Origin of the sequence: Caballeronia sp. ATUFL_F2_KS9A, assembly GCF_023630765.1 — a bacterium.
Classification (GTDB): Bacteria; Pseudomonadota; Gammaproteobacteria; order Burkholderiales; family Burkholderiaceae; genus Caballeronia; species Caballeronia zhejiangensis.
In genome coordinates, this window is sequence record NZ_JALQEK010000028.1 from 1 (window position 1) to 40,493 (window position 40,493).

Consider the following 40,493-nt stretch of genomic DNA (forward strand, 5'->3'; position numbering starts at 1 on the left):
GGGTGTAACTCCAAACCCCCGCTAAATCTCCGGAGGAAAAAGCTCGCGGGAGGGCGGCGCGGCCGCGGGCCCCCGCCCCCCCCCCCCCCCCCCCCCCCCCCCCCCCCCCCCCCCCCCCCCCCCCCCCCCCCCCCCCCCCCCCCCCCCCCCCCCCCCCCCCCCCCCCCCCCCCCCCCCCCCCCCCCCCCCCCCCCCCCCCCCCCCCCCCCCCCCCCCCCCACCGCAAGCGTCGTTCAGGGCCGATTCAGTTGACGGCCGATATCGCGCGTGCCGAACTTCGACGCGTCGTTATCGGCTTCTTCATAGACGAGCTTGAGCGTTTCGACGCTCAGATATTGACGCAAGAGGCCCAAAAATTTTGGCTCGACCGCGAGACGCAGCCGGTCGAATCGTTGATGCAAGCGGCTCCGTTCGAGATAATCCGCGACGGCCCGCGCGAACTTCTCACGATCCATTTCTGCCGTTTCGGTCGCGCGCGGCGCGGGGTTCCTGAGGTCCTCGACTTGCCGCAAATCCAGCTTCAATCCCTGCGTTTCGAAGATCCGGGCACGGCTGCCGTCGGCGGCGAGAACCCAGGTGATGGCGGTCATGATGCTCCTCCTGTTCGCCAGCCCAAGCGGGCTCCCGCCATTGTGCGCCTAATCTTCGTTTAGCGGCTTCGCTGTCGCCCCGCATTCGTTTTCGCGGCGCAGCAACGCGCGCGCGAATGTGCATCAAGGCAGCATCGAACCGCTCGCTGCGAAGCGCGTGTGGAACGAAAACGCCTGATCGAGACGATGCGGCGTATGTCCGCCGAGCGCTGCTGCATCGCGGTAATAGTCGCGCAAAAGATCGCGATAGAGCGGATGCGCGCAGTGCTCGATCACGCTCATCGCGCGTTCGCGTGGCGCGAGGCCGGTGAGGTTGGCGAGCCCGCGTTCGGTCACGACGATATCGACATCGTGTTCGTTGTGGTCGCAATGGGGCACCATCGGCACGATGCTCGAGATACGGCCGTCCTTCGCGACCGATTTCGTCGCGAACACCGCATACGCCGCATTGCGCGCGAAGTCGCCCGAGCCGCCGATGCCGTTCATCATGTGCGTGCCGCCGACGTGCGTCGAATTCACGTTGCCGTAGATGTCGGCTTCGAGCGCCGTGTTGATCGCGATGAGACCGAGGCGCCGAATCACTTCAGGATGATTGCTCACTTCCTGCGGCCGCAGCACGAGCCGGTCGCGATAGCGTTCGATCTCGTTGAACACTTTCTCCTGCCGTTGCGCGGACAGCGTGATCGACGCGCCCGATGCGAACGTCGCCTTGCCTGAGTCGAGCAGATCGAAGGTCGAGTCTTGCAGCACTTCGGAATAGATCGTCAGCGCTTCGAACGGCGACGCCGCGAACCCCGACAGCACAGCGTTCGCAATGGTGCCGATGCCGGCCTGCAACGGCGGCAACTGTTTCGGCAGACGCCCGCGCGAGACTTCATGCTGAAAGAACTCGATGAGATGACCGGCGATCAACGCCGTGTCCTGGTCGGCGGGCAACACGGTGGATGCGCTGTCCGGCTTGTCGGTGATGACGATCGCGGCGATCTTCTCGATCGGAATCTCGATGGCGGCCGCGCCGATCCGGTCATGCGGGCGCACGATCGGCAGCGCTTCGCGCGCGGGACGGCGCTCGGGAATCCAGATGTCGTGCAGGCCTTCGAGCGAGAGCGGCTGCGCCAGATTGATCTCGACGATCACGCGTTCGGCGAGGATCGCGAAGCTCGCGGTATTGCCGACCGAGGTCGTCGGCACGATGCCGCCGCTCTCGGTGATCGCGGCTGCTTCGACGATCGCGAGGTCGAGCTTGCCGAGGCGATTCGCGCGCAGCAGTTCGACCGTCTCCGACAGGTGTTGATCGACGAACATTACGTCGCCGCGGTTGATCGCGCGGCGCAAGGTCGTGTCGACCTGAAATGGCAGGCGTCGCGCAATCGCACCGGCTTCGGTCAGGATGCGGTCCGTGTCATGACCGAGCGATGCGCCCGTCATGAGCGTGATACGCAACGGTTCGTCTTCCTCGCGGGCGCGGCGCGCGATTTCGAGCGGCACGGCTTTCGCGTCACCCGCGCGCGTAAAGCCGCTTGCGCCGACGATCATGCCGTCGCGAACGAGTTGAGCCGCTTCGGCGGCCGTGGTGATTTTTCCGCGCAACGCGGCACAGCGAATACGATCTTCGTACATCGACGTCTATCTTCAAGAGCTTCGTTTAACCGAAGGCGATTATAGGTAGCGCGGTTTGCCGTCGAAATCGCAACGTTGAAAGACATTGTTCCAATGCCGTGCGACATTGCGCTTTGTCCAAATCGATGCACGCAAGCGCGTTCGCACGCGCCACGAAAGTGCGGCAAAAGAGCGCGCTGGCGAAAAATCGATTCGACTATAAGACGCGCGACGCCGTGGATTAACCGCCGGACCAGGAAGTCAGCTTTGCATGGCGAGGAAGGATGCGTTCAGCGATGCGCGTCGAAGGGCGCATCCGGATCCACCAGCGCCGTGCGGACGAAGTGCAGGCACGCGAGCACGCGCTGCACCTCGCGCCGCGCGTTGCGTTCGTCGCGCGTGCGTTCGAGCATGTCTTCTGCGATCACGATCGACGCGACGACCGAAGCTATCGCGCGACGCAGCGTCCGGCTATCCGGCGTGCGGAACAGCACGGCGATATCGTGCAACACACGCGCGAGCGACGTGCTCCACGCGATGCGCAATGCATCGGGAAAGCACGCCGTATGCAGCGCGCGGGAGTCGCGCCGAAGATCGATCATCGCTTGTCCGACTTCGAGCGTGACGAGCATCCACAGAAGCGCATGCCGATGTTCACGCGAGCGTCGCGTGAGCAAGGCGCGCAATTGCGACATCAGATCGTGCGTGCCCGAATGGAAGCGCTCGCCGAGTCCCGCGAGCTTGCCTTCGCATGCGAGCGCCGCTTGCGCGCGCAATTGCGCGAGCGTCTTGCCGACGAGCCAACGCGTGCGTGGCGGCACGATGACCGCGCACGCGATGGCCGCGCCGAGCATCGCGACGAGAACGGCAACGCCGTTGTTCAGCAACAGGCCCGGATCGTAGACGATGCGATTGTCGGGCGCGGCGAGCAGGCAGAAGAACACGCAGAAGCCGATGCCATAGCCCGCGCTCGACGGACGCATCGCGAGAAAAGCGCCTGCCGCGAGCGGCGGCGCGAGCATCGCGCACAGGAGCGCCAGGCCGTCGATCGCCGGATACACGCGGCACAGATATGCATATCCGATGACGATCGCGAGCGCCGCACCCGCGGCCATCTGCGCGATGAATTTCGAAGGCCGCGCCAATGCCGACGACAACGCGCACGCGAGCGTCGCGCCGATGACGGCGTAGCCTCCGCTCGGCCACGCCGTCACGATCCAGAACCAGGCCGTCGCCGCGATCACGATGCCTGTACGCATGAAGGTCGCGACGACGACGAAGCGGCTGGTCCGCGCGTCGTATCGCGGCGCCGCGCGATGGTTCGGAATCGACAGATAGCGAATCGTATCGGCGATGAAGCGATACAGCAGCTCCGCCGATGTCGTGAAATCGAGTTGCGTCGCGTGATCGGTGTGAGGGAGCGCGCGTTGTGCATCGCGCAGGCGTTTCGGCAGCGTCGCTTTGTAGCGCTCCAGATGTTCCTTCAGCGCTTCGCGTTCGAAGTTCTGCGCAAGCTCTTCGAAGAAGGGCGCGAGTGCATCGCTCGCGCGCAGGCGCTTCATCGATTGATCGAGCGCATGCAGGCGCGCGCATGCGTCCATGAAGGCGCTGTTCAGTTGCGCCAGCTTGCCGTTGCCCTGACGCATCGCGGGCGACTCATACGTGGCGAAACCACGCGTCGCTTCGAAGCCGACGATCTCATCGACGAAATCGGCGAAGCGGCGTTCGCGCGCGATACGCGAAAGACGTCCGCGCAATACGTCGGCGGCGAATGCGGCGAAACGCATCCGGCGCGCGTCGAGCGACTGCGTGAGCGTCGCGCTCGCATGACGCGGAAACACGAGCGCGCTCACCACGCTCGAACACACGATGCCGAGCATCACTTCCGCACCGCGCGTGAGCGTTGCGATGAGCAGGCTGTTCGGATCGGTGACGGCGGGAATGCCGATCAGCGCAGCCGTATAGCCCGCGAGCACGAAGCCATACCAGCGAAAGTGCCGGTAACGCACGGCGAGCGCGGTGCACGCCGCGACCCATATCGTCAGCGCGAGCGCATGAAGCTCGGGCTGTTGCACGAACACGGCGCCGAGCGCGAGCGCGGCGATCATGCCGAGCGCCGTGCCCGCGAAACGATAGACGCTCTTCGCGAGCACCATGCCGGAGAACGGCTGCATCAGGACGAAGGTGGTCGTCATCGCGACGCGCGGCTGCGGCAATTCCAGCCGCATCGCGATGCTCATCGCGATGAACGCGGCCAGCAAGGTCTTTGCGAGATGCAGCCAGACGTGGCCATCGGTGACGAGCCAGTCGCGCATCGACAGGCGTGCTTGCTGGAGCGACATGCTGACCGCCGATAGTCCTCTCGTCATGAAGGCGCCGATTGTAGGCAAGCGGACCGGGCGGATTAATGTGCAAATCAGGGAACATTCTTTCCTGATTCAACAACAATCGATCGCGCGCCAAGGCGGACAATAGCGCTTCCGAAGTGAATGTGACGGTTTGATGGACACCCTACAGAACATGCGGGTTTTCACTCGCGTGATCGAAGCCGGCAGCTTTACGGCTGCGGCTCAGTCGATGAACTCGACGACCGGCGCGATGTCGCGCGCCGTATCCGAACTCGAAGCCCATTTGCGCACGCGCCTGATGAACCGCTCCACGCGGCGTCTCGCGCTGACATCGGCGGGCGAGCGTTATCTGAAGCGCGTGCGGCAGATTCTCGCCGATATCGACGGCGCCGAAGAAGAAGCAAGCTGCGCGTATGAGCATCCGACGGGCACGTTGCGCATGTCCAGTTTCGCGAGCGTCGGACAACATTACATATTGCCTGCGATCGCGCGATATCGCGCGCTCTATCCCGATGTGAAAGTCGAACTCACGCTATCGCAGCGCATGCCCGATCTCTTCGAAGGCAGCAGCGACGTAGCGGTGGTGTCGGCGGGCGCGCTGTCGGATTCTGAAGTGATTTCGCACAAGCTGGGCGAGACCTTCAGCATTCTGTGCGCGTCGCCGGAATACATACGTTCGCGCGGCGCGCCCGACGTGCCCGCCGATCTCGCGCAGCACGATTGCCTCACGCTGCAGACGCCCGCGTTTCCCGCGCGCGAGTGGACGCTCGAAGGGCCGGAAGGCCGCGAGACGATGCAGATCAGCGGAACGGTGCAGGTGAACATCGCGGAATCGCTCGTCGTCGCGATTCGCGAAGGCATGGGCATCGGCATGTTGCCGCTCTATGCTGCGATCGAAGGCTTGCGCAATGGCTCGCTCGTGCGCGTGCTACCGCAGCACACGCTGCAGCGCACGAATCTCTACGCGCTCTATGCGTCGCGCAAGTTCGTCGATGCGAAGACGCGTACGTGGGTCGAATTCCTGCGCGCGCATCTTCCCGACGTAATCGCGCGCGATGAAGCGTTGCTCGCGGAAGTGGGCCGAACGCCATCGAAGGTTCTGCGCGCCGCGTGAATCACGTATCGCTCCACATGCGCAACAGGTTGTGATAGCAGCCGACGAGCGTGCGTTTCGCGCTTTCGTCGCCGTTGGTCGCATTCAGGCGTTGAATGGAGTTGTCGAGATCGAAGAGCAGCGCGCGTTGCGCATCGTCGCGCACGAGGCTTTGCGCCCAGAAGAAACTCGACACGCGTGCGCCGCGCGTGACGGGCCGCACCTGATGCAGGCTCGTCGCGGGATAGACGATCGCATGTCCCGCGGGCAGCTTCACTTCCTGCACGCCGTACGTGTCTTCGATGATGAGCTCGCCGCCGTCGTATTCGTCGGGCGGCGTGAGAAAGAGCGTGATCGATACATCGGTACGCACGCGCGCGCCATGCCCCGGCACGATGCGGATCGCGCCATCGACATGACTGCCGAAATGCATGCCGCCTTCATAGCGATTGAAAAGCGGCGGATACACGCGATTGGGCAGCACCGCGCTGATGAAAAGCGGATGACGCTCCAGCACGCCGACGAGCGCGTCGCCGAGTTCGAGCGCGATCGGCGAGCCTTCCGCGATCTGCATGTTGCGCTTGACCGGCGCGCCCTGATAGCCGGCGGTCGCGCGGCCATCGACCCATGAGTCGCTTGCTTCGAGACGCGCGCGCATTGCGGCGGCGTCCTCGGGGGAGAGCACGTTCGGTATCGAGAGGATCATTGTTATTGCCTTCGCGAGCGCGCGCCATGAGTCGCATGGCGCGCGCATTCGCATCACATCACATCAACGGAAGCGGTAATTCAACGTCGCGATGAACGTGCGGCCGAGACCCGGCACCGCGCGTCCGCCATCGGACGGAATCAGGGCGTCGTAGTACTTCTTGTCGAACAGGTTCTGCACGTTGAACTGGATATCGTAGCGCTTCTGATGATACGCGGCCATCGCGTCCCAGCGCACGTAGCCGCCCGCTTGAACGAGATTGTTGTTCGCCGCGTAGCGCGACGATACATACGAAGGCCCGCCGCCGATCTGCCATACGGGCGTGAAGTCGTACGTCGTCCACAGCGTCAACATGTGCTTCGGCGTGTTGGCGGGCGTGTTGCCTTGCGTGCCGTCGAATGCCTTCAGGATGGTGCCATCCATGTACGTGTAGCCGCCGAACATCTGCCATTGCCGCGTGATGTGGCCGGCGATGCCGAGCTGATAGCCGCGCACGCGCACGTCGCCATCGAGTGAATAGCTGCCGTCCGAAGCGAGCGTGCGCGCATTGGTCTTCTCGATGTTGAAGAGCGATTGCGTGATCGACAGGCCGCCGTTCAGCAGATCCCACTTCGAGCCGATTTCATAGGACTTGTTGTGCTCGGGCGGCAGGTTTTGCTGGCCGTTGGTGAGCGTGAGCGCTTCGAGCGACGGATCGAACGACGTGCCGTACGAGACGTAGTACGACTGCCAGTCCGTCGGCTGCCATACGACGCCTGTGCGCACGCTCGTGAAATAGTTCGTCTGCGTCGCGTAACCGGGCTGATTGATCGAGTTGTTGATCGCCGCTTCATAGCGGTCCCAGCGCACGCCGCCGATCCACTTCCAGTGCTCGCCGATCGAGATGGTGTCGTTCAAATAGACGCCGATGCCGTTCGCGCTCGACTCCGCGAGATTGGTCGCCACTTCGCGATAGTTCGCTGGACGCGGCACATACGCCGGATCCACGAGCGGCACGATGGCGAGCGTGTTCGACGGCAGACCCGGCGTGGTCGCCGTGAAGGTCTGGTTGCTATACGTTTCGTGACTCAGATCGACGCCCGCGAGCATGTCGTGCTTCAAGGGGCCGGTCGCGAACTTGCCTTGAACGTCGGTCGTGTTGTAGACCGAGTGATCGTTGATGGTGCGGTCCTTGCCTTGCAGACGCACGAAGAGCGACGAGAGCGGCAGCGTCGTGTAATTGCCGTTCGAGAGCGCGGGCGACGTGCCGAGCGGGCCCGTCAGCACGGCCGCCGCGTTGGTCGCGCGCGCTTCGGTGCTGTAGTGGCTGAACTGCGTCTGGTTGCGCAGCGTGAACATGTCGTCGAAGCGATGTTCGATGCGCGCGTTCACCGTCTGCACATCCTGAATCGTGCGGTCGTCGGTGAAGCCGTAGAAGGTCTTCGTATCGACGGGCGCGGGATGGCCGTTCAACGGCGGAATGCCGTAGTCGGGCTGATCGCGGTTGTGCTGGATCAGCGCCGACAACGTCACCTGCGTCGGCGTGCCGATGCCGAATTTCACTTCGGGCGCGATGCCGTAGTCCTTGTTGATCATCTCGTCGCGCGTCGAGCCCATCGACTGGCCGAACGCGTTGATGCGGAACGCGGAGGTATCCGTCATCGGCTGATTGATATCGACCGTCGTGCGATAGCGGTCGTGCGTGCCGGCTTGCAGCGAGACATCGGCGCGCGGATTCAGCGTCGGCTGCTTGCTGACCTGATTGATGACGCCGCCCGTCGAACCGCGCCCGAAGTACAGCGACGACGGCCCGTACAGCACGTCGATCGATTCCAGATTGAACGTATCGCGATAGTACTGGCCGCGATCGCGGAAGCCGTCGAGATAGATGTCGGTGCGCGCCGAGAAGCCGCGCAGGTTGATGTTATTGCCGATCTGGCCGCCTTCGGCCGCGCCGAGCGTGACGCCGGGCACGTTGCGCAGCGCATCGGAGAATGAGCTCACGGCCTGCGATTGCAGCACCGCCTTCGGCACCACGACGACGGCTTGCGGAATGTCGCGCAGGGCGGTCGGCACCTTTGCGCCGACGCTCGACATCTCCGGCTGGAAGTCGGGCGCGTCGGCCTGACCCGTCACCTTGACGGCGGGCAGGGTCGCGGTTTCGGGTGCGGCGGCGGGGGGCGTGTCTTGCGGTGCGGCTTGTGCGGATTGCGGTGCGGTCTGGGCGTAAAGCGGCGCGGCCATGGGCACGGCGGCAATAGTCACCAATGCCGCAGCAAGCGGCGTCTTTCTCAACATGTCGTTTTCCCGATGCTTGTTAGTGAAATTCAAATCGGCAGCGAAGCGGGTTTTCGACTGCCGACGTTGACCGATCCGAGATCGAGGCGAAGGCGGGCGACGTCGTCGAGAAAGAACCGGCGGCGGCGCCCTGAGAGCGCACGTCGCGCTCGACGGGCGTCATTGAGTCAACCTATCGGCGCGATGGTGTTAAATGCGAATCAGTATCATTACATGTCTCAGAAACATTTGGAAATATCCTAGTTTCGCGACGGGTCTTTTTTGCGCCTTTTGTGACGGCGGCGCAACGTAAGATTCTGTAAGGTTGGCTTTGGCGCTTGGGCGGCGCCGCTGAAGGCTTGCTGGACGGGATTGAGCGGGCGAGCAGCAGGCGATGAAGAACGACGCTACGACGAAGCGCTTCAGAACCCCGCGACGCCCGATGTAACGAGCGAGTAAGGTCCGCTCGTCAATTGCTGTCTGAGAAACTCGATGCACACGCGAATCTTCGCCGAATGCGACGAGCGCGCCGACGTCACCGCCCACACGTCCGCGCGCTGCCGATAAGCCGGCAGAACGGGCACGAGACGGCCGTTTTGAAGACTGCCGGCGGCGTCCCAGATCGAGCACATCACGATGCCGAAACCTTCCTCGGCCCACTGCCGCACGATGTCGCTGTGGTTCGAAGCAATCGGCCCGGTCACTTTGACGCTTTCCTCGCCGTTCGGCCCGGCGAGCCGCCAGACGCCGAAACGCTGATCGCGCCCGCGAAACAGCAGGCAATCGTGATGCGCCAGTTCGGCCAGCGTTCTAGGCGTGCCGCGCCGTTCGAGATACGCGGGCGCGGCGGCGAGCACGCGAAAACTGTCGACGATCTTGTGCGCGATCAGATGCGGCTCCAGCACTTCGCCGACGCGAATGTCGATATCGAAGTTCTCGCCGACGAGATCGACGCGCCGGTCGAGCAGTTCGAGCCAGATTTCCAGCCCCGGATGGCGACGCCGTAGCAAGGTGAGCGCGGGCGAAACATGCTCGCGCCCGAGCCGCAGACTCGTGCCGATCCGCAAGACGCCGCGCGGATCGTCGAGGCCGGCGAAGGCGTCGGCCATGCCCTGGACGTCGTCGAGAATCTTTTGCGCCCATTGGAACGCCGCTTCGCCGTCGCTCGTGATGGACACGCGACGCGTCGTGCGCGTGAAGAGCCTGACGCCGAGACTCGTCTCCAGCATCGCAATGCGCTTGCTGACGTGCGCCGGCGAGATGCCGGTCTCGGTCGCGGCGGCGATGAAGCTCGAACGCCGCGCGACGATGCAGAACAACTGCAAGTCGCGCAGGAATTGGTCGTTGTTCGCGACGAGCGCGCTTTGCGTTTTCATTCGAACGATTTGGCCCGCTTGCGGCAGTGGATCAAGCCTAGCCGCAAGCGCGGCGCACGCGCAAGAACATCAGTTCGACAGCGACAGATACGGCGAGCTGAACGCCTGCGGCGGAAACACCGGCTGCGCGGCGCCCTGACGCGTGAAGCTGTAGCGCACATAAACGGCGGCGAGCCACTCGCGATACTGATACGCGTTGCCGAACGATGCCGTCGCGCCGAACGCGAGTTGTGGCGCGAGCTGGTATTCGCCCGTCGCGCTGAGCGAATACGACACGCCCGTCTTGCTCTGGCCGGGATAGACCGCGCCCGCATCCGGCGTCGCGCCGGAACTCGCGGCTCGCGCCTGATACGTGCCGTTCGTCGGGAAATAGTCCGACGCGTCCTGCCGATAATGCTGCACGCCGATCGAACCCTTCAGGTCGTACGTGAAAAGCCCCGTGCGTCCCATGTATTCGACCGGGAAGTTCAGGATCACGTACTGCTGCGGGCTGAAGTAGCCGCCTTGGCCATACGTGAAGTACGACAGGTTCTTGTCGTAGTGCATCAGCGTGGTGTTGGCGCCGACGGTCAGCGTCTGGTCGGCATCCTTGATGAGACGCGTGTAGATGCCGCCGCCGCCCTTCACCGCGTTGTTGGTCGCGACCTGATTGCCGTCGAGGAACTGATACGCCGCGTTCACGTAGACGCCGCTCGTGCCGTCGTCCCAGCCGAGGTCGGCGCGCGCGCCCGTCGATGTCACGCCGCCCCATTCGAGGTTCGCGCCCTGATCGCGCGCGCCGGCGTACGAAAGCAGGCTGTCGGTGACGGCGCGGCGGGCGACGGCGAGCGAATACGACACCTTGTCGGTGATTGCGTTCTGATACTGCAATCCGCCGACGACATTGGTCTCGCGAAAGCCGAGCGGCGTCGTGCCGACATCGCCCTTGAAGTTGCGGTTCTCGTAGCCGAGCGAGAGCCCGACGCCCGTCGCCGTCTGCGAGCCGTAGTTGTTGGTGGGCGGCGTGGCGGTCGCGCCGAGGCCGGAGCCGAAGCGCGCGAGCGTGTTCGGCTCGCTGCTCGCGGTGCCGGCGTCGAGCGTGACGGGCGTCGCGCGCACGATGACGTGGCCGTTGCCGGCCTTGATGCGGCCTTCGATGGGCGCTTCGATATCGGTCAGGTTCGAGAGGCCGTCCTCGCCGTCGCGGCTGCGGAAGATGAGGCCGCCGGAAATCGTGCTCGCCTGCTCGCGATTGATCTGCGCGAGTTCCTCCGCGACGCCCGCCGTCTGCGAATTCGCGACCGGCGCGGGAACGCCGCCCGTGCTCATCGTCGCGGCTGCGGCGGCGCGCTGCGCGGGTTGCGCCTGCGACGGGTAATAAGGCTGCGCGTAGCCCGCGGGCGGCTGCGGGATGTACTGCTGCTGCGCGTACTGCGGCGGCGCGTATGGCTGCGGCGCGTACTGTTGCGGCTGCTGGTAATAAGGCTGCTGCTGCGGCGGCGGCGCGCCGTAGGCGTACGGATCGGCGGGACGCGTCGTCGCGGTCTTGGGCGATGACGCCGGCTTTTTCTTCGAGCTGGCGGGCAGCGCCGCGTTGTACGCATTGGCTTGCGCCTCGCGCGCGCCGGGCGACATCGGCCAGGGCTCGGCATACGGATCCTGCGCGGCGTAAGGCTGCTGCTGATACGGCTGCTGTCGATACTGCTGCGGCTGCGGATAAGCCGGCTGATACCCGCCATCCTGTCCCGGATACGGCTGCAACGGCGCGCCCGATTGACCCGAGCCATACGCGTCGGGTCCGTAGCCGCCGCTCGGCATCGGACGCGGCGCGGCGTTGGGCATCGTCATCGGAGCGGAGGACGGCGCGACGTAAGGCACGGAATACGGCGCGGGCTGAGGAGGCGGCAAATAGTTCGGCACGGGCTGCGAATAACCTTGAGGAAGGGCCTGACGATAAGACGCGTCCGATGCGAGCGCCGGGTTCGACGCCGTATCGACGGCCGTCTTGCCTTCGAACGGATTGGTGCCGGGCAGCGGATTCGAGCCGACACGGCTCATCGCGGTTTCCCAGCCGGGCGGGACATTGCCGCGTCCCTGCGCGGACGCCGCCGGCGCGGGCGTATTCGCGGCGACGAGCGAGCGTTGCAGGAACTGCGCGGCGAGATCGAGCTTGCCTTGCGCGCGATACATCCGGCCGATCGCGGCGAGCACGCCCGGATCGTTCGGCGCGGCTTCGTACGCCTGATTCGCGTAGGTCTGAGCGAGCTTGAAATCGCGCACGCCGCTCGCCGCCGACATCGCCGCCGTCTGCAAGCCGATATCGTCCGGACGGCGCGACAGCGCTTTTTGATAGCACGAGAGCGCGTTGCGGTCATCGCCCGCCGATGTGTACATGCGGCCGAGCGCCGCCTGCAGGTCGGCGTTGTCGGGCATCGCGGCGAGCCACGGCGCGATCACGTCGTAGGCGGCGGCGAGATCGCCTTGCCGGCGCACGACATCCGCACGCGCGATGACGATGCCCACGTTCAGATTGTTGAAGTCCGCGCGCTGCTGCGTCGTGAGCGGCATCGATTGCAGGCGGCGCATTACGGAGCCGAGTTCGGCTTCCTGCTGCGTCGCCGACAGAATGCCCGCGTATTGCAGCAGAAGACCGGTGTCGTTCGGCGCATTGGCGATGGCGCCGCGCACGAGCGACAACGCCCGCGCCGGATCGCCCGCCTTGACGTAGGCCGATGCCACCGCGCCCATCAATTCCGCATTGCCCGCCGCAACGGGTTCCGCGCGGCGCAGAATCGCGAACGCCTGCTGACGCTGACCGGACGTAGCGGCGCGCGTCGCGAGATCGGCCTGCTGATGCACCCACAGGCGATGTTGCAACGCGGTCATCGCCGGCGTGCGTTGCGCGGCCGGAATGCGGTCGAGTTGCGCGAGCCCGGCCGGCCAGTCCTGCGTTTCGGCGGAGAGCAGCGCGCTCGCGTAGAGCGCGTCGGTCATGTCGGGATGCGTGGCGAGCAGGCCGTCCATCATGCTGCGCGCATTGCCGACCGCGCCCTGACGCACGTAGATGCGCGCGAGATCGAGCCGCAGCCACGGATCGTCGGGATTGTTGAGCAGCGCGTCTTCGAAGAGACTGCGCGCCGCACCGAGATCGCCGCGTGCTTCCGCCGCGCGCGCCTGTGCCGCCTGCGCTTCGCCGCGCAGCTTGTTGATGCCGCCGGCCTTCGCCTGCTGTTCCGTGTTCAGCCGATTGGCGAACTCGAGCGCTTCGTCGCCGCGCCCTTGCGCGGCCAGTGCGCCGACGAGTCCGCGAATCGCATCGGGATTGTCGGCCTGGCGGCGCAGCGCCATGCGATACGCCGCTTCCGCGCCGCGCGGGTCGCCGTTCGCGAGCAGCATTTCGCCGAGCAGCACTTGCGCGGTGACTTCGGACGGATCGGTTGCGATCGCGCGTTCGAACAGCGCCTTCGCTTGCGCGATCTGGCCGTTGCTGCGCGCGCCGATGGCATCGCTCGTATAGGTCCAGTAGGTCGCGCTCGTGAGCGCGTCTTTCCAGCGCGCCGCATTGCCGGCCCGCGACGCGCGTTCGAGATACGTGCGCGCTTCGGAAAAACGCTCCTGCTTCAACGACGCGACGCCCATGCCGCCGAGCGCATCGGCGTCGTTCGGATTGCTCGCCAGCACCGACGAAAAACGCGCGCGCGCCGTCACGAGGTCGCCGCGATCGAGCGCGGTGAAACCTTCCGCGACGGTCCGTCCGCGCGCATCGACGGCGGCGTCGGCCTGCGAGCGCTCGCGTGCCGACTTGTCCTGCTGCACCATCGAATCGAAGCGCGCTTTGACGGCGGCGTCATCGGGCGCGACTTGCAGATACGCCTGATAAAGCGGCGCATCCGATGCGCGCGCGCCGAGCCACAAGAGCGCCTGCCGCCAGCTTTTTTTCGCGTCGGCGCCGACAGCGCTGTCGCCCGACAACTTCGCGAGCCGCGCGATGCCGTCGCGCCGCGTCGTATCCCGATACGTCAGATGCTGCGCATAGGCGAGCTGATAGCGCGGCTCGTCGGGATTCTCGCGCGCCAGTTGTTCGAGGCCGCGCCGCGCTTCGTCCCAGCCTTGCGGCGTGGCGGCGAGCGCCTGGTAATACTCCAGCTGAAGTCCGGGCGTCGCGGGCTTGCCGTCGATCGCGCGCTTGTATTCCTGCACCGCCGACGCGCTTTGTCCGCTTTGCGCGAGACGCCGCGCGTCGTTCACGGTCTGATCGCGCGAACTGGTTTCGCCAAGCCGCCGGCCGAGTTCGTCGATGTTCGGATAACTCGGCGCGACCTGGCGCAACTGCGCGAGATACTGCTGCGCGCCGCTGCCGTCCTTGCGATCGGCGAGCACCATGCCCATGCCGAAAAGCGCATCGGGCTGCTTTGGATTGATGCGCAGCACTTTCTGCCACGCCTGTTCCGCGAGATCGCCGCGCTTGTGCGCCTGCCAGTATTTGCCTTGATCGATGAGCACGTTCAGCGGATCGGCGGCGGCCTGCGCGAAGGCCATCGCCGGTGCGGCGCAGATCAGCGCCGCGATCACGCGTTTTCTGGTCTGGATCAGCATGCGCTTCTCCAGTTCGGCACGAGACGGCCGTTTTCATCGAAGCGATATCGACCGTCGATGAAACCGCCGCCAAAGAGACCGAGCACGCGATCGTAATAGACCGGCTCGCGTCCCGCGCCCGGCGGCGCGGTCAGCGCTTCGAGATGCGCGCGCGCGAGGCCCAGGCCGCGTTCGTCGTTGAGCGCCTTGAAGTACGGCGCGAGCGCGGCCCAGTAAGACAGCGGACCTTCGCCCGTCGCCGCGCCGGTCGTCACGTTGACCTTTTCCGGCGGAAAGCCCGCCTGCGCGACGCTCTGGCGCATGCCGCCGAGCGCATCGAGCCACGGACGCGCGAGCGGATCGCCCGGTGACGTCATGCCGGCCCACAGATAGACGCGGATCGCGTCGTAGCTGCCGACATCGCCGTTCTTCGGATCGACGACGAACCGGCCGTTCTGATACGCGGCCCAGTCCGGCGCGTAGCCGCGCGGCGACGTCACCTTGATCGTTTTCGCGGCGCTCTGCGCGAGCTTCGTCCACGGGCCGTCGGGCATGTCGTGCGCGAGCCCGCGCAAAACCGGCAGCGGCAGATAGCTCGGATTCAGCCGCGTCACGTCGCCGATGCGAAAGCCTTGCGGACCGGGCAGAAGCATCGGTCCGAGGCCGGGCAGGTCGACGGTTTCCTGCTTCACGATCTGCGTCGCGAGCGCGTAGGCGAGCTTCGTGTACGCCGGTTCCTTCCACAGGCGACCGGCCTGGAAGAGGTCGTACGCGATCCACACATCCGAGTCCGACGCCGAATTCGGGTCCATCACGCCGAACGAGCCGTCCGGTTTCTTGCCCCATTGCCATGCGGGCAGACGCACGTTATTCGAATCGAACTGATTGGCCGACAAGTTCGTGCGCGTCCAGCCGAGCACCCGGTCGAAGGTCGCGCGGTCGTTGGCGACGAGCGCGAAGAACAGCGCGTAGGACTGGCCTTCGGAGGTCGTCTGCTGCGCTTCGGTCGAACGGTCGATCACGCGGCCATCGGCCTGAACGACGCGCTCCACGAACAGCCGATACGCGGACCAGTCGCATTGCTGCGCCGCGTTTGCGCCCGTCACGGACGCGGCAATCGTTGCACCAGCGAAAATCTTGGCGGTCGATACCCGCATATCAGTCCCTCAGGCGCCGCGCGGCGATCGAGCGCAGCGTACGGTAGAACAGGGCCGCGATGATGAGCGCGGCGAGCACGCCGGCGAGCACCAGCAGAATCGGATGCGACGACAGCGCCCAGCGCATGTAGTGCATCGGCGAAAGATGGCCGACGTAGTAAGCCTCGCCGTTCGACGTGACCGTCACCGTGCGGCCGTGGATCACGGCCATCGCGCCTTGAATCGACGGCAGCAGGTCGTTGTCGAGCAGGGCGGCGGAAAGATCGGCGTCGGACTGGCCCGCCGCGCTGATGAGCGCCACCGCGCTGCGCCCGCTCTTGAGCGGCGATTCGAAGCCGGTCAGAAGCGCATCGCCGTTCGAGCTGACGAGCGACAAATCCGCGCGCGCGGGCGAGCGTTCCGGGCCTTGCTCGCCATGCCACCAGTCGACGAGCTTGAACGCGACATCGGAAAGCTGGAACGTGCGCGCGTCGCCGTCGCCGGAAAAGGGCATCTGCTTCGCCCAGCGTTGCAGCAGCGGCTGGCGTCCGGGCGAACCGAGGATCAGCAGATCCTTGTCGGCGAAGCGGTCGACGTCGTTCGCGCTCGTGACCGTCACGCCCGTCACCGGATAACCCGTCGATGCGCCCATGCGGCCCATTTCGAGCAGATACAGGCTGTAGTCGGCCGAGTTCGGCTCGTTCGGCAGCACGACCGCCGTCTGCGAAAGATCGGCCATGCGCGTGAACGGGAAGCCGCCGTTGGCGAACGCGGCCAGATCGGGCAGCGCCATGTAGTGCGGGAAACCGGAGAGATCGATGGTCGAATTCGGATCGACCGCGCCGACGACGTTATCGAGCACGCGGCCCTGGCATTCGCCCGTCTTGGGGATGTCGTAATAGAAATGCAGACGCAGTTGCGCGCGCGGCGTGATGAGCAGCGGCGGCAGATAAATCTCGCGGCGCGCGGCGACCGTCTTGTCCGGCATCACGCGGCTGAAGTAGTGACCGAGATCGAACGTCGATGTCGATACGGCCGGAATGCGCAGCGACTGCACGAAGCCATTGTTGACGCTGATATTGAGCGACGAGCGATCCGGCGCGGGCCGCACCGTATAGCGATAGCCGAGATCGACGGGCACGCCCTTCGTCTGCCACATGAAGAGATCGGGCGGCACGCGCAGATTCACGCGCACGGCATCGGCGTCGTAGCCGTAGGCGGTCAGGTCGCGCGCTTCCGCGAGCTCGCCGAAGCGCACGGGGCGGTCGGTCGGCAGCCAGTTGGGGGCATCGTATGGGCGGCGCGGCTGAAGGTCGTTGAACTGCGTGATCGTCGCGCTCGTGCCGGACAGCGTGTTCTGTCCGACGCCAAGGGCCTTCGCGGCGGTCTTCAGCTCGTTGTCGTCGCGGCCGAGCACGAGCAAGAGACGCCCGCGCGCGTTCGCATCGCGTTCGACGAGCGCGATCGTCGGACCGGAGACAGGCGGAATGTCGACGCCCGCGATCTTCGCATCGCCGATGGCGAACACCACGGCATTGCCCGACAGCGGCACGTTGTCCGTCTGCGCCGGAAAGATCGCGCCGCGATAGCCCGCGAGCGAGCCGAAGTACGACGCGACCATGCCGGCGGCTTCGAGCGTCGGCAGGCTCGGCTTGCCCGCGAACACGAAAGGCAGTTCGAGGCGGCGCACGTCGCGCCGGTCGAAGAACGGAGTCGGCAGCGCGGCGAGATCGGGCTTGTTCGCGATCGACGCATACGTGAGATCGAGCGAACTCGCGTTGCTGACGGTCGCCCAGAGCGTCGAGTTCGACGGATCCTCGCACTGCTGCGTGTAGTGGCCGATCAACTGCACGTTGAGGTGATTGAACTCGGTGATGAAGCGCGGATCGATCGCCACGTCGCGCGCGACCAGCGTGCCGGCCTGTTCTTTCGGCACCGGCAGCGTCGCGGCCACTTCGCCGTTGATGAGCACCTTCAACTGCGAAATCGACGGCAACAGCGACGGCGAATAGCTATAGATCAGATGCAGGATCGCGCCGGTCACGACTTCGTCGCCGCGCACCGAAAACGCGATGCCGTTCTGGCCATCGGTGCCGCGCAGTTGCAGCGGATCGAGCGCGCCGTAATCGGCGAAGGTCAGCGTCTGACGGCGGCCGCCCGGAACCAGCGTGCCGGGATCGGCGGTCGTCGGAATGCGCGACGTGAGCGGCTTCTCGGGCTTGCCGGAAAACGCGGGCACGGGCATCGCGAGCGGCGCTTGCTGAATCGACGCCGGGTTGTAGACGACGGCGGGACTCGGCGCGGGCACGGCGCCGACGCCGGTCGCCTGCTGCGCGCCGCCGGTTGCCGCAGCGCTTTCGGCCGCCGCCGCGATGGACGCGAAGGGCGCGGCGAACGCCGTCTGCAAGGCCACGAAGACGGCCAGCGCGCGTGCAAAGGGTCGTTCGCAAAAACGCGGCGCGCGCTCGCCCGTTTCTTTTTCAACGCGCAACTTCGACATACCGATGCCCATTTTTATTGGTCTTTGGTTTTCAGCTTCTTCACATCGACCGGGCGCTTGTTCATCCAGGTTCGAAGGTCGCTGTACAAGTGCTCGAACAGTCCCGCGATGCCGCGCGTGCCGACGAGCAGCACATGCGACAGGCCGCGCAACGGCGTGTCCGGACGGCGTCCCTCCGACCATCCGGTCCAGGCGTCCGCGCGCGCGAAAGTGGTCTTCACGAAGTCGTATTCCTGCTCGCGCGTGAGTTGCGAGAAGCGCAGGCCGACGCGTCCGGGTTCCGTATAGCCGACCGTCGCCGGAAACGCGTATTCCTCGTCGCCGCGAAAGAGCGAGACGGTGACGCGCTCGTGCATCGGCACTTCGATCTTGCTCGGCAACGCGACGCCGACGCCGCCTTCCGAATAATCGATGGTCTCGCAGGCGAGCGTGCGGCCGGTCGAGAACTTGAGCATGACGGGCATTTTCATCGTGACGCGATGCGTCGCGCGGACCTGCTTGCGCTCGCTCGCCGCCGCCACCGATGCGCCGAGAATCAGCATGTTGTAGACCGTCCAGCAGAGGTTGAGGATGGTCGTGTTCACTTCGCTGCGCACGTGCCAGTTGATGGCGATATGCACGATGCCCGCGACGAAGCCGAGCAGATTGAGGAGCAGCAGGAACAGATACGGCCGCGAGATGGACCAGTCGAAGTAATCCTTCGCGATCTGCCCGCCCTTGGCCGTCACGTTGAACTTGCCGAGCTTCGGGTTGATGACGGCGAGCAGCGTCGGCGCGGTGATGTACGACGCGAGCACCGATTCGTACACTTCGGCCCAGAACGAATGGCGGAAGCTGCGCTGCATGCGCGAATTGGTGATGCTCGCGTGCATCATGTGCGGCAGCGCGAAGATCGCGATGGTGCTCGCCGCCGCTTCGATCACATGCGCGCCGAAGAACAGATACGACAGCGGCGCGGTAAGAAACACGAGACGCGGCACGCCGTAGAAGAAGTGCAGCATGCCGTTGAGATAACAGAGCCGCTGGCCGATCTTGAGGCCCTTGCCGGTAAGCGGATTGTCGATGCGGAAGATCTGCGTCATGCCGCGCGCCCAGCGGATGCGCTGCCCGATATGCCCTGAAAGACTTTCCGTGGCAAGACCCGCGGCCTGCGGAATCGCGAGGTACGCGGTCGTATAGCCGAGCCGATGCAGCTTGAGCGCCGTATGCGCGTCTTCGGTCACGGTCTCGACCGCGATGCCGCCGATTTCCTCGACCATCGAACGGCGCAGCACGGCGCAGGAGCCGCAAAAGAAGGTCGCGTTCCAGAGATCGTTGCCGTCCTGCACGAGACCGTAGAACAGTTCGCCTTCGTTCGGCACCTTGCGGAACGTGCCGAGATTGCGTTCGAACGGATCGGGCGAGAAGAAATGGTGCGGCGTCTGCAGCATCGACAGCAGCTTGTCGCGCAGGAACCAGCCGAGGCAGATTTGCAGGAAGGAGCGCGTCGGGATGTGATCGCAATCGAAGATCGCGAGGAATTCGCCCTTCGTGATCTTGAGCGCCTCGTTGATGTTGCCCGCCTTCGCGTGACGGTTATGCGTGCGGATCGTCCAGTTGACGCCCACTTCCTCGCAGAACGTCTTGAATTCGGGGCGACGGCCGTCGTCGAGTACGTGGATCGCGAGCTTGTCCGACGGATAGTCGAGCGCGAGCGCCGCGTAGATCGTCGGCTTCACGACGGAAAGCGGCTCGTTGTACGTCGGGATGAATACGTCGACGGTCGGCCACTGGCTGCGGTCGGCCGGCAGCGGCAAGGGCTTTCTCTTCAGCGGCCACGCGGTCTGGAAGTAGCCGAGCATGAGCACGAGGGTCGCGTAGACTTCGGCGGCGACGAGCAACATGCCCCAGGCGGCGTCGAGCGGACGTTCCCAGTAAGTCGTTTCCGTGAGCCGCCAGAACATGTAGCGGCCCGACGCGACGATCGACAGCATGATCATCACGAGCGTCGCATACTGGCCTTGCAGGCGGCGAAAGCCGAGCGCGCAGACGAAGCAGATCGTCGCGAACGCGAGTTGCTGGCCGAACGCGAGCGGCACCGTGACGACGAAGTAAAGCGCGAACGCGGCGAAGAGCGTGAGCAGGATCACGACGATCCGGCTGCTCCAGATGCCTGCATCGACGAAACGTTCGAGGCGCGAGGTCGCGACGCTCACTTCGGTCTCGGGCGACGGGATCTTGGCGGAACTCATGCGAGCTTCCTCGGCGAAGCGGCCATCGCATCGACGGCCGAGAGGAGCCACTCGCCGCACGCGCGCAAATCGGCGGCGGCTTGCGACAGCGGATCGTAGTGGATGAGCGTCGTGTCGCACGCGAGCGATTCGGAGACGCCTTCGTCCTGATGGATGACGCCCGGAAACAGCTTCGTGCCGAGCATGTTGCGCAGCACCTTCAGCACGTCCTTGCTCAATTGACGCGACTGATCGACCTGATTCACGACGTAGCCCTGACCCGCGAAATCGGCGCGCGGCGCAGCGTAGGCGTCGATCATGCGCTCCATGCCGGGGATCGCGGCGTAGGACGCGGCATCGGCCAGCACGACGTTCAGCGCGAAGTTCGCCGCCGTCAGCGCGGTGCGCGTGTAGACGGACGAGCCCGGCGGCGTATCGACGATCACGATGTCGTTGGCGTCGAGCGCGAGCGAACCGAGCGCATGCGCGAGCCACGCCGGATCGCTATCGACGAGCGCCTCGAAGCGGCGGCGGTCGTCTTCGGTCACCGCGCCGTAAGGCAGCACGGTCACGCCGTCGACGCCATCGAACATCACCGTCTGCCAGGGATCGCGGCTGAGCGTCGCGCGCGAGATGCCGTCGATGCTGTCGAGCGGAATGCCGAAGTGCAGGCGCAGCGCGTTCTGCGGATCGAGATCGAGCACGATCACGCGACGATTGCGCGCGGCGAGCACCGACGCCAGATTGGCGGCGAGCGTCGTCTTCCCGACACCGCCTTTCGCGGAAACTACCGTGATGACTTTCATGAGCGTGAGAGGCGGCTCGCGCGAGCTTGCGTGTTCGTGGATTCGTCGCCCTGCGGACGGGCGTGGCGCAGGCGCTCGAACATGGCGTCGAGCGAGTTCGCGGACGCGCTCGGCGCGCTCTGCGTTTGCGGCTTGAAGAGCTTGCCGAGGATCGATTGCGGCGCGGCGGGCGCAGCGGCTGTCACCGGCGCAACTTGCGCAGGCGTGCGGCGCGCCGCGAAGTCCGTTCCGAACGAGGCGGCGGGGCGCGCGAGTTCAGTAGCGTTCGATTCGACCGGCGGGACCATTGTATGAACCGGCGCTGCGTTCGTCTTGGACACGGTCGCCGAATCTGGAATCGTTTCCGTTTGCGCCGGCGCCGATTCGCCGAGCACCGAAAAGCGCAGCGCGCTCAACGACTCCGCCGCCGGCGGATTGACGGCCGGAATCGTGCGGCGATGCGGCCGCGTGAAGAGAGGCTGCCTGCCGCGATGGATCGGCGTCGGCTTGTCGGCATGGTGAGCGGCGGGCGGGGCGGCGGCTTCGTCCGGGCGCGCCCGCGCGGCGTTCGGCTGCACGTCGTGGCGCGGCGCGATCTCCGGAATCGCCGGCTGCGCGAAGTCGAGCGTGGCAAGCAGCGGCCAGCGGGTGCGGGCCGTCGTGGCCTCCTTCTCCCGGCCGATTTCCTGATAGTCGCCTGCATTGCCGCCGAAATGATCGAAGAGCTTCTCGATATCGCGCGAAGTATTCATGATGCCGCTTCCTCGTCGTGCCTGTTCTTGATGCCTGGCCGGTGCTGCCTGTTTTTAGCCGCCCGTTCGGGGCGGTCGATGCCGCCGCGTCGAGGCGGCGGTCGCAATGTGCTGAAGATGCTTCAGGCCGCGACGCGCGCGAGCCTGAATTCGATGGCCGCGTCGTCGCCGAAGTCGCTCGCCTGACGGATCGCGAGTCCTTGTGCGCCGAGCCCGGCGAGCCATCGCTGATACGCGCCTTCGAGGAACGCGGGCGTCCATGCGAGCGCGCTTTCGCCGAAGGCGGGCAGCGGCGCGCAGAAATGCACGATGCTCAGATAGTCGCGCTCGTCGGAGAGCTCGACGAAGCCCCAGTCGGTGTCGTGCCACAGCGCGTTGAGCGCGTCGGCGAGCGCCGACGTGGAATCGCAGGGCGGCAGCGGCCGGGCTTCGGCGAAGCGGCTGCCGACGTTGTGCATCAGTTGACGCAGTTCGTTGCGCCCGATCTGCGCTTCGAACTCCTCCGCGAGCGCTGCCAAAAGGCCGCGCCATTGTCTGGAAATCTGACTGTCCAACAGATAATCGAAAATAGCGGCCATGTTTTGTTCGGCAGGGCGTGAGCCGCCGCGCGTGGTTGATCGGTCCTGCAGACTTGTTTGCGTTCTCGCGGGGGACTGCCGAACCGCGACGATGGATCCGGACGTTTGTCCAGGCGCTATGACACGTCTGAACTTACTTCAATGCAGTTGTTTTCGCCAGTAGAAACACTAGCAGGGGATTTTTTGTCGGATCGGGCGATCAGGACGCAGCAGACGACCCAATTCGGGCGTTCGGCCCTCGCGAGGATGGACGAAATATCGACAGACGCGCGCTATTCCGAAGTCGGATTCGGGCTCGCCCGCAACGGCGGCGGAAGTGTACCATCTCGTTAATGAGCAAAATCAGAGCGTTGGCTCTGAATCACACCGATTGACTTTTCGCAAAACGGCGCAGCCACGGCGTGAACTAAGCCATTGTTTTGTCTGATTAAACGGCCTAAACGCAATCGGACGCGTTGCGGGGCATTTATCTCCCGCAGGCAACGGCCGACAGGCAATCGAAACGCCGCTTCAAAGGGTTTCGCAAGGCCAAAAAAAACGCCCCGAATGGGGCGTTTCGTATGACGTTTAGAACGTTCAGGGATTCGCGCGTACGGCGTCCCTGACTGCGTCCATCACAATGCCGTAATTGAGCGGGATGTCCAGCGAATCGGAGTAGCCGGGTTCGTCGGCGGACTCCTTGGGGACAGCGTGAACCGGAATCGGTTCGTAGGCGGTTTCGCCTGCCGGATTGTCGCGTCCTTCGATGGCACCCTGCAATTGCGGATTCTTCACGGTTAACTCCTTCCGGTAATGGAGCGGCGAGGAACTGCAATATAAACCAATGTCATGACATTTTGGCGACTTCGATTTGGAAACTCGCTCCGAAACTGCTGCGGGCGGCGCGCCGGTAATCGCCGCTGTCGCGCATCTCGAAAGAGTGCGGGGCCTCTAGTTTAATGGTGCGGCGCGCCTCCGAAAGCGCCGTTTCATTATGACGATCGCATGCCGATATTGCGCCCGCCTCGTGAATTCGGCCCGGAAATTGCATGAGTCCATGTTTATCAGGTAAGTTTTTAATCATCGCCGCACGCTATTCGATTCTACTAATCGGTATTCTCCGGAAACAAACTCCATCGAAAGCGTCGGCTGTGGCGCCGGTTATTTCGCTCTATCATCAACCGCGCGGTCGGATCACGCCGGCGCGCCTGCCGCACATGCAAAGGAGAAAGTGGCAATGAGCAGAATCGCGATCATCGGGGCGACGGGCAATGTCGGCAGCCGTCTGGTAGAAGAATCGTTGCGCCGCGGACACACGGTCACGGCGATCGCGCGCGATACGTCCGGGCTCGCGCAGCGCGATGGCCTCACTCCGCTGAACGTCGATGCCCTCGATGCCGACGCGCTCGCCGCCGCGCTCGCCGGACACGACGCCGTGTTCAGCGCGACGCGCTTCGCCACGGTCTCCGAGCCGGCCATCGTGGAGCCGGTGAAGCGGGCGGGCGTGCGGCGCCTGCTGGTCGTGGGCGGCGCGGGCAGCCTGTACGCGGCGCCCGGCCAGCGCGTGCTCGATTTGCCCGATTTCCCCCCGCCGTACAAACCGGAAGCTACGGCGGGCGCGGCATTTCTCGACGCGTTGCGGCGCGAACGCGACGTCGACTGGACGTTCATCTCGCCGTCGGCGGAATTCGTACCGGGTCCGCGGACGCAGAAATTCCGGCTCGGCGTCGACGAATTGCTCGTCGACGGCAGCGGCCGTAGCTGGATTTCGTTCGATGATTACGCGATCGCGTTTCTGAACGAGTTCGAACGCGAATCGCACATCAAACAGCGCATCACCATCGGATATTGAACGCCGTCAGCCGTGCAAATCGACTTCCATTTGCTCGGCGTCTTTGGGCATCGCGGCGGCCAGAATCATCGCGGATGCGTTTTGCGGCTTCGGATCGCGCTGCGACGGCCGATAAACCTGATCCCCGCGATGAATCGGCATTCCCGATAGCGAGCACACGCCTTCGGCCGTCGCCGTGGTTGCGCGCCAGCCCTGATAGCCGTAGTGGCACGTACCGGGATCGGACCAGTACACGAGCGCCGTCGCGCTGCTCGGGCGCTCGATCACGCGCACGATGGCTTGCGGAAACGGCAGCCGATCATTCGAATGATGCGGATGCGTGCGATTCCAGTCGCGCGTCAGGCGTTCGAGAAACGCGCTCTCCGCGCGGGCGGATTTCTGGGAAGGCGCGGTGCGGGCGATCTCCGTGGGCATCGCCTCGAGCAGGTGAACCGTCTGTGACCACGGGTCCGCTCTTTTCGTAAAAGCTGTCATGGCATTGTTCCAGGCTTTGACTCGACCTAGAACGTACGTCATTAAGCATATTCCGATAAATACCGCATCAGTGAATACACTATCCCGTTGCTGCGAATAATCGGGCGGCAACACAAGCGACCCTTCGTCGCGCCTTGGTGGGCGGGCGTTTAAGAGATTCGTAAGCTCGCTCGCGGGCCGGTGCAGACCGAAAAATCGATCGGAATCTCCCTCGTTCGCGAGGGTTTTGCGCGATTTGTACGGCAAGAGCACCTGGCGCGGATGCGAGAGCGACAGCGAGGCCCGATCGGAGCCTCGCGGGATGGGCCCTTCGCATAGTCCGCGATGCGCGTCGCGGACCGGCCAATTTACGCGACGGCGCGCGCCGCCGCGCGGCCTCGCAGCCACTCCAACGCGAGCAGCAGGCTCGTCGAGAACACGATGAGAATCGTTGCGAGCGCCGCTATCGTCGGGCTGATATTTTCGCGGATGCCGGTGAACATCTGCCGTGGCAGCGTCGTCTGGTCGGCGCCGGCGAGAAAGAGCGTGACCACGACTTCGTCGAACGAAGTGGCGAACGCGAACAGCGCGCCCGAAATCACGCCCGGCGCGATGACCGGCAGCGTCACGCGGAAGAACGTCTTGAGCGGGCTCGCGCCGAGCGACTGACTCGCGCGCACGAGATTGTGGTTGAAGTTCTGCAACGTCGCGCCGACGGTCGTCACGACGAAGGGCACGCCGAGCGCCGCGTGCGCCAGAATCAGCCCGAAATACGTGTTCGCGATGCCGAGCGGTGCAAAAAACAGATACATGCCGACGCCGACGACGATCACCGGCACGATCATCGGCGAGATGAGCACGGCCATCAGCACGCTCTTGCCGATGAAATTCGCCTTCGTCAGTCCGACCGCGGCGAGCGTGCCGAGGATCGTCGCGACGAGCGTTGCCGAAGGTGCAACGATGAAGCTGTTCTTCGCCGCCATGCGCCATTCCTGCGACATGACGAGGTTGTGATACCAGCGCATCGACCAGCCGGGAATCGGATAGACGAGGAACGTGCTCGACGAGAACGACAGCGGCACGATTGCAAGCACAGGCAGGATCAGATACAGGAGCGTCAGCACGCACAGGATGCGCAGCGCGAAATACCAGATGCGCTCGATCGCGGACGTGTGCGGCGCGAACATCGGTTTGGCGAGTTTCATCTTCTTTACCCCAGGCTCACGTTCGCGCGCGTGAAGCGGCCGTAGACCACGTAGAGCAGCAGCGTCGCGGCGAGCAGCAGCGCGCCGAGCGCGCACGCCATGCCCCAGTTGATCGTTACGTTGGTGAAGTAGGCGATGTAATAGCTGACCATCTGATCGTTCGGCCCGCCGAGGAGCGCCGGCGTGATGTAATAGCCGATGGCGAGAATGAACACGAGCAGCACGCCCGCGCCGATGCCCGGATACGTCTGCGGCACGTACACGCGCCAGAACGCGGCGAACGGATGACTGCCGAGCGACACGGCCGCGCGCTGATACGTCGGCGGCACGGATTTCATGACGCTGTAGAGCGGCAGGATCATGAACGGCAGCAGGATATGCGTCATCGAGATATACACGCCGACACGATTGAACAGCAGCGCGAGCGGCGAGCCGATCAGTCCCGCGCCGATCAGCGCCGTGTTCACGAGGCCCTCGCTTTGCAGCAGCACGATCCACGCGGCGACACGCACCAGTACCGACGTCCAGAACGGGATCAGCACGAGCACCATCACGAGGTTGGCGCGGCGTTCGGGCAGCGTCGAAATCCAGTACGCGAGCGGATAGCCGAGCAGCAAGGCAAACAGCGTCACGCCGACGCCGATCACGAACGTGCGGCCGAATACCTTCAGATAAATCGATTGATCCGGGTCCGCATGGACGATATTGCCGAAGCCGTCCTGCTTGTGATCCAGCGACGCGAGGACATAGAACGGCGAATAGCGGCCGGCGTTTTTCGCGATCGCCTGCCAATAGGCGGGATCGTTCCAGCGCTCGTCGAGTTCGACGATCTTCGACTTGATCTGCGCGGCGGGCAGTGGCTTGCCGTCGTCGCCGGTGAGCGGCATCGCGCGCGCGGTCTTCGCGACGAGCGAGCGGTAGCCCGGAATCTCGGTGTTCAGCCGGCGGGCGAGGGCGCCCATCGATTCGCCTTCGGAAATCGCGGTCAAATCCTGCGCGAGCGCGGCATACGCTTCATCCGATGGCGGCGTCTTGCGGTCCCATTTCGCGAGCGCGGCGCCGGTGTGCGGCAGCGCATTGGCCACTTCGGGATTTTCGATGGCGCGTGTGAGCAGCGCGCCGATCGGCACGACGAAAATCAGAAACAGGAAGATGGCGAGCGGCGCGATCAGCGCGAGCGCCATCGCGCGCTTTTTCGCATCGGCGATCTTCAGTTCGCGCTTCAGACGCGCGCTCGATTCGCGCGATTCTTCCGCGGGGATCGTCATGGTGTTCACGCTTGTGTCTCCTTCTTGACGGTCGCGCCTCCTGGCGACGCGCGACCGTCGCGCCAGCCAGTGCTTACTTCGACGCCCACGCGGTAAAGCGCTGCTCGAGCTCGTCCCCGTGATCGGTCCAGAACGCCATGTCCTGCAGCACGGCGTTCTTCGCGTTCTCAGGCGAGTTCGGCATGTCGGCCTTGGTCTTCGCGTCGAGCGCGGCGATCGCGGCCTTGTTCACCGGGCCGTACGCGATGTTCTTCGCATAGGTTTCCTGCGGCTTCTGCGACACCGAATACGCGATGAACTGCTGCGCGACGTCCTTGTTCGGCGAGCCCTTCGGAATCGCCCAGTAGTCGAGGTCGTAGATGCTGCCGTTCCAGACGACCTTCAGGTTCTTGCCTTCCTTGCGCGCAGCGTCGATACGGCCGTTGTACGCGGTGGACATCACGACATCGCCCGCGACGAGGAATTGCGGCGGCTGCGCGCCCGCTTCCCACCACTGAATCGACGGCTTGAGTTCGTCGAGCTTCTTGAATGCGCGATCCGCGCCCGCCTTGGTGCCGAGCACCTTGTAGACGTCCTTCGGCGCGACGCCGTCGGCCATCAGCGCGAATTCGAGGTTGTAGCGCGCGCCCTTGCGCATGCCACGCTTGCCGGGGAATTTCTTCGTGTCCCAGAAGTCCGCCCAGCCGGCCGGAGCGGTCTTCAGCTTGTCGCCGTTGTAGGCGAGCGCGGTGGACCACACGAAGAAGCCGACGCCGCAGGTTTGCGGCGATTCGGGCACGAGATCGGATTTCTTCGCGATCTTCGACCAGTCGAGCTTTTCATAGAGACCTTCGTCGCAGCCGCGGCCGAGATCGCCGGATTCCACTTCGACGACGTCCCAGTTGACGTGCTTCGCTTCGACCATCGCCTTGACCTTGGCCTGCTCGCCGTTGTATTCGACGGCCGTGACCTTGTTCTTAGACGACTGCTCGAAGGGCTGGTTGAACGCGACTTTCTGCGCGTCGCCGTTCGCGCCGCCGAAGTTGACGACGGTGATTTCCGCCGCGCCCGACACTGCCGACGCGCATGCGAGCGCCGCCGCCATGGAACACAAAGCGAACTTCTTCATGATGGTTTCCTCTCTTCTTCGACTTGGTTTTGTCAGTGGACCTACGGTTGGGAAGTTCAGGCGAACACGCGCAGATGCTCGGGCGCGAATTCGAGCGCGACGGGCGCGCCGGGCGTGAAGCCGTCGAGCGCGGGCGTGCCGAGCGGCACCTTGACGAAGCATTCGTCCTGTTCGCGCACGCCGCAGCGCATGCGAACGTGGTCGCCGAAATAGATGAGGCTTTTCGCTTCGCCGGACAGCGCGTTGATGTTGCCGTTCGCATGGCCGTTGCCTTGCGTGAGATCCGTGAGCTTCATGCGTTCGGGCCGGATGCACGCAATCGCTTCCGCGCCGGGCTTCGCGTTCGCGACATTGAGCCCGGACACGCGCGTGCCGTCGGCTAAACGGATCTCGCAGAACTCGCCCTGAATCTGTTCGATGGTCCCGCGCAGCCGGTTACTGTCGCCGATGAAGTTCGCGACGAACTCGTTGCACGGCGCTTCATACAGATGATCGACGGTGTCGAGCTGCTGCACGATGCCCTTGTCGAATACGGCGACGCGGTCGGACATGGTGAGCGCTTCGCCCTGATCGTGCGTGACGTAGACGAACGTGACGCCGAGCTTCTCGTGCAGCGCCTTGAGTTCGATCTGCATGTGCTCGCGCAACTGCTTGTCGAGCGCGCCGAGGGGTTCGTCCATCAGCACGAGCTTGGGTTCGAACACGAGCGCGCGGGCGAGCGCGATACGCTGCTGCTGCCCGCCGGAAAGCTGCGCCGGATAACGCTTCGCGAAGCTCTCCATGCGAACCATCTTGAGCGCGTTGTTCACGCGATGCGCGCGCTCTTCGGCGGACATCTTCCGAACGGTCAGCGGATATTCGACGTTCTGCTGCACCGAAAGATGCGGAAAGAGCGCGTAGTTCTGAAACACCATGCCGATGTCGCGCTTGTGCGGCGGCACTTTGTTGAGCAACTTGCCGTCGAGCCAGATCTCGCCGCCGGTCGGGAACTCGAAGCCGGCGAGCATCATGAGACAGGTCGTCTTGCCCGAGCCAGATGGCCCGAGCAGCGTGAGAAATTCGCCCTGATAGATGTCGAGATCGAGCGATTTGACGACGAGCGTTTCGCCGTCGTACGTCTTTCGAACGCCGCGAAAACTGACGATCACCTGATCGGATTTCATCTGTCCGTGTCTCCTTCGGAAAAACCCTGTTGCTGACTGCCGGACGGCTGCCGACGTGCGGAAATTATTTCCACTACCTGCGATAACTATAGCCCGCCACGGTTCTACAATGTGGAGCCATTTCAATATTCAAAATAGAACCACTTGAGGGTGACCGGAATAGTGGTTTTCATGCGATGGGAGATACCGTGGATACGATCATCCTGGCCGACTGGCTGAGCGCGCGGCTCGATCGCACGGCCGCCGAGCCGATGTACCGGCAAGTGCTCGAACTGATGCAGCAGGCCATTCTCACGAGCCAGCTCGCGCCGGGCACGAAGTTGCCGAGTTCGCGCACGCTCGCGATCGATCTCGGCATCGCGCGCAATACCGTCCTGCATGTCTACGATCAGCTCACGGCCGAAGGCTATGTGAATTCGACGACCGGCAGCGGCACGTATGTCGCCGACACCGCGCCGCGCGATGGCGTCGCGAAGAAAGCGAAAGCCGAGGAAACGAAGGCGTCGTGCACGATCTCGCGGCGCGGCGAGCGCCTGATCGCGCAGGCGGGCGTGTCGCCGAAACAGTGGGGCGCGTTCATGCCCGGCGTGCCGGACGTCGCCGAGTTTCCGGCACGCACATGGAGCCGCTTGCAGGCGCGTCTATGGAAGCGCGCGAACCCCGATCTGCTGACGTATGCGCCGGGCGGCGGCTATCGTCCGCTGCGGCGCGCGTTGTCGGATTATTTGCGCGTCGCGCGCTCCGTGAAGTGTCAGCCGGACCAGATCATCATCACGACCGGCATTCATCAGTCGATCGATCTCGCCGTGCGCCTGCTCACCGATTTCGGCGATCGCGCGTGGGTCGAGGAGCCGTGCTACTGGGGCGCGCGCAGCGTGCTGCAATCGTCGGGGCTGACGCTCGTGCCGATTCCCGTCGACGAGGAAGGGCTCAATCCGGCCGCGCGCGACATGACCGAGCCGCCGCGGATCGCGCTCGTGACGCCGTCGCATCAATATCCGCTCGGCATGGTGATGAGTCTCGCGCGGCGTCGCGCGCTGCTCGAGTTCGCGCGCCAGCACAAGGTGTGGATCATCGAGGACGATTACGACAGCGAGTTCCGCTACGGCAGCCGGCCGCTTTCGTCGTTGCAGGGACTCGACGACGCGGGGCAGGTGATCTATGTCGGCAGTCTCGGCAAGATGCTTTATCCCGGCTTGCGCATGGGTTACATGGTCGTGCCGGAGGAGCTTGTCGAAACGTTTCGCATCGGCGTGGCGGAACTGTATCGCGAAGGGCAACTGATGCAGCAGGCGGTGCTGACCGAGTTCATTCTCGACGGGCATCTGACGTCGCATGTGCGGCGCATGCGCGGACTGTACGGCGAGCGTCGCGAATTGCTGATCAACGCGATCCGCGCGCGTTTCGGCGATACGCTCGCCGTGCGCGGCGACGAAGCCGGACTGCATTTCGTGCTCGAACTGCCGCAGTTCGTCGACGATCGCGCGGTCGCCGCCGATGCGCTGGCGGCCGGCGTCGTCACGCGCCCACTGGTCAATTACTTCATGAACCGCGACGAGGCGTTGCGCGGTTTGATGCTTGGCTACGCGTGCGTGCCGAATCATGACATCGCGCCGAATTTCGCGAAGCTCGCCGATGTGATCGAGCACGCAATGGCGCCCATGCAGGTCGCGCAGGCATGAAGCCGTTCATCGCGCTACTCGGCTGCGCCGCGCCGGACCGCGCGGACGACGCGTGCGAGCGCCTTCAATGCATCGGCGGGCGAATCGGCGAATTGCGCGGCGACGATCGCGCCATCCACGGCGAGCGCGAGCGCTTGGGCATCGGCTTTGGCGGTGCGCGAAGCCGGCATCAGCGCGCGGATCGCCGCGGTCATGTCACGCTTGTGGCGACGTGAAATATCGATGGCCTGCGGCAGCGTCGCGCCGACTTCGACGACCGAATTGATGAACGCGCAGCCACGATAATTCTCGCTGCCGAACCATTCGGCGAGCGCGGGCGCGAGCGCGTTGAGCGTTCCGCCGTGGCGCGCGAGCGCGTCGCGGAACCATGCCATCCAGTTATCGTGACGAAACGTGAGGAACGCGACGATCAGATCGTCCTTGCTCGGGAAATAGCGATAGAACGTCTTCTTCGCGACGCCCGATTCGGCGATCACGCGATCGATGCCCGTTGCGCGAATGCCATGGCGATAGAAGAGATCGTGCGCGGTGTACAGGATGCGCGCGTCCGGCGCGAGCTCGGAGAAATCGCTGGAGATTGCGGAAGTATTCATGCAATCGATTGTAGACAGGTTCGTCTACCTGCGCTAGAGTGCGTCGGGTAGACAGACCTGTCTACTCATCTCATCGCTTAGAGCAAAGAGGACTCGCCATGGAATCCAAGCCGCCGTTTCCGCCGTTCGATGAAGCATCCGCCAAGCTGAAAGTCCGTCTCGCCGAAGACGGCTGGAACACGCGCGATCCGGAGCGCGTATCGCTCGCGTATAGCGTGGACACGCGCTGGCGCAATCGCGCCGAATTCGCGAACGGGCGTGAGGAAGTCGTCGCGTTTCTGCGTCGCAAATGGGCGCGCGAACTCGACTATCGGCTTATCAAGGAATTGTGGGCGTACACGGGCAATCGCATCGCGGTGCGTTTCGCGTACGAATGGCACGACGACGCGAACAACTGGTATCGCAGCTACGGCAATGAAAACTGGGAATTCAACGAAGCGGGATTGATGACTCACCGTCACGCCTCGATCAACGATCTGCCGATCAAGGAAGCGGACCGCAAATATCATTGGCCGCTCGGTCGCCGGCCCGACGATCATCCGGGCCTGAGCGACCTGGGCTGCTGACTTCGGGGGCCGGCTACATATCGCGTCGTCGCCGGAACGCCCACCATCCGGCGAGCGCGGTGAAGGTCGCGACGATCGCCACGAGCAGCCAGAAGCCGTGGTGATTTTCCGCGAGCGGAATGCCGCCGACGTTCATGCCGAAGAAACCCGCGACGATATTGATCGGCAGCGCGAGCACGGTCACGAGCGTCAGCGTGAAGAGCGTGCGGTTGCTTTGTTCGTCCATGCGCGTCGCGACTTCTTCCTGCAGGAGCTTGATGCGCTCGACGAGCCCGGCGAGATCGTTGAGCACGAGCGAGAACTCTTCGGTCGCGTCGCGAAGGTCCTGAATGTCCTGCGAATGCAGCCAGCGCGGCGGCCGCGCGAGCAGCCGGAACACGGAGCCGGGTTCGGGCGCGAGCAGGCGCTGCAGCCGGACGAGCACGCGCCGCAGTCCGCCGAGATCGGTGCGGGTCGCGGCGCCGCGCATCGACAGGAAACGGTCTTCGATGCCGTCGACCTCGACGCTCGTGCGCCGCACGATATGCACGAGCAGATCCGCCTGATCGCGCAGCAGATGCGCGAGCAACTCGGCGGGCGAACGGAAGATTTCGCCGCGTCTAACCGACTCGCGCAGCGAATCGACCGATCGCAAGGGCTTGAGCCGCGCCGTCACGATCAACTTCTGATGCGTGTAGACCCACAGCGTCGCGATCTCCGAGGGCGTCAGCTCGAAGTTGAACATCACATCGTTGATGACGGCGAGGAGCGCGCCTTCCTGATGCTCGATGCGCGTCGAATGCGAGCCTTCGTTGAGCGTGTCGAAGAACGCGTCGGGCAGGCCGAGGCGGCCGCGCATCCACCGTTCGCACGAACTGTTCGCGAGATCGAAGTGCAGCCAGACGAATTCCTTGGGCGTGTCGTCGCGGGCGAGCCATTCGCTTGCGGCTTCGGCATCGATCGGCACGCCGGGCAGATCGGCATGAAATCGGAAACCGCAGACGAGGCCGGAAAAGTCGGAGCCGTAAGGCGGTCTTTGCAGGGTAGCGGGATTCATGCGGGCGTTCGGTTACATTCTGAGTATGTCGGCGTGTCGGCGGATGACGCGGCCCCGACGCTTCTGGCATGCGCGTCGCCACGCGCTAGTGTGCCATCGGTCGCGCCCCGGATCGCGATCGTATCGCGTGAACGCGAGCGAAACGATGGCCACGAACGCGGTGCGCCGTGCAAATATGACTGTCATTTTGTCGGCGTATCATCGCGCCACGCAAGACGGGCGCACGCGAGGCGCCGCGCGCGAAACTGGGGAGAAGGCAGTGGAAGACCATGACGACATGGACGGGGCGACGCAAACCACCGCGAACGGGCTGGTTCGCCTGGCGTCGGTGATTGCGGGACTGGCGCGCGAAGGCGCGATCGATACCCGCTTCGGCGCGAAGCTCCTCAAGCGGCTCGACAAGGAAGCGCGGCGCGTATCCGAACCCGGCGGCGCGCCGCTCGACGAGACGGAGCAGTCCGCGCTGTTCGGGGCGCTCGGAGAACTGGATGTCGCGTTGCGCCAGCGCGACGCGGCATCGCTCGTCGAGGCGAATGCGCGGCTGCGCGAGAGCGAAAGCGCGTCGGGAAAGCGTCGCAAAAGCCGGAAGAGCGGCGACGCCTGAGCTTGGCGGCGGGCGGGCGCGAAACATGCTGTTGGGCAGTCGTATGTTTCCGTCGAACGCCCATGCCCCTGTACTTGCATTCTCCTCATTGCGCGCTTTGGACGAATCGCAACGTCGATGTCGACCGCGATTCGTGGCGCATCCTCATCGTCGACGACAACGCCCATAGCGCCGAAGCGCTTTGCGCCGCGCTCGAAGCTGAGGGCTTCGACACGCGTTTTGCGTTGTCCGGCGTCGATGCACTCCATACGATCGACAACTGGGTGCCGCACATCGTCATTCTCGATATCACGATGCCGGAACACGACGGTTTCGCAACCGCGCGCGTGCTTCGCCGTATCGCCCGCACGCGCGACGCGGTGATCATCGCGTTCACGGCGCTCGGTGAGGACATCGTGCGGGCGGAGGGCATGCATTCCGGATTCGACGGTTATTGCCAGAAGGGCAACCCGCCCACGGAACTGCTCCGCCTGATCGGACGGCTCGTTCACTGAGATAACGCGGGATGTCGTTCGCGCTAGCGGTAAATTCGCACGTTCGTGCGCTAAATAATTGTTCGTTCCCCGCTAAACGAAGCAGCCGAGCGCGCCGCTTGTCAACACGCGCAATCGCCCGCCAGGCGGACGTTTAGGACGATTTTGAACGATCGTGCGGCCAACTATTGTTGGTCCATATCGAAAACTGAATTGAAATTTATGGAGATAAAAAAGCGATAGTAGGGGTATACACTGCATTCCATCGACGTAGCAGACAGTTTCTCGCAAGACCGCTGCGGCGCTTTCTGATTGAACGTCAACCGTCTTTGGAGCTCACACCATGAAACGCAATCTTCTCGCTACCCTTCTGATCGCCGCTACCGCCACGCTCGCCGCTCCCGCTTTTGCAAGCGGCTACGGTCCGGCTCCGTTCTACCGTCCGGCTGTCGGCGCGCCGACGTCGCAACAAGGTCCGAGCGCACAAGCGATCGCCGCCGAAGAAAACGCGAACGGCACGAGCACGACCGCTTTCGGCGGCTCGCGCGACGCGCTGGCTCAGTCGGGCACCCGCACGCAATCGGCCAACAAGGCTCAGTCCGTCTTCTTCGGTCAATAACCGGTTCGGCCAGCCCGGCTCATCCGCCGGGCCGACAGGCTGAAAGACTGATTCGGCGCGCGCCGCGCAGGCTCAAAAGGTCTGCGTTGCGCGCGCCGAACGCGTTTCAGGCCGCGAGCGCGCCGCGCATCACGTTCGCGAGCTCCGACGCCTCGAACTTCGACACATACGCGTTCGCACCGACCTTGCGTACGTGCTGCTCATTCGCCGATCCCGACAGCGACGAGTGAATCACCACCGGAATGTGCATCAGCCCGGTCTCCGCCTTGATGCGGCGCGTGAGGGTGAAACCGTCCATTTCGGGCATTTCCAGATCGGTGAGCACGAGCGCGATGTGATCCGCGACCTCGGTGCCGTCCTTCTCCGCCTTTCTGAGCGCCGCTTCCAGTACGTCCCACGCTTCCTGGCCGGTTTTGGTCATCACGAAGGGCACGCCCATCGCCGTGAGACTTTGCTCGATGAGCGCCCGCGCGACGCCCGAATCGTCTGCCGCAAGCACGCGCGCGCCCGGCTTGAGCTGCAGCCGACCGGTGTTGGCCTCGGTGATATCCGTTTCCTGCGACGGCAGCACATCACGCACGATGCGCTCGACGTCGAGCACCTGCGCGAGCCGCGAGCCGTCGACGTTGCCATCGAGCCGCGCGAAACTCGTCACCGTCTTGCCGCCCGAGTGCGATTCCGCCGACAGCACCTGATTCCACTCGAGCCGCACGATGTCGTCGACTTCCTCGACCGCGAAGCCTTGCGTCGTGCGCGCGAATTCGGTGACGAGCAGAATTTTCGGACCGTTTTTCGGCCGGCAGCCGGTGATGCGCGCGAGATCGATCACGGGAATGATCTGGCCGCGGATATCCGCGACGCCGAGAATCTCCTCGCTCGAACCGGCGACGGCGGTGATCGTCGGCATCGCGAGAATCTCGCGCACCTTGAACACGTTGATGCCGTACAGCTCCCGTTGCTCCGAGCCCGGCGACTCGCCGAGCCTGAACAGAAGCAATTCGAACATGTTGCTGCCCGCGAGCCGCACGCGCTGCTCGATATCCTGTTGTGAACTGCTCACCTCGTTCTCCCTCTAAGCGATGCCTTCGTGTGTTTGCCGGTGGCTTCACTTTCCACCAGATGCCTGATTAGCGGCATTAATCGGCGAAACTGAAGGCACGCGTGACGACGCGCGAGATGAAACGCGCGGCGCACGTCTCGCGCGGCGCCGGTGATCTATACTTTTTTTGAATGGTCGGGTTAATGCCGATGAAGGCATCGCGCGCGAGGCTTTACGCTGCATACAGGCGCAAGATTACCCGTCGCCCAGGCGCAACAACGTTCCCCGCTCATAACGGAGGCGCTCGATGGCAACAGTCGCACAGGTTCTGAATTCGAAACCCGACCAGACGGTCTTTACCGTTCCAGCCACGGCGTCGGTCTTCGATGCAATCAAGCTGATGGCCGACAAGCACATCGGTGCGGTGATCGTCACCGAAGGCGACGAGATCGTGGGCATCATGACCGAGCGCGACTATGCGCGCAAAGTCGTCCTGATGGACCGCGTCTCGAAGCACACGCCGGTGCGCGACATCATGACGTCGCACGTGCGCTACGTGCGCCCCGACCAGACCACCGACGACTGCATGGCGCTCATGACCGACAAGCGCATGCGTCACTTGCCGGTGATCGACAACGGCAAGCTCATCGGCATGATCTCCATCGGCGATCTGGTGAAGAACATCATGGCCGAGCAGCAGTACACCATCCAGCAGCTCGAGTACTACATTCGCGGCGAGCACACTTGATTGCCGGCGATCCGGCTGTAAGCATTTCGTTATAATCGGCAGGCTTCGCCTATGAGCGCGGAGCCACGCTCGTCGTGCGCGATCCGCGCGCGCGGAGCATCGAGGGAGCGCCGCCGATGACACCGACTGCCGCATCCGCATCTCCATCCGCCGACACCGCAAAAACGCTCGCCGCCGACGCGCCGTTCTTCATCGTGATGAACGCGGGCTCGGGACGCCGTCAGTCCGACGCGACCCGCAGCCTGCTCGAAAGCGAACTCGGCGCGGCCGGGCGACGTTTCGAATTGCGCGTCGTCGACGATCCGCGCGGTCTCGCGGACGTCGCGCGCGAAACCGCGGCGGCGGCGTGCCAAGCGGGCGGCGTGCTCGTCGGCGCGGGCGGCGACGGCACGCTTTGCACGGTCGCGCACGCGGCGCACGACGCCGGCTGCCCGTTCGCCGTGCTGCCGCGCGGCACGTTCAACTACTTCAGCCGCGACCACGGCATTCCCGCCGATCTCGAGCAATCGACGAAACTTCTGCTCGACGCGCGCGCCTATCCGGTGCAGGTCGGCTTCGTGAACGCGCGCATGTTTCTCGTCAACGCGAGCCTCGGGCTTTATCCGCGCTTGCTCGAAGATCGCGAAATCTACAAGCGGCAATTCGGGCGCAGCCGGCTCGTCGCGCTCTGGTCGGCGCTTTCCACGATGCTCAAGCCGCATCGCCATTTGCGTTTGCATATCGATCACGATGGCAGCACGACCGAAATTCGCTCGTCGACGCTCTTCGTCGGCAACAACCGCCTGCAGATGGAGCAGATCGGCATGCCGGACGAAGCGCGCGCGCTGGAACAGGGCTTGCTCGTCGCGATTGCGCCGCGGCCGGTCGGACGGCTCATGCATCTGTGGCTGTCGCTGCACGGCGCGGCGGGGCGTCTGTCGGATTCCGATCACGTCGTGAGCTTCACGTTCGAGCGCATCACGGTGACGCATCCGTCGAAGAAGCGCAGACTCGTCAAGATCGCGACGGATGGCGAGGTCGCGAAACTGCAGATGCCGCTGGAATTTCGCGTGTCCGACAAACCGCTTTTCCTGCTCAAGCCTGAGCCGACAGTGGCCGAAGCCAATCGCTCATGACCTTGCTGTTGCAGATTTCCGATACGCATTTCGGCACCGAGCGGCCGCCGGTGGTCGCAGCGCTCCTGCGGCTCGCCGATGCACTCGCTCCCGATCTCGTCGTGCTGTCCGGCGATATCACCCAGCGCGCGCGCAAGCGGCAGTTCGCGTCGGCGCGCGCGTTCGTCGATGCGCTCGGCGCGACGCCGACGCTCGTCATCCCCGGCAATCACGACATTCCGCTTTTCGATCCGCTCGCGCGGCTGTGTTATCCGTACGCGAATCATCAGCGCGCGTTCGGCGCCGATCTCGAACCGGCGTTCGATTCGGCGAGGCTGCTCGTGCTCGGCGTGAACACGACGCGGGCGTATCGTCACAAGGACGGCGAAGTGTCGATGCAGCAGGTGAGGCGCGTCGCCGCGCGGCTGGAGGCGGCGAGCGCGGCGCAGTTGCGCGTCGTGGTCACGCATCAGCCGGTGGCCGTCACGCGCACTCAGGACGAAAAGAATCTGCTGCACGGACGCGAGCGCGCGGTGCCGCGCTGGGCGCGTGCGGGCGCGGACCTGATTCTCGGCGGGCATATTCATCTGCCCTACGTGTTGCCGCTGCACGATACCTTCGCGGGACTCACGCGCCGCATGTGGGCGGTGCAGGCGGGCACGGCGCTGTCGTCGCGCACGCGCGGCACGATCGACAATTCGGTGAACGTGATCCGCCACGACGCAAGCGTTGGCAATGGCGACGGGCGTCGCGCGACGGTCGAACGCTGGGACTATTCGGAGACGACCGAAGCATTCGAGATGATCGCGCGCCACGATCTCGCGCTCGGCGTCGCGCAACCGACGGATGCTGTCACGTCGCCCGGATGACGAGTTCGGCGAAGCCCGTCGCGGCATCGTGCTCACGCGTGTAACGTTCGCCGGGCAGATGCGCGACGATGATCTCCGCCGTCGTCCGCACGATGCAGCCCGGCGTGACGTGGCCGCCGGAGACGCGGCCATCGGCATCGGCGATGCTCATGTGCAGGTGCGGGCCTTGCGCTGACAGCGTGCCGGCGAGCGTGACGATTTCGAGATCGCCGCGCAATTCAACGGCTTCGTCGCGGCCCGCGTAGCGCAGACGCGCGACGTTCAGGCTGCCGATGCCCTGAAGGACGAACGCGGCGGAGAGCGCGTGCGCGCGGAAGGCATGATCGAGCGCGGCGCGCAGATCGTCGCCGGGCGACAGACGAAGGGTCATCGCATGCATGGATGAAGGACTCGTAGGGGATCACGTTCAAGACTACACGCTGGCGGATCGCGGTGGCATCATGGGCGCGGTCCGCCGTGGCTATTTCTTACTGTGGAGACGCCATGAGTTTCGAACTGACGATGCTTGCCTGGACGCTCGTGCTCGCGCTGGTGCAAGTGTTGCTCCCTGCGGTCGTGCGCAACCGCGAAGTCGGCATCAGATACCAGGCCGGCCCGCGCGATGCCGCCACGCCGCCGCCCAGCAAGCTTTCCGGACGGCTGATGCGGGCGCAGTCGAATCTGTTCGAGACGCTGCCGATTTTCGCCATTGCGGTGCTGATCGTGCACGTCACGGGGCGCGAGAACACGCTCACGCACTATGGCGCGCTCGCGTATTTCGTCGCGCGTCTGGTCTACGTGCCGCTCTACGCTGCCGGCGTGCCGTTCGTGCGCTCGCTGGTGTGGCTGGTGTCGGTCGTGGGCATCGTGCAGATTCTCGTTCCCATCATCTGACGAGGAGTGAAGGGCAATGACCGATCAAGCTTCAACCATCGAGATCGAAACCGCGCCGAATCCCGAATTCGCCGTGATCCTGATGCACGGCCTCGGCGCCGATGCCAACGACTTCGTGCCGCTCGTGCCCGAATTGCGTCTCGCCGATGCGCCCGCGATCCGCTTCGTGTTTCCGAACGCGCCGGAGATCGCCGTGACGGCGAATAACGGCTATGTGATGCGCGCGTGGTACGACATTCTGTCGTTCGAGGGCATCAACCGGCGCGTGGACGAGGCGGGCATCGTCGCTTCGGTCGGGCGCGTGCGGGCGCTTATCGAGGCGCAGAACGCGCGGGGAATTCCCAGTGAGCGCATTTTTATCGCGGGATTTTCGCAGGGCGGTGCGATGACCTATCAGGCGGGGCTCACTCATCCTGAGAAGCTCGCTGGGTTGATCGTGCTGTCGGGCTACATTCCTTCCGAAGGGCTGATCGATGAATCGCTTTCCGAAGCGAACCGATCGGTTCCCATCTTTGCCGCGCATGGGAGCTTCGATGATGTGCTCAATGTGGCTCTCGGTGAGCAGGCGTGCGAATTCGCTCGCGGGCAAGGGTGTGAGGTCGAATGGCATGCCTATCCTATGGCGCATTCGGTTTGTATGGAGGAGGTTGAGGCGTTGCGGGCTTGGTTGGGGGGGCGGTTGCGGGGGTGAGGTTTTTTTTTGGGGGGGGCCGCGGTTGGGGGGGGGGTGTTTTTGTTTGGCCGGGGGGGGGGGGGGGGGGTTTTCGTCCCCCCCCCCCCCCCCCG

The 40,493-nt window shown here is 64.5% G+C and carries 37 protein-coding genes; 13 read left to right on the forward strand and 24 right to left on the reverse strand.

What is annotated here, in order from left to right; all coding sequences use genetic code 11:
* The coding region (locus tag NCS67_RS15495; protein ID WP_250435639.1) for a hypothetical protein at positions 1-252 on the forward strand (252 nt) is incomplete at its 5' end.
* Here the strand turns inward: NCS67_RS15495 and NCS67_RS15500 are convergent.
* The 3 genes from NCS67_RS15500 to NCS67_RS15510 all read right to left on the reverse strand — a co-directional run bounded on the left by NCS67_RS15500 (position 234) and on the right by NCS67_RS15510 (position 4,558).
* Positions 234-590 (reverse strand): host attachment protein, encoded by a 357-nt coding sequence (locus NCS67_RS15500; RefSeq protein ID WP_250435640.1) that lies wholly within the window; start codon positions 588-590, stop codon positions 234-236. The genes NCS67_RS15495 and NCS67_RS15500 overlap by 19 nt on opposite strands.
* 123 nt (positions 591-713) lie before the next feature.
* Positions 714-2,210, reverse strand: a complete 1,497-nt coding sequence (gene scpC / locus NCS67_RS15505) for a succinyl-CoA:acetate CoA-transferase ScpC (protein ID WP_175979195.1) — start codon at positions 2,208-2,210, stop codon at positions 714-716.
* 269 nt (positions 2,211-2,479) lie between these two features.
* A complete protein-coding gene (locus tag NCS67_RS15510; protein WP_250435641.1) occupies positions 2,480-4,558 on the reverse strand; it encodes an FUSC family protein in 2,079 nt (692 codons plus the stop codon).
* 133 nt (positions 4,559-4,691) lie between these two features.
* Here NCS67_RS15510 and NCS67_RS15515 point away from each other — a divergent pair, with 133 nt between their 5' ends.
* Positions 4,692-5,651 carry a LysR family transcriptional regulator gene (locus NCS67_RS15515; RefSeq protein WP_033537142.1) on the forward strand — a complete coding sequence of 320 codons (960 nt, stop codon included), beginning with the start codon at positions 4,692-4,694 and terminating at the stop codon, positions 5,649-5,651.
* Position 5,652: 1 nt separating this feature from the next.
* Here NCS67_RS15515 and NCS67_RS15520 read toward each other — a convergent pair whose 3' ends face one another.
* The 12 genes from NCS67_RS15520 to NCS67_RS15575 all read right to left on the reverse strand — a co-directional run bounded on the left by NCS67_RS15520 (position 5,653) and on the right by NCS67_RS15575 (position 23,546).
* Positions 5,653-6,336 carry a Fe2+-dependent dioxygenase gene (locus NCS67_RS15520; RefSeq protein ID WP_008353646.1) on the reverse strand — a complete coding sequence of 228 codons (684 nt, stop codon included), beginning with the start codon at positions 6,334-6,336 and terminating at the stop codon, positions 5,653-5,655.
* Between the two features lie 63 nt (positions 6,337-6,399).
* Positions 6,400-8,613, reverse strand: a complete 2,214-nt coding sequence (locus NCS67_RS15525; RefSeq protein WP_008353644.1) for a TonB-dependent receptor — start codon at positions 8,611-8,613, stop codon at positions 6,400-6,402.
* A gap of 401 nt (positions 8,614-9,014) precedes the next feature.
* Entirely contained in the window at positions 9,015-9,968 is a 954-nt protein-coding gene (locus NCS67_RS15530) for a LysR family transcriptional regulator (protein ID WP_175979197.1), read from the reverse strand.
* A 69-nt stretch (positions 9,969-10,037) separates the two neighbouring features.
* Positions 10,038-14,543, reverse strand: coding sequence for a cellulose synthase subunit BcsC-related outer membrane protein (locus NCS67_RS15535; RefSeq protein ID WP_250435642.1), 4,506 nt, complete (start codon positions 14,541-14,543; stop codon positions 10,038-10,040).
* Entirely contained in the window at positions 14,537-15,679 is a 1,143-nt protein-coding gene (gene bcsZ / locus NCS67_RS15540) for a cellulose synthase complex periplasmic endoglucanase BcsZ (protein WP_175979199.1), read from the reverse strand. Before bcsZ ends, NCS67_RS15535 begins: the two co-directional genes overlap by 7 nt.
* 1 nt (position 15,680) lies before the next feature.
* The gene (bcsB, locus tag NCS67_RS15545; RefSeq protein WP_250435643.1) at positions 15,681-18,170 is read right to left on the reverse strand and encodes a cellulose biosynthesis cyclic di-GMP-binding regulatory protein BcsB; all 2,490 of its coding nucleotides are present in this window, start codon (positions 18,168-18,170) and stop codon (positions 15,681-15,683) included.
* A gap of 2 nt (positions 18,171-18,172) precedes the next feature.
* Positions 18,173-20,389, reverse strand: coding sequence for a UDP-forming cellulose synthase catalytic subunit (gene bcsA, locus NCS67_RS15550; RefSeq protein ID WP_033537141.1), 2,217 nt, complete (start codon positions 20,387-20,389; stop codon positions 18,173-18,175).
* Positions 20,386-21,174 (reverse strand): cellulose biosynthesis protein BcsQ, encoded by a 789-nt coding sequence (gene bcsQ / locus NCS67_RS15555; protein ID WP_175979200.1) that lies wholly within the window; start codon positions 21,172-21,174, stop codon positions 20,386-20,388. Before bcsQ ends, bcsA begins: the two co-directional genes overlap by 4 nt.
* The gene (gene bcsP / locus NCS67_RS15560) at positions 21,171-21,905 is read right to left on the reverse strand and encodes a cellulose biosynthesis protein BcsP (protein WP_250435644.1); all 735 of its coding nucleotides are present in this window, start codon (positions 21,903-21,905) and stop codon (positions 21,171-21,173) included. The genes bcsQ and bcsP overlap by 4 nt, the downstream gene beginning before the upstream one ends.
* Before the next feature lie 122 nt (positions 21,906-22,027).
* A complete protein-coding gene (gene bcsD, locus NCS67_RS15565; RefSeq protein ID WP_008353636.1) occupies positions 22,028-22,483 on the reverse strand; it encodes a cellulose biosynthesis protein BcsD in 456 nt (151 codons plus the stop codon).
* 576 nt (positions 22,484-23,059) lie between these two features.
* Positions 23,060-23,257 (reverse strand): hypothetical protein, encoded by a 198-nt coding sequence (locus NCS67_RS15570; protein WP_008353634.1) that lies wholly within the window; start codon positions 23,255-23,257, stop codon positions 23,060-23,062.
* A 52-nt stretch (positions 23,258-23,309) separates the two neighbouring features.
* Positions 23,310-23,546, reverse strand: coding sequence for a hypothetical protein (locus NCS67_RS15575; protein WP_250435646.1), 237 nt, complete (start codon positions 23,544-23,546; stop codon positions 23,310-23,312).
* A gap of 153 nt (positions 23,547-23,699) precedes the next feature.
* Between NCS67_RS15575 and NCS67_RS15580 the strand changes: the two genes are divergently transcribed.
* Entirely contained in the window at positions 23,700-24,314 is a 615-nt protein-coding gene (locus tag NCS67_RS15580) for an NAD(P)-dependent oxidoreductase (protein WP_250435647.1), read from the forward strand.
* Between the two features lie 6 nt (positions 24,315-24,320).
* On the opposite strand, the gene NCS67_RS15585 is transcribed toward NCS67_RS15580, so the two are convergent.
* From NCS67_RS15585 to NCS67_RS15605, 5 genes are all read right to left on the reverse strand, one after another.
* Entirely contained in the window at positions 24,321-24,788 is a 468-nt protein-coding gene (locus tag NCS67_RS15585) for a DUF3331 domain-containing protein (RefSeq protein WP_250435648.1), read from the reverse strand.
* A 347-nt stretch (positions 24,789-25,135) separates the two neighbouring features.
* Positions 25,136-25,972 (reverse strand): ABC transporter permease, encoded by an 837-nt coding sequence (locus NCS67_RS15590; protein WP_008353631.1) that lies wholly within the window; start codon positions 25,970-25,972, stop codon positions 25,136-25,138.
* A 5-nt stretch (positions 25,973-25,977) separates the two neighbouring features.
* Complete coding sequence (locus tag NCS67_RS15595) at positions 25,978-27,249, reverse strand: ABC transporter permease (protein ID WP_250435649.1); 1,272 nt, start codon at positions 27,247-27,249, stop codon at positions 25,978-25,980.
* Between the two features lie 64 nt (positions 27,250-27,313).
* The gene (locus tag NCS67_RS15600) at positions 27,314-28,348 is read right to left on the reverse strand and encodes an ABC transporter substrate-binding protein (RefSeq protein WP_409017527.1); all 1,035 of its coding nucleotides are present in this window, start codon (positions 28,346-28,348) and stop codon (positions 27,314-27,316) included.
* 56 nt (positions 28,349-28,404) lie between these two features.
* A complete protein-coding gene (locus tag NCS67_RS15605) occupies positions 28,405-29,511 on the reverse strand; it encodes an ABC transporter ATP-binding protein (protein WP_008353628.1) in 1,107 nt (368 codons plus the stop codon).
* Positions 29,512-29,699: 188 nt separating this feature from the next.
* Between NCS67_RS15605 and pdxR the strand changes: the two genes are divergently transcribed.
* Complete coding sequence (gene pdxR / locus NCS67_RS15610) at positions 29,700-31,193, forward strand: MocR-like pyridoxine biosynthesis transcription factor PdxR (RefSeq protein WP_034471872.1); 1,494 nt, start codon at positions 29,700-29,702, stop codon at positions 31,191-31,193.
* Between the two features lie 14 nt (positions 31,194-31,207).
* Here the strand turns inward: pdxR and NCS67_RS15615 are convergent, their stop codons facing one another.
* Positions 31,208-31,786, reverse strand: coding sequence for a TetR/AcrR family transcriptional regulator (locus tag NCS67_RS15615; RefSeq protein WP_250435650.1), 579 nt, complete (start codon positions 31,784-31,786; stop codon positions 31,208-31,210).
* Between the two features lie 98 nt (positions 31,787-31,884).
* On the opposite strand from NCS67_RS15615, the gene NCS67_RS15620 reads away from it, so the two are divergent.
* Positions 31,885-32,352 (forward strand): nuclear transport factor 2 family protein, encoded by a 468-nt coding sequence (locus NCS67_RS15620; protein WP_250435651.1) that lies wholly within the window; start codon positions 31,885-31,887, stop codon positions 32,350-32,352.
* A gap of 13 nt (positions 32,353-32,365) precedes the next feature.
* Here the strand turns inward: NCS67_RS15620 and NCS67_RS15625 are convergent, their stop codons facing one another.
* Positions 32,366-33,388 carry a transporter gene (locus NCS67_RS15625; RefSeq protein ID WP_008353624.1) on the reverse strand — a complete coding sequence of 341 codons (1,023 nt, stop codon included), beginning with the start codon at positions 33,386-33,388 and terminating at the stop codon, positions 32,366-32,368.
* A 259-nt stretch (positions 33,389-33,647) separates the two neighbouring features.
* On the opposite strand from NCS67_RS15625, the gene NCS67_RS15630 reads away from it, so the two are divergent.
* The 3 genes from NCS67_RS15630 (at position 33,648) to NCS67_RS15640 (ending at position 35,084) form a co-directional block, all read left to right on the forward strand.
* The gene (locus tag NCS67_RS15630; protein ID WP_033537148.1) at positions 33,648-33,992 is read left to right on the forward strand and encodes a hypothetical protein; all 345 of its coding nucleotides are present in this window, start codon (positions 33,648-33,650) and stop codon (positions 33,990-33,992) included.
* Positions 33,993-34,054: 62 nt separating this feature from the next.
* Positions 34,055-34,486, forward strand: coding sequence for a response regulator (locus tag NCS67_RS15635; protein ID WP_250435652.1), 432 nt, complete (start codon positions 34,055-34,057; stop codon positions 34,484-34,486).
* A gap of 322 nt (positions 34,487-34,808) precedes the next feature.
* Positions 34,809-35,084, forward strand: a complete 276-nt coding sequence (locus tag NCS67_RS15640) for a hypothetical protein (protein ID WP_008353619.1) — start codon at positions 34,809-34,811, stop codon at positions 35,082-35,084.
* A 106-nt stretch (positions 35,085-35,190) separates the two neighbouring features.
* Here NCS67_RS15640 and NCS67_RS15645 read toward each other — a convergent pair whose 3' ends face one another.
* The gene (locus NCS67_RS15645; RefSeq protein WP_008353618.1) at positions 35,191-36,144 is read right to left on the reverse strand and encodes a chemotaxis protein; all 954 of its coding nucleotides are present in this window, start codon (positions 36,142-36,144) and stop codon (positions 35,191-35,193) included.
* Positions 36,145-36,430: 286 nt separating this feature from the next.
* Between NCS67_RS15645 and NCS67_RS15650 the strand changes: the two genes are divergently transcribed.
* The 3 genes from NCS67_RS15650 to NCS67_RS15660 all read left to right on the forward strand — a co-directional run bounded on the left by NCS67_RS15650 (position 36,431) and on the right by NCS67_RS15660 (position 38,834).
* Positions 36,431-36,871, forward strand: a complete 441-nt coding sequence (locus NCS67_RS15650) for a CBS domain-containing protein (protein ID WP_175979204.1) — start codon at positions 36,431-36,433, stop codon at positions 36,869-36,871.
* A gap of 116 nt (positions 36,872-36,987) precedes the next feature.
* Positions 36,988-37,986 (forward strand): diacylglycerol/lipid kinase family protein, encoded by a 999-nt coding sequence (locus NCS67_RS15655; RefSeq protein ID WP_033537147.1) that lies wholly within the window; start codon positions 36,988-36,990, stop codon positions 37,984-37,986.
* Complete coding sequence (locus NCS67_RS15660; RefSeq protein ID WP_250435653.1) at positions 37,983-38,834, forward strand: metallophosphoesterase family protein; 852 nt, start codon at positions 37,983-37,985, stop codon at positions 38,832-38,834. The genes NCS67_RS15655 and NCS67_RS15660 overlap by 4 nt, the downstream gene beginning before the upstream one ends.
* On the opposite strand, the gene NCS67_RS15665 is transcribed toward NCS67_RS15660, so the two are convergent.
* Positions 38,818-39,213, reverse strand: coding sequence for a PPC domain-containing DNA-binding protein (locus NCS67_RS15665; protein ID WP_008353614.1), 396 nt, complete (start codon positions 39,211-39,213; stop codon positions 38,818-38,820). The genes NCS67_RS15660 and NCS67_RS15665 overlap by 17 nt on opposite strands.
* Before the next feature lie 104 nt (positions 39,214-39,317).
* Between NCS67_RS15665 and NCS67_RS15670 the strand changes: the two genes are divergently transcribed.
* Positions 39,318-39,707 carry an MAPEG family protein gene (locus NCS67_RS15670; protein WP_008353613.1) on the forward strand — a complete coding sequence of 130 codons (390 nt, stop codon included), beginning with the start codon at positions 39,318-39,320 and terminating at the stop codon, positions 39,705-39,707.
* 16 nt (positions 39,708-39,723) lie between these two features.
* The gene (locus NCS67_RS15675; protein ID WP_008353612.1) at positions 39,724-40,398 is read left to right on the forward strand and encodes an alpha/beta hydrolase; all 675 of its coding nucleotides are present in this window, start codon (positions 39,724-39,726) and stop codon (positions 40,396-40,398) included.
* Positions 40,399-40,493: the final 95 nt, after the last annotated feature.

Excerpts from the sequence above, each read along its gene's own strand:
- NCS67_RS15580 (WP_250435647.1), top strand. The coding sequence starts at position 23,700 with ATGAGCAGAATCGCGATCATCGGGGCGACGGGCAATGTCGGCAGCCGT.
- NCS67_RS15600 (WP_409017527.1), bottom strand. The coding sequence starts at position 28,348 with ATGAAGAAGTTCGCTTTGTGTTCCATGGCGGCGGCGCTCGCATGCGCG.
- bcsB (WP_250435643.1), bottom strand. The coding sequence starts at position 18,170 with ATGGGCATCGGTATGTCGAAGTTGCGCGTTGAAAAAGAAACGGGCGAG.
- NCS67_RS15670 (WP_008353613.1), top strand. The coding sequence starts at position 39,318 with ATGAGTTTCGAACTGACGATGCTTGCCTGGACGCTCGTGCTCGCGCTG.
- NCS67_RS15605 (WP_008353628.1), bottom strand. The coding sequence starts at position 29,511 with ATGAAATCCGATCAGGTGATCGTCAGTTTTCGCGGCGTTCGAAAGACG.
- NCS67_RS15590 (WP_008353631.1), bottom strand. The coding sequence starts at position 25,972 with ATGAAACTCGCCAAACCGATGTTCGCGCCGCACACGTCCGCGATCGAG.
- bcsA (WP_033537141.1), bottom strand. The coding sequence starts at position 20,389 with ATGAGTTCCGCCAAGATCCCGTCGCCCGAGACCGAAGTGAGCGTCGCG.
- bcsQ (WP_175979200.1), bottom strand. The coding sequence starts at position 21,174 with ATGAAAGTCATCACGGTAGTTTCCGCGAAAGGCGGTGTCGGGAAGACG.
- NCS67_RS15615 (WP_250435650.1), bottom strand. The coding sequence starts at position 31,786 with ATGAATACTTCCGCAATCTCCAGCGATTTCTCCGAGCTCGCGCCGGAC.
- NCS67_RS15665 (WP_008353614.1), bottom strand. The coding sequence starts at position 39,213 with ATGCATGCGATGACCCTTCGTCTGTCGCCCGGCGACGATCTGCGCGCC.
- NCS67_RS15530 (WP_175979197.1), bottom strand. The coding sequence starts at position 9,968 with ATGAAAACGCAAAGCGCGCTCGTCGCGAACAACGACCAATTCCTGCGC.
- NCS67_RS15500 (WP_250435640.1), bottom strand. The coding sequence starts at position 590 with ATGACCGCCATCACCTGGGTTCTCGCCGCCGACGGCAGCCGTGCCCGG.
- NCS67_RS15525 (WP_008353644.1), bottom strand. The coding sequence starts at position 8,613 with ATGTTGAGAAAGACGCCGCTTGCTGCGGCATTGGTGACTATTGCCGCC.
- NCS67_RS15535 (WP_250435642.1), bottom strand. The coding sequence starts at position 14,543 with ATGCTGATCCAGACCAGAAAACGCGTGATCGCGGCGCTGATCTGCGCC.
- NCS67_RS15675 (WP_008353612.1), top strand. The coding sequence starts at position 39,724 with ATGACCGATCAAGCTTCAACCATCGAGATCGAAACCGCGCCGAATCCC.
- NCS67_RS15575 (WP_250435646.1), bottom strand. The coding sequence starts at position 23,546 with ATGATTAAAAACTTACCTGATAAACATGGACTCATGCAATTTCCGGGC.
- NCS67_RS15510 (WP_250435641.1), bottom strand. The coding sequence starts at position 4,558 with ATGACGAGAGGACTATCGGCGGTCAGCATGTCGCTCCAGCAAGCACGC.
- scpC (WP_175979195.1), bottom strand. The coding sequence starts at position 2,210 with ATGTACGAAGATCGTATTCGCTGTGCCGCGTTGCGCGGAAAAATCACC.
- NCS67_RS15655 (WP_033537147.1), top strand. The coding sequence starts at position 36,988 with ATGACACCGACTGCCGCATCCGCATCTCCATCCGCCGACACCGCAAAA.
- NCS67_RS15640 (WP_008353619.1), top strand. The coding sequence starts at position 34,809 with ATGAAACGCAATCTTCTCGCTACCCTTCTGATCGCCGCTACCGCCACG.
- NCS67_RS15520 (WP_008353646.1), bottom strand. The coding sequence starts at position 6,336 with ATGATCCTCTCGATACCGAACGTGCTCTCCCCCGAGGACGCCGCCGCA.
- bcsZ (WP_175979199.1), bottom strand. The coding sequence starts at position 15,679 with ATGCGGGTATCGACCGCCAAGATTTTCGCTGGTGCAACGATTGCCGCG.
- NCS67_RS15625 (WP_008353624.1), bottom strand. The coding sequence starts at position 33,388 with ATGAATCCCGCTACCCTGCAAAGACCGCCTTACGGCTCCGACTTTTCC.
- NCS67_RS15660 (WP_250435653.1), top strand. The coding sequence starts at position 37,983 with ATGACCTTGCTGTTGCAGATTTCCGATACGCATTTCGGCACCGAGCGG.
- NCS67_RS15650 (WP_175979204.1), top strand. The coding sequence starts at position 36,431 with ATGGCAACAGTCGCACAGGTTCTGAATTCGAAACCCGACCAGACGGTC.
- NCS67_RS15635 (WP_250435652.1), top strand. The coding sequence starts at position 34,055 with ATGCCCCTGTACTTGCATTCTCCTCATTGCGCGCTTTGGACGAATCGC.
- bcsD (WP_008353636.1), bottom strand. The coding sequence starts at position 22,483 with ATGGCCGCTATTTTCGATTATCTGTTGGACAGTCAGATTTCCAGACAA.
- NCS67_RS15515 (WP_033537142.1), top strand. The coding sequence starts at position 4,692 with ATGGACACCCTACAGAACATGCGGGTTTTCACTCGCGTGATCGAAGCC.
- bcsP (WP_250435644.1), bottom strand. The coding sequence starts at position 21,905 with ATGAATACTTCGCGCGATATCGAGAAGCTCTTCGATCATTTCGGCGGC.
- NCS67_RS15620 (WP_250435651.1), top strand. The coding sequence starts at position 31,885 with ATGGAATCCAAGCCGCCGTTTCCGCCGTTCGATGAAGCATCCGCCAAG.
- NCS67_RS15585 (WP_250435648.1), bottom strand. The coding sequence starts at position 24,788 with ATGACAGCTTTTACGAAAAGAGCGGACCCGTGGTCACAGACGGTTCAC.